Source organism: Seonamhaeicola maritimus (genome assembly GCF_008056315.1).
Classification (GTDB): Bacteria; Bacteroidota; Bacteroidia; order Flavobacteriales; family Flavobacteriaceae; genus Seonamhaeicola; species Seonamhaeicola maritimus.
In genome coordinates this window covers 57,672-114,975 of record NZ_VRKQ01000021.1, presented here as the reverse complement: position 1 = coordinate 114,975, position 57,304 = coordinate 57,672, and the positions used below count along the sequence as shown (strand labels likewise).

Sequence of the window (57,304 nt, the reverse complement as noted above, 5' to 3'; positions counted from 1 at the left end):
TAAAATCTTGGTTAATCTCACCGTCCTTTAGTGAAATTCTAGCCTTATACAAATTAGGTTTCCCCATATCCCATGTCCACCATAACTGAGGATCTTCTATTAGAATATCATGATTAATTTTATTATTACCTGGTTTTACAACTGCAGAAAATTTAACGGTCTTTACATCAGAATTAAAGTTTTTGCCCTCAATAGTAGCAATAAAATTCATGGTTTTTGTTTTCGCTTCCGTATTTTCTACAGTTAATTCCAATTTTACATTAGCTGTACCATCTTCCTTGATTGAGGTATTGGCATACACATCTTCAAAACGCACTTTTCCAGAAGATACCATCTTAACTTTTCTATGAATTCCGAAAGGCGCCAAATCTCTCCAATAATCACCAAACCATGGTGTTTTTTTACCAGCTACCAAAGCATTTACACTTGGTGGAGGGTCTAACTTAATCATAAGCATATTAGTACTAGGCAATCGTTTTTTAGCAATTCGTAAATAGTCGGTTACATCAAATGAAAAACCTGAAAAAGCTCCTTCATGTCTTCCTAAATAATGTCCATTAAGCCAAACATCACAAGCATAGTCTACACCTTCAAATACAATTTTAACCACTTTATTATCTACAGGCTCTGTAACATTAAATTGATATGAGTACCACCATTCATATTGCTGAACCCATTGAGCCTTAACACTATTTCTACCAAAATAAGGATCTTCAATTACTCCTGCTTTCCATAAATCTGTGTAAACATCTCCAGGTACTGTAGCATGGTTCCAAACATGAGTTTCAATATCTTCTGGTGGTAATTTTGGCAAGCCTTTTTTAACCCCTTCACCCGGAAGCATCATTTTCATAGTCCATTTTACACCACTTAAATCCCGAACCAACTGACTGTTTTCTTCATGGGAAATTACAGTGTTGGGTTGACCAAATGTCATGAACGCCATAAATGACAATATCAGGCTTAATCTTAGTTTAATTAACACTTTCATTTGTTCTATTTTTTTAACGTATTAAAATTAAAGTTCTTGAGTACAAATTTACATGATATTAATCATATATGAATCATATTTTTATATACAAAACCTAGACAATAACTTGACTAAAACTGAAAAAAAAGTGTTATCTTAATGGATATCAAATAATTATGGGAAAAGGTGATAAAAAATCCAAAAGAGGTAAGATTACTAACGGAACTTATGGTGTAAGACGTCCAAGAAAGAAGAAAATTAAAGCATTGGCTAAAAAAGCGAAGGCTAAAACTAAAAAGGGAAAGGCAAAAGTTGAATAAACTAGATTGTTTGTAAAATTTTCTCTACCTCTGCTATTGTGAGCCTATAAAGCCGTTTATTGGGCTTTGTCATATGTTGTGATTCTGAAGATATAGACTCTAAAATATCTTTAGCCTTCTCTCTTTTGTTTCTACTCAATAAAAACTTTGCGTACACCAAACGCTCATTATAAAACGAAAAACGCACATCTATACATTTTAAATTCTCTTCAGCTTCATCAAGTTTACCCTCTTTTTCAAGAGCCAAACCGTAAATAAATTGAGCTCTGGACTTTTTAAATTCGGAATGTGTTTTTATACTTTCCGCATATTCTAAAATACTTTTGTAATCTTCGGAATTATTAAACGCTTCAATCATATTCTTAATAACATAGAAATCGTTTTGAAAATTTCCATCTAAAGCTTCTTTATAATGTTTAATTGCATTTTGATTATCACCAATCTCCAAATAAGCATCAGCCAAATTAACAAGGTTTTGATAGGATTCTGAAAACTCAAGTTGTTTTTCTAAGTCTTTTATTTTTTTAGTGGGGTTAATTATATGTGTAATCTCACTAGTGATTTTTTCAGCATCACGTTTGTTATAAACTTGAGTAACTAAATATATTATGGAACCAATAACCGGTAAAAATAAAATCAAAAATATCCAGTAATAAGGGTTTCTGTATTTAATCATATGGTAAATACAATAACCTTGTAGTAATAGAATAGCGTAGTACCACATAGACTATCTTATAAAAACCAATTCTTTATTAGACGACATTTCTTCACTGTAACCATAACCTTCATAATTGAAACCTTTAAGATCATCAATTGTTGTGGCATTGGTATCAACAATATATCTTGCCATCATACCTCGTGCTGCTTTAGCAAAAAATGAAATCATTTTATATTCACCATTTTTAAAATCTTTAAAATTGGCTGTTATAACAGGTACTTTTAAAGCCTTGACATCAATAGCTTTAAAATACTCATTACTGGCAAGATTAAGAAATAACTCATCGTCTTCCAACTCAACATTTAAAGCCGTGGTAATGGTTTTTTTCCAAAATTCATAAAGGTTTTTATTTTTGCCAACCGGGAATTTAGTTCCCATTTCCAATCGGTAAGGTTGAATCAAATCGGTTGGTTTTAAGATACCGTAAAGCCCAGAAATGATGCGCACCGTATCTTGAAGTTTATCTAATTTATCTTGCGGAATAGAATAAGCATCTAGTCCTCTATAAACATCACCGCTAAAAGCATATACAGCCGGTCTAGAGTTATCAGCAGTAAACGGTATACTCCACTCTTGATTACGTTCATAATTTAATTGCCCCAAAGCATCAGAAATATTCATGAGTTTAGATAAACTTCTGGCAGATTTCTTTTTTAGTAGTTTATTTAAACGTTCGGATTGTTTTAAAAAACAGGCCTCAGTATTCAAAGTTGTGGGCAATTCACTTTCAAAATTAAGCGACTTGGCTGGCGATAAAACTAGTTTCATTTAATCATTATATTAATATCTCAAAGTTACAATTAGTCATTGATTTATAAAAGATATTTTTAGAGCTAAAAAAATTTAATAATACTTTTATCAACAAAATTATATCGTAATATAATCAAATAAAGAATTCTAAATGAAAATCTATAAATACGCGCTAGTTCTTACATTAATATTCTTTTATCATGTCACTTATGCCCTTGACTTTGACAAACTCAAAATAAATTTTACAGATTTCTATTTACTAGAAGAGGTAAATGATGTTGAAGTTCAACAGTTATTACAACTCATAACTAGCGATTTTTCTTTTGCTGATATAGATTACAATATGCACAGAAGAAGTAATTGGAAACCACGTACACACTTAAAACGGTTAATTACGTTAGCAAAAACTTATAAAAATGAGAATAGCAAATACTACCAATCTGATGAAATGGCTGAAATAATTATTGGTGGATTAAACTACTGGAGTTTCAATAATTTTTATAGCGATAATTGGTGGAATCAGGAAATAGGAATACCACAAAGTTTAGGACCAACACTTATTATTTGCGAGTCCATCATCCCTGATTCTACTATGACAAAATCCTTAAAGGTGATGGATAAATCCAGAATACACATGACCGGACAAAATAAAATATGGTTAAGTGGAAACGTATTTATGCGTGAATTGCTAAGGGGTAACACCAAACTATTAAAAACCGCTGCAAACACCATTAAATCTGTTATGGTTCCATCAAAACCCTATGAAGAGGGCATCCAGCCAGATTTTTCTTTTCATCAACATGGTCCGCAACCCCAGTTTGGAAACTATGGTTTACATCTAGTAGAAGACATCATAAAATGGATGTTTATTTTTAATAAAACAGAAATTGCATTTTCTAAAGAAAAAGTAGACCTCATGCGTAATTTAATGTTTGAAGGCCAGCAAAAGGTAGTTTACAAGGGCAAGTATGAGATTCTAGCAACTGGCAGACAAATATTTCCTGAGAAAGTAAACGGTGAAAAATACCGAGGTCCTATTGCCAAATATGAGTTATATAAAAATCTTGAACATATTTTTAATCAATTTGACACCCAAATTAATCCAACATCTGCTCCGAATGAATATGTTCATTTCCGAAATTCTGACTATAGTTTATATCGAACCGATACATTTTTCTCCCCAGTACGTATGTCTTCCAAACGTATTATTGGTGCAGAAGCTGGTAATGGGGAAAACCAGATGGGATATTATTTAGGAGATGGCACCAATCTTATTTATAGAAATGGTGATGAATATCATGAAATTTATCCTGTATGGAATTGGAAAAAATTACCTGGTACTACCACAGTACAAGATACGGCTAAACTACCAGTACTAACTTGGGATGGATATAGAAACAACTCCCATTTTTCTGGTGGATTAAACGGTAAAACGGTTGGAATAACAGCGTTTAAATATAGAAGAGATAACTTAAAAGCTAACAAATCTTACTTCTTTATAAATAATAAAGTTTACGCATTAGGTTCAGGGATTAAAACTAATAGAAATTTTGAAGTAGTAACAACAATTAATCAGTGTTATAAGAAAGGTGATATTCATGTTTTAAAAAACGAAGGCGAAATCACATCTGTTTGGCATGACAGTATTGCCTATATAAGTTTAAGGCATCAAAAACTAAATGTTAAGCAAGAGGCACAAACTGGCACCTGGAAAAAAATATTAACATGGCACAGTGATAGTTTAATATCTAAAAACATTTTTGATTTAGAAGTTAGCCATGGTATAAATCCTAAAAATGAAAAATATGCTTACGTAAGTGTCGTAGGCATCCCAAAAGAAAATATAAAGAAAGTTAATATAAACGAATTGGGTGAAATTTTAGCCCTCAAAAAAGAAGTTCATGCCATAAAGTTTAACCATATTAAAACCATTGTAATAAGCGCTTTTAAACCCTGTGAAATAGGTATTGACAACTCGCAAAAATTAAAAATTAAAAACTCGTGCCTACTAAGCTTAACTCAAACAATAAACGGTTGGATAGTAGAGGTTGTAGACCCAACTCAAGAACAAAAAACATTAGAATTTGAAATAACTGGGAAATACGTAGTTAAAGGTCAAAACAATTCAGAAATAAAAGAAAACACAACATTATTCTCCATTAAACCTCCAAATAAAATTGAAGAAAAAGGAATGAAGACTTCAATAAAATTAATTTCAAGTTAATGGACTCATTATATTCAACCCAATTACATATCTTGATGTTTAGAATACCCGCGCCACTTTTCAATACACTGTTCTATATCTTCAGGGATTTCAGAAGTAAATCGCATAAACTCACCTGTTTTTGGATGCTCAAACCCAAGTGTTTTGGCATGTAAAGCTTGACGAGGCAATATTTTAAAACAGTTGTCTACAAACTGTTTGTATTTAGTAAACGTAGTTCCTTTTAAAATCTTTTCACCTCCATAACGCTCATCATTAAACAAAGTATGCCCTATGTGTTTCATATGCACACGTATCTGATGTGTGCGACCGGTTTCTAATTTACAAGATATTAAAGTAACATAACCTAAACGTTCTAACACTTTGTAATGCGTTACTGCAGGCTTCCCTTTTTCAGCTTCATCATCTAGAAAAACAGTATTCTGTAATCTGTTTTTTGGGTGTCTACCAATATTTCCTTCAACGGTTCCTTCATCTTCTTCAACATTGCCCCAAACTAATGCAACATATTCTCTTTCGCTTGTTTTTGCTGCAAATTGAGCCGATAAATGATTCATGGCATCCTCAGTTTTTGCAACCACTAAAAGTCCGCTGGTATCTTTATCTATTCTATGTACTAAACCTGGTCGATCACTAGAGTTGTTTGGTAAATTATCAAACCTATGAATTAAGGCATTTATTAAAGTGCCCGAATAATTCCCATGACCTGGATGAACCACCATACCTGACGATTTATTTACAACAAGAAGCTCTTCATCCTCATAAACTACGTCAATAGGAATATCTTCACCAACCAATAAGGCTTCATAAGTAGGATGCGTAAACATCACCCTAATTTTATCATCTGGTCTTACTTTATAACTAGCTTTTACAGGTGTGTCATTTACAAAAAGTCCCCCATCTTTAGCCGCAGATTGAATCTTACTTCTATTTACATTTTCAATAAAATTCAACAAATATTTATCTATCCGTAAAGGCGCTTGCCCCTTACCAACAGTTAGTGCATGATGTTCATACAGATTATCTTCCTCTGGTAATTGTGGTGTGTAGTCGTCCATTAAAAAAAAGAAAATTATTTTCTTGGGCGATTACCGTTACCAAGCACTAAATCTATCACAGAAGTTTTTGGAAGCTTATCACCAGATTGCAGCAGTTTACCTTTATGGTACATTTTTAATACCAAATCTTTACCAATATTATCTTCATAAGTTATTTTACCAACCTTAAATTCTAGTGCTTCTAAATTTGGTTTTGCTTGTCTAAAAGTACGCTCTCTTAAATCTGGAACTTCTACTTTTCTGTAACCAGAGGGATTAAGTGTTAAGTATATTTTTCTATTCTCCTTTACTTGAGTCCCAGCTAATGGCTCCTGCTCTATCACCGCAAACTTTGGATAATTAGGATTGAAATTAGCCGAATCTTGAATTTGCATCACCAAATTATTCTCATCTAATTCTATTTCAGCTACACTAATAGATTTTCCTTTTAAGTCTGGTACGGTTTCAAAATCGCCATGATTCGTGTAACCGCTCAACCATTTTAACACAATAAAACACAATACAAAAATAGCAACAATAGCTAAAAAAATTTGTTTAAAAAATGCTTTACTAATCAGGAATTTGATAATGCTCATAGGTAAATTTTCTATTTGGCAAATATATAAAAACAGAACTGCTTTTACTTTTGCAATTTATATGATATTTTAGCTTAACTTATAATAAATACGTTTTATTGTAGACTTTTAGATTTATAAAAAATAATAATTCAGTTTTAATGAAGAAGAATATAGCCATTATCATGGGAGGCTATTCCAGCGAATATCAAATTTCACTAAAAAGCGGTAATGTAGTTTTTGAAACCTTAGATTTCTCAAAATATAACGCATATCGTGTTCATATTTTTAAAGATAAATGGGTTTATGTTGATGAAAATGATGCTGAATTTCCAATAGACAAAAACAATTTTAGCGTTAATATCAACAATGAATCCATCACTTTTGATTGTGTTTTTAATGCTATTCATGGCTCTCCAGGTGAAGATGGTTTTATGCAAGCTTATTTTGAATTACTGGGTATTCCACATAGCAGTTGCCCCATGTATCAGGCAGCCGTAACTTTTAACAAGAGAGATTGTTTAAGCATTTTAAAACCTTACGGAATTAAAACGGCCGAATCTTATTATTTGAATTTAGGAGATGCTATTAATGAGAACTCTATTATTGAAAAAGTAGGATTACCATGTTTTGTAAAGGCTAATAAAGCCGGAAGTAGTTTTGGAGTAACCAAAGTTCATAAAAAGGAAGATTTACAAAATGCTATAAATATTGCTTTTAAAGAAGATGATGAAATAATTATTGAACAATTTTTAGATGGGACCGAAGTTTCTGTTGGGGTAATAACTTATAAAGGAGAAACTAAAGTATTGCCCATTACTGAAATAGTAAGTGAAAATGACTTCTTTGATTACGAAGCTAAATACTTAGGAAAATCTCAAGAAATAACACCCGCTCGAATTAGTGAGGAACAAGAAGAGAAAGTGAACATTGTTGCTAAAAAAGTTTATGAAAATTTAAAAATGACTGGTTTTTCAAGAAGTGAATACATTTTCAAAGATGGTGACCCGCATTTGTTAGAAGTTAATACCGTTCCGGGATTAACAAAAGAAAGTATTTTACCGCAACAAGCTGCTGAAGCTGGTATTTCGTTAGCAGATCTATTTGATAATGCTATTCAGGAGGCTTTGAAATAAAAGTCTTATTTTTATAATATGAAACGAGCTATTTTCCCGGGATCCTTTGACCCTCTAACTTTAGGTCATTATGATATTATTAAACGTGGGGTTACTGTGTTTGATGAAGTTATTGTTGCCATTGGTGTTAATGCCGACAAAAAGTATATGTTCTCTCTTGATGAAAGAAAACAGTTTATTGAAGAAGCATTTAAAGATGAGCCTAGAATAAAAGTGGTAACCTATAAAGGGTTAACGGTTGACTTCTGTAAAGAAATTGGTGTTGAATTTATTCTAAGAGGATTGCGTAACCCAGCAGATTTTGAGTTTGAAAAGGCTATAGCTCATACCAATAGAGACCTAGCTCCTATTGAAACGGTATTCTTATTAACCTCTGCAGACACTTCTTATATAGCATCTTCCATTGTACGTGATGTTATTAGAAATAATGGTGATTATACTAAACTGGTACCAAAAAGTGTAAGAGTGAAATAGCATGAAATCATTCCATATATACTTCCTACTTCTTTTTTTTGTTTTAGGAAATAGCTATGGACAAGAATTACCTTCTCTAAGCAATGAAGAAAGAAAAAAGTTCGGATAGAAATAAAGGAAATGTTTGCGGAATATCATGATGATTTAATTGAAAATGGTATTAAGGACATTATTAAATATCTAGATGAATCTAGAGACTTTTTTTGGCTGCTATCTGGCAATTCAAGCTCCTCAGATTATAAAACAGTTTCTAGCCTTCTTTTATCTCATCATCCACTTGTAAAGTATCTTGAATTTGATTGGAACCCGCTACACATACATCCACTAACAAAAAACATAGCAGTTTATACAGGTGTTGTAGAAGGTGTTCAGCTTGATACCTCGAATATTAAAAGCTCATTCAAGGTAGTTGAATCTGGCACTTTAGTAAAACGTAAGGATGGATGGAAATTCTTAAGTGGTCAGAGCAAAAACGTATCTAAAAACTAACATCATAGAGCCTGTAACATTTTTAATATATTCTATACTAATAAAGTAAGAATAATAGCTCATGTTACATCATATTAAATACTTTCTTTTTAAACTTAATATTGTACAGCCATCTGAAAATGATATTGATAGATGGATACAATATCAGTATGTTTATAGAATTGAGTATGCTTTGGAATATGGAAATTATAGAACCAGAAAATTAGCCGCAGAGGCCTTGGGTATATTGGGTCATAAATCATCTATTCCTATTTTACTAAAGACTATAGATGACAAAGTTCAAAATGTATCTATCGCAGCCCTCAATGCTTTAGAAAAAATTGGATGCAATGATGAATTAGGATCAACCGTTATTAAAAGACGCTTTAATTGGCTCAAACAACTTAGAGAAAAAGAAGCAATCCGTGAAGCCAGCAAAGGTAAAAAATACAATATTTACCGTTGGGAACGTGCTAGTAAAAAATCATTTGACCGTGTTAAAGAGCAACTTAAAAAGCCTATACGCTAGTCTTGTGGCTGTTAATTGTAAAATTATAGTTTATATTCTGAAAGTCCTTTGGTGAAAGCTTCAGGATTTTCAGCTAAATGATAACGAGGGTCATCAATATCTTCCACTATTACCTCTCTAAACTTAGGACTTGATTTAAACAATAACACCTTACAATCTTCACTTAAGTGTTTAAGTTTAATTGATTTACCTTCGGCTTCATATTTACTTACCAAATTAAAAATAGCCTCGATTGCTGAATGATCACTCACCCTAGATTCTATAAAATCTACTTCAACATTTTGGGGATCATTTTTAGCATCAAATTTTTCATTGAAGGCTATAATAGACCCGAAAAATAAAGGTCCCCAAATCTCATAAACTTTAGTGCCGTCTTCTCTCATACGTTTACGTGCTCTAATACGAACCGCATTTTCCCATGAAAATACTAGGGCACTTATAATGACACCCGCTATTACAGCAATGGCTAAATCAAAAATTACAGTTAGCGATGATACGGCTACCAAAACAATAACATCTGTACGCGGAATTTTATTTAGTATGCGGAAACTACTCCAGGCAAATGTTCCTACAACTACCATAAACATTACACCAACTAAAGCTGCAATAGGAATTTGCTCAATATAACTTGATGCAAATAATATGAACACAAGCAATAAAACGGCGGCTACAATGCCAGACAATCTGCCACGACCTCCACCTTTAATGTTAATAATAGATTGACCAATCATGGCACAACCACCCATACCACCAAATAATCCGGTAACAATGTTTGCTCCTCCTTGTGCCATACATTCTCTATTGGTATTCCCTCTTGTTTCAGTTAGCTCATCAACAAGGTTTAGTGTCATTAAAGATTCTATTAATCCTATAGCGGCAAGTATTAATGCATATGGACCTATAAACCAAAGTGTTTCTAAACTAAACGGAACTTTACTAAAAAGCTCTGTTTGAAATTGAGGTAGACCTCCTTTTAAACCTTCTCCTCCTCCATCTCTAATAAAACTACCAACCGTTGCCACATCAAAATCCCCAAAAATTGCTATGGCAGAAACCACCAAAATACCAACTAAAGCTTCAGGCAGTTTTTTTGTAATCTTTGGTAACCCAAACATAATACCCATGGTTAAGGCTACAAGACCAATCATTGTCCAGAGTTCAGAACCTGTAAAATAATCGCCATTTACATCTCTAAACATTTTTAATTGCGCCATAAAAATGACAATAGCTAAACCGTTTACAAACCCCATCATTACAGGGTGAGGAATTAGTCTAACAAATTTGCCCAACTTCAATACACCCGCAAGAACTTGTATACCACCCATCAAAATTACGGTAGCTAATAAATAGTAAAGGCCCAAGTTTTCATCTGGTGTACCCATGGCATTACCTTCTGCAACTAAACTCACCATAACCACAGCCAATGCACCTGTTGCTCCACTAATCATTCCTGGACGCCCCCCAAAGATTGAGGTAATTAAGCCAATCATAAAAGCTGCATACAATCCAACCAATGGATCTACACCTGCTACAAATGCAAAAGCAACCGCTTCAGGAACCAAAGCTAATGCTACTGTAATTCCGCTTAAAATATCGTTTTTAGCGTTTTTAGCGCGCTTTCTGATAAATTCTGTCATGACTTATTCTTTAGAGGGTGCAAATTTAATGTTAATAAAGGAAGTCGCAAGTAATTTCCTAGAATTCAATAGGTAAGAATACTAAAACGTTTGAATTCCAGACAACTAGTTATTGCTTATCAATCCACTCTAAGGCCTTTTCTCTTTGCTGGAAAACATAAATATTCCAATCACTATCCTTGTTCAGATTTATAAGAGTTTCGGTTGACATCAAAGCGCCACTAGTGCCAATTACAACAGCTATGGCTTTAATTTCTTTTAGTTTACCAATGAGTCTCTGAGCTTGAAATGTATAACTATAAGAGTTTTTTCTATTTATAAGAAGTGAAAATGGAGCTACAAGATTCTGCAATAAAAAATCATGAAATTCATTAACCAAAGTTTCATTCATTTCAATGCCTTCATCGGCAATAACTTCGGCTAAATTACCACTAATGATATTGATAGTACCAAATGTTAGTTTATAACTTTTCATTTAAAACTTATTCTTTTAAGAGAGAAAAAATCACAACTAACTTCAAAAAATAATAATAGCAATGTAGGTATTATATCTACATATATAAAAGTACTCATTTTTTCCTAATCCCTTAAAGCCTTCAAAATAATTCACTTCCTAATTTATCAAAAAATTAATTTTATGGCCTCAGAATATGTAAATGAGTCTTTAATATTAAGTTAATTTAAGAAATGAATTGAAAGAAATATCTACATTTACTTGGACAAATAAATAACATGGATGTAATAAGAAAAAAAAGAATAGAAGTTGTTGATGCGCTAAGAGGTTTTGCTATCATGGGTATTTTGCTTCTACACAGTATAGAACATTTTAATTTTTATGTCTTTCCAGATAAAAGTACACAACCAGATTGGTTGAACCGTTTAGATGATAGTATCTGGGAAACTTTTTTTTTCCTTTTCGGAGGTAAGGGTTATGCTATTTTTGCTATTTTATTCGGCTTCACTTTTTGTTTGATGTCTACCAAACAATTAAATCTTGGTAAAGACTTTGGACTTCGGTTTTTTTGGCGCATGATTCTACTGGCTTGTTTTGCTTTTTTTAATGGGTTATTTTTTCCCGGAGAAGTACTACTTATGTATTCTATGGTAGGCCTTATTCTAATAGTAGTTAGAAAATGGAACGAAAAAGGATTGCTTATAGCATCAATAGTTTTGTTAGCACAACCCATTGAATGGGGACACTACCTATATTATTTATGCGACAAAACGTATACCTTTCCCACTTGGCAATCCGGTGGTCTTTGGAGACTTCTTGCTGAAGGACAACAAGGGACTTCATTCTTTACTCTTATAAAAAACAATACGCTCTTCGGTCATAAGGCTGGCTTAATGTGGGCGTTGGAAGTTGGCAGATTGGTTCAAACAGCAGGTCTCTTTATTTTAGGGTATTGGATAGGAAAGAAAAAACTTTTTATCGATTCTAACAAAAGCAAAAGGTTTTGGAAACAAACTTTAATTATAGCTTCTGTTGCCTTTGTTCCCCTATTCGTTTTAGAACTTAACTTTGAAAATATAACCGATTTAAAAATACACAGAGACACCATTTTTAAAGTTATTGACATGTATGGTAATTTAGCTTTTACGCTCATTTTGGTATCTGGCTTTATACTACTATATCAATCTGAAGTCTTTAGAAAAATATCAACGGGATTAAGATACTGCGGAAGAATGAGTTTAACCGCGTATGTGTTTCAATCTGTTTTAGGTGGATTTGTTTTTTACGGTTACGGATTAGGTTTAGGGCCTTCAGTTAGGCACACAGCTAGTTTGGGCATTGGAATTCTATTATTAATTATTCAAATACAATTCTGCAAGTTCTGGATTAAGAAATATGGCCAAGGTCCTTTAGAAAAACTATGGCATAAATTGACTTGGATTAGACAAGACAAATAAGCTATACCAAAGCCCTAATATTAGCATAAGAATTCTTAAGTGCTTTAGTAGATTGCTTTTTATTTAACCATTCAACCTTGGTTATGCCCTCCTTTATCTGCGGATAAAGTGTTCCGTTAAAAGAGGTTTTCATTTCAAACCAATAGGTGATTTTAATTCTATGACGCCCATTTCGTTTAAAAATATGATAAGTTGTTTCTAATGGTTTTGTAATTTCTAATCCCTCAACACCAGTTTCTTCTTCTACTTCTCTAATTGAGGTTTCTTCAATAGTTTCTTTTCTTTCTGCTTTTCCTTTAGGTAAATCCCATTTATCATTCCTATAAATAAATAGCACTTCACCCTTATCATTATAAACCTTTCCGCCTCCAGCTATAACATTAGGTAGTTTCCTCAAAAACTTACTTAAAAGTTTGTCTTCGTTTTTATGAATTAATCTTACCTCACTCAACTTAGAACTATTAAGTTCCTTAATTACCTTTCCAATATTTACGGTATCAAGTAAATAATTTTTAAAGTTTATTTCTTGTTCTACTTTGGTAGTTAAAATAATAGGTTTATCACCAACAAAAACTTTGAGCATAGATTGTCTTTAACATTTCACTTTGGTAAAAATATCATTTTTACAGACAAACCAATAATTGTTGAAAAAAATATTTTTATTCATACCCCTACGCTAACATAAAAATAAATTTATCCGTATTTTTGGCAACATGATTTTTAACAAACACACTGCCAGAAAAACTGCCGAAGTTCTATTGCAAGTGAACGCTATAAAACTTAGTCCAAAAGAACCATTCACCTGGGCCTCCGGATGGAAATCTCCAATTTATTGTGACAACCGTATTATCCTATCATTTCCTCCAATACGTAATTACGTTAGGGAAACCATGGCTAAACAAATTGAAAAGCAATATGGCAAACCAGATGCTATTGCAGGAGTTGCAACCGGTGCTATTGGTATAGGCATGTTGGTTGCAGAATATATGGGGCTACCCTTTATTTATGTAAGACCAGATGCCAAAGGACACGGGCGAAAGAATCAAATTGAAGGTTTTATTGAAAAAGGCCAGAACGTAGTTGTGGTTGAAGATTTAATTAGTACAGGAAAAAGTAGTTTAAATGCAGTTAATGCATTAAGAGACGCCGGTATTAATGTAAAAGGTATGATAGCTATTTTTACTTACGGATTTGATGTTGCTAAACAAAATTTTGAAAAAGACAACGTATTGCTGCAATCCTTGGGTAATTATGAAAGTTTACTTGAGCAAGCTTTACAAACCAAATATATTACCGAAGACCAGCTAAAAACTTTGTCAGATTGGAACACCAATCCTAGTGAATGGAATGGCATTTAATTATTGGACTGTATAAAAGTATTTAATCTCATTTAATATAATTATGAATTTAGAATCTCCAAAAATAAATGTTGAAAAATCTCCTGAGGAAGTTTTTGAATTTTTAGCTGATGTTAAAAATTTTGAATCTTTAATGCCCGAAAACATAAGTAAATTTGAAGTTTTAGAAGACGATAAATTTGTTTTTGCTTTAAAAGGAATGCCAGAAATTATCTTAAAAAAGAAAGAAATTGATGCTCCAAATAAAATTGTTTTAGGTGCCGCTGGTGGAAAAATAGATTTTTCATTAACAGGAAACATAGTAAAAACAGGAGATACATCAAGTGAAGTTCAATTACAGTTTGCAGGCGATTTTAACCCTATGATGGCAATGATGATTAAAGGACCTATTACTAAGTTTATAGAAACCTTAGCTACAAGTATTCCAAACGCTATTTAGTAAAGTATTTCAATTTCTTTTAGATCAAACTTTTTTACAATTTCATCTTCTAAGGTTATCATAAGTTTACCATATTTGGTTACACCTTTTACAAATCCTGAAAAGAAATTACCATTAGCATCCTTAAAAGTTGATGGTTTATCTTTTCTGAATAAACTAGCTTCGTATTCGTTTTTAACCTCATCATACTTACCATCTTGCAATAGCAAAGAATATTCTTTTGTATAAGTCATTATTCTAAACAAAACCTCGTCCAAATTATAATGTACTCCAGTAATATTTTTTAATGACGAAGCCTTTGGAAGACCTTCAAAATCTACCTGATTTACATTAACTCCAATACCAATAATTGTAGACTCTAATCTATTTTTAATGACATTTTCTATTAAAATACCGCAGATTTTTTTGTCTGCTGACAAAATGTCGTTTGGCCATTTAATACGTAAATCAGGAATATTAAAAGTTTTTAAAGCCTTTAAAATAGCCAAAGAAATAGCCATGCTTATGTAAAAAGGGAACTCTACTACATGAACACTTAAATCTTTAAACACACTAAAAGTGAGGTTTTTAGATACTTCAGAGTTCCAAACAGTCCCCATTTGCCCACGGCCATGAGTCTGATGATCTGCAACAACCACGGTAAAATCTTCAACCTTTTTATTCACTAGTAGTCTACGCAAATAATTATTTGTAGAATCGGTGGCATTAAGTTTGATTATATGCATGAAAAGGTTATTGTTAAGCTTTAAAATCTTATGATTTTTTTAAAGCATAAAGAACTAAAAAAATAATAACTTTGCACAAATTAAATAAAATTAATGGCGAAAGAAAAAATAAGCGCAGACCAATTAATATCAGTAATAATAAGTGGCATTGAAGATGTTAAAGGGCAAGAAATAAATATTTTAGATTTAAGAGAAATTGAAAATACCGTTTGCGACTACTTCATTATATGCGAAGGAACTTCAAACACGCAGGTAAACGCCATAGTTAATTCAGTTCAGAAAAAAGTAAGTAAAGAACTTAGAGACAAGCCTTGGCATGTTGAAGGCGAAGATAATGCTGAATGGGTTTTAATAGATTACGTAAATGTTGTTGTGCATGTATTTCAAAAACATGTTAGAGAATATTATGATATTGAAAGTCTTTGGGGCGATGCAAAAACAACAGTAATAGAAACAAGTTATTAAAAGAATACATGGCAAACGATAAAAAAAACTTAAAAGAGAAGAAACCAAAATTTAGTCCATATTGGATTTACGGTATTTTAATTGCTCTTTTTTTAGGCTTTCAGTTATTTGGTGAAAGCAGTGGCAGTGGAGGTTCTGAAATTACCACATCAGAATTTTTTCAATATCTTGAAGCTGGTGATATTGAAGAAGTAGTTATCATTACTAATACTGGAACAGCCCAAGCTTATTTGACCCCAGATGCAGAGGCTAAAGAAGAACACAAAAATTCTAAACAGCAACCATTTATACCTTCGGTAAGTAAATTACCTAACTATAAATTTGATATTGGAAGCCTTGAGAAATTTGAAAATGATATTGATGAAATCATTGAAGGGCTAGATACTAAACCCATTAAGAAATTTGACAAGGAGTCTGACACCTTTGGAAACTTACTAATTGGTATTCTTCCTTTCATATTATTAATTGGGGTTTGGATTTTCATTATGCGAAGAATGTCTGGTGGAGCTGGTGGAGGTGCAGGAGGCCAAATTTTTAATATTGGTAAATCTAAAGCAAAACTTTTTGACCAGAATACGGAAGTTAAAACTTCTTTTAAAGATGTTGCTGGTTTAGAAGGAGCTAAAGAAGAAGTTCAGGAAATTGTAGACTTCTTAAAATTCCCTGAAAAATATACCACCTTGGGAGGGAAAATTCCAAAAGGAGCTCTACTAGTAGGACCTCCTGGAACAGGTAAAACCTTATTAGCAAAAGCTGTTGCAGGTGAAGCTAAGGTACCTTTCTTCTCTTTATCAGGTTCAGATTTTGTTGAAATGTTTGTTGGTGTTGGAGCATCGCGTGTTCGTGATTTATTTAAACAAGCCAAAGAAAAATCACCTTCAATCATTTTTATTGATGAGATTGATGCCATAGGTAGAGCAAGAGGAAAAAATGCTATGTCTGGCAGTAATGATGAAAGAGAAAACACATTGAATCAGTTACTAACTGAAATGGATGGTTTTGGTACTAACACTAACGTAATTGTACTAGCCGCTACCAATAGAGCCGATATTTTAGATAAAGCATTAATGCGTGCGGGTAGATTTGATAGACAAATTTATGTTGACTTACCAGACGTTAGAGAACGTAAAGAAATATTTGAAGTTCATTTAAGACCTCTTAAAAAGGCAAAAGACTTAGATACTGATTTCCTTTCTAAACAAACACCAGGTTTCTCAGGTGCCGATATTGCCAATGTATGTAATGAAGCTGCGTTAATTGCAGCCAGAAATGGTAAAAAAGAAGTTGATAAACAAGATTTCCTTGATGCCGTAGATAGAATTATTGGCGGTTTAGAAAAGAAAAATAAAATAGTTACACCAAGTGAGAAAAAAGCGGTTGCTTACCATGAAGCAGGTCATGCTACTGTAAGTTGGATGTTAGAACATGCGGCACCACTTGTAAAAGTAACTATTGTACCTAGAGGTCGTTCATTAGGAGCCGCATGGTATTTACCGGAAGAGCGTTTAATTGTTCGTCCAGAACAAATGCTTGATGAAATGTGTGCAGCTTTAGGGGGTAGAGCAGCCGAACAAGTTATTTTTAATAAAATATCTACTGGGGCGTTAAGCGATTTGGAAAAAGTAACAAAACAAGCTAGAGCCATGGTAACTATCTATGGATTGAGTGATAAAATTGGAAACTTGACATATTATGACTCTTCTGGTCAAAGTGAATACGGTTTTACGAAACCCTATAGCGAACAAACAGCTGAATTGATTGATAAAGAAATCTCTGACATTATTGAAAAGCAATACGATAGAGCGGTTAAACTTCTTGAAGAAAACAAGGATAAATTAACAGAACTTGCAGAAGAGCTTTTAGATAAAGAAGTTATTTTTAAGGATAACCTTGAAAAAGTGTTTGGCAAACGTGCTTTTGAAAAAGAATTACCTATAGCAGCCGAAGACGAAAAAGAAACTGAAGACATTCCAGCAGAAGATAATTCAGACAAATAGGCTGAAACACACATATTCTGTTAAGCTTTTAGTAAAAATCTTAAATTAGCCTCAAGGTTAGTTTAAGATTTTTTATATTTGATAAACAACAAAAAGAATTGGGTTAATAGCAGTAACTAAATGAGTCTTTTTAGAAAAATTTTTGGTTCCAAATCTGACAGCTCTGGTAAGGAATTAAAATCTGATGATAGAGGCAAATACATGCCAGAAATAAAGCTACCCATAGACGAAAGGTTTACTATAAACTTTAAAGCTAATGGGGGTAAGTTTTTGTATTGTGAAGATTTAAATGAAGTTTATCAAAATCTAGAAAACATCATTGAAGAAAACAAATGGCATGATAAAAAAGTTTTACTGCTTGATGAAAATTTAAAAGACAAATTTAGAAACTCAAACATAGAAGGTACTCGTAAAATTAGCGAATCCACTTTTTTCTTAACTACATGCGAAAATTTAATAGCTAATGATGGATCATTACTAATCTCGTCTAAACAAATTTTTGAAAAAAAGTTAACCGAATTACCGTTTAACTTTATAGTTTTTGCTACTACAAGTCAAATTGTTGATAATATTGGCGAAGGCTTGCGAGGAATTAAATCTAAGAATAGACAAAAAATCCCAACAAATATCACCACCATAAAACACTTTAAATCTGGAGACGAAAAAGATTTTTTAAGTTATGGTAGCAGTGCAAAAAACCTATACCTACTGCTTTTAGAAGATTTATAGGATAAAACGAGCATTAAAAGTTTTTAAAATTATATTTGCAAAGAAGAATGTTTAAAAATTTTAATGTGAGAACTAAGGTATGCACATGTTCTCATTTTATTAATTTAAAAGAACATTGAATTATTAAAAATAAAACGTGTGAAAGAAATTCTTATTAGAGGATTCTCAGGCTTACTTTATATTTCATTATTAATTGGCTGTTTACAAAACGAGCACGCTATCATTGTTCTCTTTTTCATTTTTGGACTTATTTGTTTAGCTGAATTCAAAAAACTTATTCAATTAAAGAGTATTGCACCGTATATCGTTTTTATAATTATGTACTTTGTGTTTGTCTATTGGAAATTAGTATTAAACACGAAATTTGGATTAGAAGAAGCCACTCAAATTCTTATGGTAATCACAATTTTTGTTGAACTTTTTCTTATTAAAGATTTGTTTTCTGAAAAGACAATTCCTCTGTTTGCCTCTAAACGATTCATTATTACCACCTTTTATTTATCAAGTGCTTTTGTGTTTTTAATCTTAATTGCTAATTACCAAAACACATATAATTCAAATATATTATTAGGTTCATTCATTTTAATATGGGTTAATGATTCTTTTGCATATTTAGTTGGAAAGAACTTTGGAAGACAAAAACTATTTGCTAAAATTTCACCAAAAAAAACAGTAGAAGGTTTTCTTGGTGGTTTATTTTTCTCATGCGTAGCAAGCTATTTTATTGCTACCTTTACAGAAACACTAAACTTCACCAAATGGCTAATCTTAAGCATTATTATTAGTGTATTTGGCACTCTTGGTGACTTAATAGAATCTAAATTTAAAAGACAGGCGGGAGTAAAAGACAGCGGTGTTATAATGCCAGGTCATGGTGGTTTGTTTGACCGTTTAGATAGCATTATTTTTGCTGCCCCATTTATTTATTCATTTTTAAGACTTTTGCAATATGTTTCATAAAGAAGGCCATAAAATTATTTTCGTAACCTTTGTTATTGTTGTTGCTTCCTTTTTATTAGTTGATAGCTTTATAAGTATTTATTGGATACGAACTTTGGTTATGATTGCCTTATTGGTTCTTTTAATTCTTATCCTTCAATTTTTTAGAAATCCTAAAAGAAACACCATCTTAAATGATAAACAAGTTTTATCCCCCGTTGATGGTAAGGTAGTTGTTATTGAAGAGGTTTTTGAAAAAGAATATTTTAAAGAAAAACGCTTACAAGTAAGTGTATTCATGTCTCCTTTAAATGTGCATGTTACTCGTTATCCTATTAGCGGAAATGTTATTTTTAGCAAGTATCATCCGGGGAAATATTTAGTGGCATGGCATCCTAAAGCCAGTGAAGAAAATGAGCGTACTACTGTGGTTGTTGAAAATGATACTTACGGAAAAGTGCTTTACAGACAAATTGCTGGTGCTTTGGCAAAACGTATTGTGAATTATGCTAAGCAAAATCATAAAGCCACTCAAGGAGCAGATGCTGGCTTTATAAAATTTGGTTCTAGAGTAGATTTATTTTTACCACTAGATACTAACATAAAGGTCAAACTAAATGAAAAAGTAAATGGTGGCGAAACCATTATTGCAGAAATGTAAATGAGTGACAAAAAGTTAGACATAGAATTTCAAGAAGCCGTTGCTAGGGTAAATGCCCACCAAGAACCTTTTCCGGCAGATACGCTTTTAAAGCTATATGCTTATTACAAAAGAGCCACGAATGATTACGGAAGACCTAGAAGTAGAGAAGCATTAATCAATGCCTTTAAAACAAATGCTTTGTTTCAATCTAAAGACTTAACAGAAGATGAAGCAAAGGAAAAGTATATTGAATTGGTAACTAAGTACTTTTTATATAGAGAATAATGCAATTCCATTCAATGAAGCACTTATTTTATATTTTATTTTTTTTCCTATTCATTATAAGTTGCTCATCTTCTACCAAAAAAAATTACAATTACTATTATAACCTTGTAAAAGACCAACATGAAATTGTTGAGTTAGTTTCAAATGGTGGCAATAGTCGAATTCTTATTTCACCTTTCCATCAAGGTAGAATATTAACTAGCACTTATAATAATGTTGAAGGCATAAGTAATGGCTGGATTAACGAAGAAGGACTAACAGATTTAAATAAAAGTATCGGTGGAGAAGAAAGGTTATGGATTGGTCCGTTAGGAAGTCAATTTTCATTCTATTTTCAACAAATAGAACCAATACACGATGATAATTGGAAAGTTCCTTCTACTATGGAATCTGAACCTTATACACTAATTTATAAAGATGAAAATCATGTAGAATTATCCAAATCAATGAATCTTACTAACTTTGTTGGAACAGAATTTAATCTTGAAGTGCACCGAAAGATATCTATTCTTCGACAAGAAATAATTCAAAAAAATCTAAATATCAAATTGAAGAACTCCACAAAACATGTAGCATTCGAAACAAATCATAAACTTACCAATTTGGACACTACAGCCTGGGTTAAAGAAAAGGGATTACTAGGGCTGTGGAGTGCTGGAATGTATCCTGGTGATGATTCAGTGGTTATTATTCCGCTTAAAAACGATGGCAAAAAACCTGATATCCTAACCTATTTAGCAACCATTGATAGTACACGCTTCATTGTAAAAAAGAACACGGTATTATTTAAAGTAGATGGCAAATACCGCAGTAAAATTGGAATACCTCCAGAGTTTGCTCCAAATATTTATGGATGTTATTCAAAGTCGAAAAATAAACTTACCATTGTTGAATATAAGAAAGAAAATGATTTATGGTATTCAAACTCCTTTGTAAGTATCCAAGAAGAACCTTTCCAAGGGGAAGCTATCCCAATCTACAATAACAGTGAAAACTTTTATGAGTTAGAATCTAATGCTCCTTTAAAAATTTTAAGTCACGGTGAAACGACTTCTCATTGGCATCGGGTGTATCATTTTTCAGATTCTTCGGAGAAATTAAACAAAATATCCCAAAGTTTACTCCATATTGATCTAAATGACATTAAGCTAAATGCTAATTAATTTTACAAATAATGACACCTATTAAGCAACGATAATTTGAAAATAAAAAACTTAAAACTCCCTCCTTTCAGCAAATACACCCCTCATTCTTAATATATTTTTCCTATGTATATTATTATATAAATTCAAAGATGAAATTTTTGATACTGTCATTTCTTCAGAAGAAGAAGTTAATATTATAATGTTTGGAGATTCGCTTATTGAAGAAGGTGAATGGAATATTTTATTAAATCGTAATGATATTAAAAAAAGAGGGTTTAGAGGGTTTACTACATCCCATTACAGATGGATATTAAAGGATAGTGTTTTAAATCATTCCCCTAAAGTGTGTTTCATTTCTGGAGGAATTAATGACATTGGAGCAGGAATTCCTTTAAAAAGAATTAAAACTAATTACAAAAACCTAATTAACACCTTTATCGAAAAAAAAAATCACACTGGTGGTGCAATCTACCCTATATCAAGAAAACAATGCATTTAGCAAATCTATGGTTGATAGTCTGAACACCTTTTTGATAGACTATTGCAAGAATAATAAAATTGAGTTTTTGGACATAAACTCAAGGTTATCATCTAACCATGGATTAAAAAAAGAATTTTCTAGGGATGGCACTCATTTAAATGAAAGTGCTTATATAATATGGGCCGAAGAAATAAAGAGTGTACTTAAAACTATAGAAAAAAGTCAAGGAAACCCTAAATAATTTCTGTCTCAAAAAGAGATATAAAATGTTTTAGCAATTTTTCTTTTACCTCAGATTCATCTACAGATTTTTTACCCAATTCTACATTTAAACTAGTAACAGCCTTACCTCGAATACCGCAAGGGATAATATTATCAAAATAACCTAAATCGGCATTAATATTTAGAGCAAAACCATGCATAGTAACCCAGCGACTAGCCCTAACACCCATGGCACATATTTTACGGGCAAATGGCGTACCAACATCTAACCAAACACCAGTTTCTCCTTTGCTACGTTCTGCTTTTAAGCCATATTCAGCTAATGTTAGAATAATCATTTCTTCAAGCAAACGAAGGTATTTATGAATATCTGTAAAGAAATTTTCTAAATCTAAAATGGGGTAACCTACAATTTGACCAGGACCGTGATAGGTAATATCACCTCCTCGGTTAATTTTATAAAAAGTAGCTCCCTTTTGTGTGAGTTGCTCTTCATTTAAAAGTAAGTTAGATAAATCACCACTTTTTCCTAAAGTATAAACATGCGGATGCTCTACAAATAAAAAGTAATTGTTAGTGTCTAAATTAGCTTCTTCTCGCCTATTCTTAATCTTCGTATCTACAATACCACGAAACAAATCCTCTTGGTAATCCCAGGTATCTTTGTAGTCTTTAAAACCTAAGTCTTGTAACTCAATTTTCTTATTCATAGATTGCAAAATTACGATAATTTTACAATCTATCTATCTGGGTTATTAAGTATAACCAATGCTGCAATTACTCCAGGAACCCAGCCACATAACCATAAAAGAAACACTATAAAAATAGAACCACACCCCTTATCTAGAACTGCTAAAGGTGGACATATAATAGACAGTAAAACTCTCCAAAAACTCATACTTTGATTTATTAACGATTGATGATATAACCGTTTGACGTAAATTTAGAAGTTTTGTTACAATGGCCTATTTTAATTAACACAAAGGGCTTCTAAAGTATCTTCAATATCGCCAGGTGTACTCATTATTTTCATAAAGGTTCCCATGGTTAATTCTGGCCAATGTAATGCAAGCCTATATTTACCATGAAGCATAGTTACAATATTATCTTGTAATATTATTTCATATGGTAATGCTGCAACATGATCTTCGCCAATTTTTGGTAAAAAATGAGATTCCCCATCCTCTTTATTTAACAGCCCAACTCCGAAAACTGCAACCTTAGCATTATTATAAATAAGCTTATAAACCATTTTTGTATTTCCTTTTTCTGAGGCCAGAGCATGCTCAATAGTTTTTAGACCTTCTTCAAATGATGAGAATTCATTTAATTCAACAGGATCGGAGAAGTAAGGCATCATAATTTTATAATGATATTTTTTTAATTTATCCTCTTTTATTCCACCCCCAAACGGCACAAAATCACTTCCTATAGTAGAAAATGTCCTCTTTAAATCTGTACTGATTTTTTTAAATGAATCACTATAAGTATTATAGTTATCACCCAAATAAGCTCTTAAAATATAATCAGGGTTAGTATAAGATATAGTCACTTTATTATCTTTCTTTACCAATCCTACTTTTAAAATCGCAGCTAAAGCACCTCTATCTAAAACTTTTACAGCGTTATTACTTAAATCATTCCTTGTAAAAGCAATTACCTTTAAAGAACTTTTATTTGATGGATTGTAATCTCCCAATACCGTAAATGAATTATCTTTTAAGGCAGAAATAATCTTATCTGACAATTCCTGCATACTTTCTGTAGACTCTGTTATTTTTATATAAGGATTTAATTCTTGCGCTAATACATTTAAACTTAAAAAAAACAGAATAATTGTGCTTAAAATTAGGGTTTTCATATCTAAAAAAATTAAATCTAAATAAAACCTATATTTCATATCAACCTATGATTATTGTCATATATGAGCTTATTAAAAGATTGATTTTCATGAAAATGAGCTTCATCGGGCTCAAAATTGAAAGAATAATTAAAAAGAAGCTTTTCGTTTTTTTTAAATAGTTTAATTTTGCGATTCTAAAAATCACAAAAATGCAGCTTTCTGAGCAAGAATTAGTAAGAAGAGAAAAATTAGGAAAATTACGTGAGTTAGGAATAAATCCGTACCCTGCAGATTTATACCCTGTAAACCATACTTCAAAACAAATTAAGGAAGGATTTGAGGAAGGCAAACGGGTTGTAATAGCAGGCAGACTGATGATGATCAAGGTTCAAGGAAAAGCTAGTTTTGCTCAGTTGCAGGATGCTGATGGAAAAATACAAGTGTATTTTAATAGGGATGAAATATGCCAAGGAGAAGACAAAACACTCTATAATGACATATTTAAAAAACTAATTGATTTTGGTGACTTTGTTGGTATTGAAGGTGAGCTTTTCGTAACTAAAGTAGGTGAGAAAAGTGTACGTGTTAAAAACTTTACTTTATTGAGTAAAGCATTAAAACCATTACCATTACCAAAAGAAAAAGACGGTATTGTTTATGATGCATTTACTGACCCTGAACAACGTTACAGACAGCGTTATGCAGATTTAGTTGTAAATCCGCAGGTTAAAGATGTATTTGTAAAACGCACAAAATTGTTTAATGCCATGCGTCAGTTTTTTAATGACGCTGGGTATTTTGAAGTTGAAACCCCTGTTCTACAACCTATTCCAGGAGGTGCTGCGGCTAGACCATTTATAACACATCATAATGCTTTAGATGTACCTTTATATATGCGAATTGCTAACGAGCTTTATTTAAAAAGACTAATTGTTGGTGGTTTTGATGGTGTATATGAGTTTTCTAAAAACTTTAGAAACGAAGGGATGGACAGAACCCACAACCCGGAGTTCACTGCAATGGAAATTTATGTTTCTTATAAAGATTACAATTGGATGATGGACTTCTGTGAGCAGTTATTAGAACATTGTGCTATGGCTGTAAACGGAACCACGCAGGCTACTTTTGGAGACCATGAAGTTGATTTTAAAGCGCCTTATGCCAGAGTAACCATGGCAGATTCTATCAAACATTTTACTGGTTTTGATATTACTGGTAAAACCGAAGATGAAATAAGACAAGCTGCTATAGATTTGGGTATTGAGGTTGACAACACTATGGGTAAAGGTAAATTGATTGATGAGATTTTTGGTGAAAAATGTGAAGGCAATTATATTCAACCAACCTTTATTACTGATTACCCAAAAGAAATGAGTCCGTTATGCAAAGAACATAGAGATAACCCTGAGCTAACAGAACGTTTTGAATTAATGGTTTGTGGTAAAGAAATTGCCAACGCCTACTCTGAATTAAACGACCCAATAGATCAACGTGAGCGTTTTGAACATCAATTAAAACTTGCTGCAAAAGGTGATGATGAAGCTACAGAGTTTATAGATTATGACTTTTTAAGAGCTTTGGAATACGGTATGCCTCCAACGTCTGGTATGGGAATTGGTATGGATAGATTAATTATGTTTTTAACGAACAACCAATCTATTCAAGAAGTGTTATTCTTTCCTCAAATGCGTCCAGAGAAAAAACAAGTTGCTTTAACAGATGAAGCTAAAGCAGTTTTAGACACTCTAAAAAAAGCGGAAAAACTAACCTTGGCTGATTTGAAACTACAGTCTGGTTTATCAAACAAAAAATGGGACAAGTCTATTAAAGAACTGACTAAAAATAATCTTGCTAAAGTTGAAAAGACTGAAGAAGGTTTGTATGTTGAAGTTGTTTAAAACAAAATATAAATTGACAAAAAAGGGAATCATTTATGATTCCCTTTTCTTATTTAAATGTTTTTCTATACTGAATAAAAACCTCTGTAAACAACAAAGGAACGGCCCAAGCTGCCCAACTCAAAAGAGTTGCCGGATGTTCCATAATTTCATAATGCTTCAGTACATCTGAAAACAATCTAAAAACAACAAATGCAAAAGTTACTACGTAACTTCTCGTCATCCATTCTTTATGTTGCATTATTTTTCTTTTTAAAATACAAAAGAAAGCCATTCCACTTGTAAGCAACCATGCAACTGCTAAAAAAGCAAGCCCCATCATATAGGTAATGTTAACTTTAGAAGTAAATGCCAACCCTAAACTGGCAATACTACCAATAAGAATTGCGATCAAGTATGTATAGCCAATTCTTCTATGCAGCTTTACATTCTTAGCTCTTAACTTTTTTGAGAATTGAAACGGACCAATTAATAGAGCTATCGTTCCACATAAAACATGAGGGAACACCCAATTTACTCTAGGCCAAAAGTATTTACCATAAGATTCTTCAGTAAATACGAAATATTCAATTGCCCTAGTAAGAACAAAGTAAAGTGCAATTAAAAAAATAAGGATTAAGGCAACTCTAGAGAGTAAACTCTTTTTTGATGAAACTGACATATAAATTGGGTTGATTACTTAGCATAATGAATATTACAAATTGAAAGAGAGGCATTTACTCAAATTTACAAAATTTAAAATACCTCAATCAAATATCGCAAAAATTTGCCTAATCAATTAAACCATATCTTGCATTTTTAGTCCAATTTGTGGTATTATTTTTGAGGACTAACCACCTTATTTATTATTATCTTTATTAACTAAAAATCAACCTTACTACCTAACAAAAATGATTAAAAAAATCACTCTTGGTTTAACTGTAATTTTTCTTTTATCCTTCACCCTCACTAATAACTTTAGAGAGTTAGTTCAAGAAAAACTTTCTGGCTATATTGATAATTACCCTGAAAAAGTTTATGTACAGACAGATAAACCTTATTACACTATTGGGGAAGATATTTGGTTTAATACATACTTAGTTAACGGGGTAAACCATAAACGCACTAACAAAAGCAAAATAGTATATGTTGAATTAATTAATGAAAAAGACAGCATTGTTTCAAAAAAACAGCTTTACATTTTTAATACGAGTGCCGCAGGAGATTTCGAAATTAAAAAGAATTGGAATCCAGGAAATTACATGCTTCGGGCATATACCAACTACATGAGAAACAATGAGGCAGACTATTTTTTCCAAAAACAAATTCCGATTTGGGATGTCACTAAAACAGATAGCATTAACGATATTATAGAAACCATTGAACTTACAAGCCCCGAAACCCAAATAGAGCTTCAAGAAAAACCAGATATTCAGTTCTTCCCAGAAGGCGGTTATCTTATTGATGGGTTAGCTTCAAAAGTTGGCATAAAAATAAAAGATAAACTTAATAGAAACATTACCATTAATGGTGTTATAAAAGACTCAGATAACAAAACAATTTCTTCCTTTAAAACGTTCCAATTTGGATTGGGTATTGTGACACTTATACCAGAAACTAACAAAACATATTACGCTGCAGTAACAATTAATGGCGAAGAAATAACATATCCGCTACCAAAACCTTTGCCTAACGGATATAATTTAAACATTGTAAACAACGGAGACCATCTGGTTGTTAAAGTTGCTACTAACAATTCTTTAGGCCTACAAAATTCATATTTATTGGCGCATCAAAGAGGAGCTTTGGTTTTTGAAAAATTAGAAACAGATGCTAACAATTCGTACATTATTAAATTAAATACAAATACGCTTTCTGATGGTGTAACTCATTTCACTTTGTTTAATAGCACTGGAAAACCTGTTTGTGAGCGTTTGGTTTATATTGATAACCCTGAAGACGACGCTATACTTAGCTTAACATCCGACAATGAAACTCCAACTAGAAGAGACCATGTAAACCTTAATATAGATTTAAAGGACAAAGAAGGGAATGCGTTAACTGGAAATTTATCAATGGCTATTACCGATATTGATGCTGTTGGTCACAGTTCTAAAACCGAAAATATAAAAACCTATTTATTACTGAATTCAGATTTAAGAGGGCAAATTGAAAACCCAGGTTACTTCTTTGAAAAAGAAAACGATCCTAAAAGGCGTTATCTTTTAGATTTAACAATGCTAACCCATGGATGGCGCCGATTTATTTGGAATGAGCTATTATACCAAAATAATGAAGACAGTATTACATTTAAACCAGAAATAGGACTTTATATCTCTGGGCGTACCACCTCTAAGCGAAAAAAAGGAAATATTTCTGCATCAACTAGAATAACATTTATGGGTGGTTTCCCTTATCAAGAAAAAAAGAGGTCTGATGCAAATGGCACTTTTAGTTATGGGCCTTTTGTTTTTATGGACACCATGCCTACTATTCTTGAAGCACGCATAAAAAAGTTTCAAAAAGAAGAAACAAAAAATAACAGGTTAGTTGATATTCATTTAGATAAAAATTACGGACCAAGTCCAAAGGTTAACCGTAAATCTATTTTAAAACCAAATATGGATGATCAAACTAAAATCACAAATTTCATTCAACAGTCAAAAGATATTTTCAAAATAAATGAAGGGTTTTTAGAAGAAGCAAGATTACTTGATGAAGTAGTTGTTACTGCTACCCTAAAGTCTCAAAAAGAAAAAAGGAACGAAGAGCTTAATGAAAAAGCTGTCTATGGTTACCCAAGTAACCGAATAGATATGCAGGAATATGAAAATATGGAAACCTTCTTTATTTTAGACTTAATTGGCATGCTTCCTGGAGTAAATGTGGTTAACGATACTATATCTATAAGAGGAGCTGGAACACCAAGTATTTATTTAAACAATATACCTGTTGAACTTACAGATATTAGCACAATGACAGGTGCAGATGTAGAATTTATAGATGTTTTAAAAGGTGTTGATGCCTCTTATTTTCCAAATAGTGCTAATGGTGTTATTGTAATTCATCAAAGGGAAGGCGCCGATTTTTTCGCAAAAAACATCAAACGCAAACCGGGTATAATAGATTTTACATCCACAGGTTTTTATACAGCTAGAGAGTTTTATGCCCCTGACCATATGTATGGTTTTGAAGAAGCCTCTAGAGAAGATATTAGAACCACACTCCATTGGGAACCAAAAATAAACCTTACAAGTGTAGATACCTCAGCTAGGGTATCATTCTTTACTAGTGACATTAGAAGTAATTACGCCATAAAAATTGAAGGTATAACAGACAGCGGAATTCCTGTTTATCATCTTTCAACATTTGAAGTAGAATAGGGCAATCTTTATGTATAAAAACAAAACCCAGTAATTTTCCTTACTGGGTTTTAAACTAACTAACAACTTAACTAAATAATACTAAACTAACTTCCGATCCTTCTCACCGGATCTATATTGTTTTAGATATAATTCTTTATGAAAAACTAAATTCTATTACAAATAGACAACAAAAAACACATACCATCACCTCAATTTAGAAATGTTTAACAGCCATTTATAACTTCTTTAAGAAAAGACGTTTAGACTGTTAATTTTTTTAAGAAAATTACTATCCAAATCAATTTCTGCTTTTAAAATACTATCTAAATATTTGTCCTATTTTTTGCTGATATATATCGTATCTCCTTAAGTTATTATGACGCCCTCCATCAATAGTAATAAATTCTGCGTTTTTCTTGGAAGCGACTTTATAAAGCTCTTTTCCAGAAGTATAAGGAACAACATCATCATTCGTACCATGAAATATGGTAATAGGACAACTAACATTCTGAATATACTTGTAAGACTGAAATTTATATTTTAAAAGCCATTTTACAGGGTATATAGGAAACCTAGACTTTCCCACATCTGCAATGCTATAATAAGGAGTTTCAAGTACCAGTTGCTTAGGGCTATTAGTTGATGATATATAAGTTGCTATTCCAGTTCCAAGAGAACGTCCATAAACGCTTATACTTTTCTCTTCGTACCTGTCCAATAAATAGTTATAACAGTACTGGGCATCACTAAAAAAAGCGGCCTCACTTAACTCCCCCTTACTCTTTCCAAAAGTTCTATAATCCATAACTAAAACATCATACTGCTTATCTACCAGGAATTGAGCCCTTCTACCCCAACTGGCTAAATTTCTAGAATTGCCATTAAAATATAATACTACACCTTTTGGATTCTCAATTTTGAAATGAATCATATTAATACGGCCTCCATCGGTTTCCATAAAAACCTCTTCAAACGGGTGTGAAAATTCATAGCTAAAATCATCTGGTAATGGTCTAGGTAGAAACAAAATTTTTTCTTGATAAAAGTACAAAGACGCACCAATTATAAGGTAAATGATGCCCAAGATAGCACCTACTCTTTTAAGCCTTGTTACTGCTCTTTTTCGACGAGTGTTTAACATGAATACTAGTAGTTGATAAATCTATTTTTTCTGGGTTATTGTTCAATATGTCATGAATCATTTCATGGTACGACTCAAAATTATTTAAGTTTTTATGCCCTCCTCCAATTACAGTATATAACTTAGTTAGTTTCGGGTTAACTTTTGATAATTTTATACTTGTTTTATAAGGTATTAATTTATCATTTGTACCATGTATAATATGAATAGGACATTCAACATATTTTAACCATTTATATGTAGGTAACGGATATTTTATTAAAATTGACAGTGGCATAAATGGCGCATATCTTGCTGTAACTTTTGTCAGACTATAATAGGGCGCGTCTAAAATGAGCATTTTAGGATGATTCATTGAAGCCAATTTTGCAGCAAAACCAGACCCTAAAGATCGACCGTAAAGCACAATTCTGTCCTCAGTTGTTTTCTCTTTTAGTTTATTATAAATAACCTGTAAATCTCTTTTGATAGCCTTTTGAGAACGACGGCCTGTACTCTTACCAAAACCACGATAATCTACCATTAAAACATTATACCCGTGTCTGGTAAAATCCACTGCAAACTTACCCCAACCCTTAATGCTTTTTGAATTTCCCTTTAGATATAAAACAACACCATTGGATTCTGTTTTAGGCTTAAACAGCAAACCATTAATAATAGCACCATCTCTGGTTTCTAAATTATATTCTTTTATATCTTGGTTTTCATAGTAGAACTCAAAGTCTTTTGGAAGCTTCTCTGGTTTAAACAACATATAATCTTGTAAATAATACAAGGCAATACTTATTACTACATAGGCAACAAAAATTACAATACAAATGTGCAACCAATAGGGCATTTAAAACCTGTTTGATACTAATATACAATAAATAGACTAATTACTTTCTAGCTCCCTTTTAACATAATCTTTAATAGACATATCATTAATAATAACATCTTTTAAAACCGATACTCCATTCTTTATATGCACTAAAGCGTAAACATTAGTCAATACAGAATCGCGTAGGTTTTCCCTAACGGCAACCTCAGCGTCATAAGCTTTAGTTTCTTCCATATAATATCTATTAAAAGGATATTCTATATTTAGCTTATTAGAATAGTTATCATACCGATCTACCTTAACTTCTAAAAAGTCTTTATCGTCGTCAATTAACAATTCTCTACTTACTTTATCAATTTTTGCAAAACCTAAACTATCAATATCTAGATAAGCATACACTTTTTGATTTCTCTCCCAGATTGAGTCCATCGTATTATATGAGGTTGCCTCAAAACCTAAAGAAATATATTTTCCTCTGAAAGGATCTTCTGGGTCTATTGGTCTTGTTTTAAATTTAAATACCATTCCCGTTTTAAGCACATCTTCTCTATTGAGAATCATTTGTGCAGGAACAAATAATTGAGCTGCCGCTACAATTAAAAAGATTATGAATATATATAATGACTTCATTTTATTAATTTTTTACATTTAGTTTTCTCTCCTTCTGTTTTTTCAGCATTAAATAATTAGCTAAAAAGAATCCTAACCCAAATCCAACAAACAACAAACCTCTTAGGACAAAAGACATATCTGTATCAAAGAATCTGCAAACAATTAAAATAGCTATGATTAATAATCCGTAGTTTAAAATTCCAAAGTGAAATTTATCCGCACCAATTTTAATAGTTATAAGGGCAATAATTAAAATTAAAAGATTGATTATAGTTAAAGGGATGAATTTATTGCCAAAACCTATAAAGAAAATGACACTAAAAATCACAAATATATAGTGCGAAAGATTATAGCGTTTTATCCAACTTTTTGAGTACGAATATACCAACACACCAAAAGCCATTAGAAATAAAACTAACGAAACATAGAATTCTTGAGAATTAATGTCTAAGGTGTTTTTAATTCTATCTTTCCATAACCAATCAAAACTTGTTATTATAAGCATATAAATGGTACCTAAAGAACCTAAAATTAAATAGCCATTTCGCCTTAACTTTCTATTATCAAACAACGGCATTTTACCTATGTTATAAAATAGCCCGAATAGACACACGTACATCAACACTCCGAACTCACCAATTTTAACAATGAAAGTCCCCAATACAATGATTAAACTCAAAGGTAAAAGCCAGTTAAAAATAGATGTGATATTTGCATCTATATTATTTTTTAACAACTGCAAACAATAAGGCACCGCTAATGCTAACAATAATATATAAAACCAAGGTGTATTACTACTTGACAAAAACGAGTACCCATAATCGGTTGCATAATAGGTCATAAATAGTATGTGCAAAATTGCCAGCATATGAGATTTTAAAAGATAAATTAACGGCGCACATAGTAGTATCCAGGTTAAAAGAAAGCTACTAACACTACCTGGAATATTATAGATTTGACTTATTAAAGACATACTAGAACCTACCGCAAAAAACAGAAATGTTCCTGAAGCTTCTTTCCAAACTTTAGTCTTGTTTTTCAGAATAGAAAAACCAACAAATCCATGCCCAATAACCAATGGGAAGAAAGCGAAAAATGTCTTCATTGATCTTGAAAAATCATCCCAATTATGAGCTAAAATCAGGATAATCCCCAACCCAACCAATAGAGCACCTAAAACACCAAACACAGTAAATAATCTGTTAGGTGCATTATCTTTTTTAGATTGATAATATGCTTCAATCTTTGATGCAATTCCCTCTGAAATAACCTGTTGTTCAACAAGTTCTTTTATCTCACTTTGAATTTTTGAATTCATATAAAATACATTATACTTTATTTTTAAACTAGTTTTTCATTAAATTCACCCCGCCAACTCTCATATCAAAATCAAAAGTATAATTACTTTTTAAATGGAAATTCGCAGTCGACATTTGCACCTTCTCTCTACCATCTTCTGGTAGAACTAATAATATTATCAAATGATCTTTAGTTATTTTTGATGTCGCTTTAATTTTACTGCTTAATTCTCCTCTTATCTCAAACCCATAACCAACTTCAGCAATAGATGTATTTACAAGCTCTGAATCGCCAATAGTTCCGCTGATTTCATAATTATCTTTAATTTCCATTTGAATGGGGATTACCCCTATTTCTTTATTAAAATCAATATTTAAAAATTTGCCTTCTCCAGACCAAGTTCCAATTAAATAAGGGTTTGAAGAAACTACACTTTTATTATCTGCTTTGGGTTCCGCACAGGACAAGGATAATACTATTACTAAAAAACAGGTTAGAACTCTCATAATTATATTTTTAAAATTTATTTTGTATTCAAAGTTATTTCGTGACGTTTTATATATGTATAAACCAATATCGTTAATCCAATTGCTGATATAATATGTTTTAGCGTATGCCCGCTTATAAGTGAAAAAAGACTAAATATTTCTTTATCAAAAATCTCACAGAACTTTGCAATTATATAAGCTATTAATAATAACCAATAACCGAGAGTCATGTTATATTTAGATTTAAAACAAACTAAAACAACAGGTATTGCAAACATTGGGTAGAATTGAACCAGGGAATAAAACCTTAAATCATCGTAAACCCACCAATGAAGAATTGATAGAAACCCAACAATAATTAACGGAAAAAGCAATTTGATTCCCAGTTTTGATTTAAAAAATTCACTAATTATAATAGACACTAGAGACATAAAAATTACCGTCATTGGTAATCGATCCCAAATCAAAGTTGAGTTAGTAGGATTTAGATGGTAATAACCAGACCCTATTGAAACAAGAACAATTCCTATAAAAAGAACAAGATATTGCGTTGTGTTTTCCCTAATTTTGTTCAAATTAATTAAACCCACAATACCAACAATTGCAAAGGGGATATTTGAAATAACATTCCAAAAGTTAGAAATATTTAAAATTTCATAAGAATCACTAAAATTATGATACAATTGATCCTGCTCTATAGGAGGAACTAAGCATACTCCTCCAATAGCCAGAAATGCCAATGCAGTTAAAATCCCCCATCCAACACGCTCCTTATTCAACTTGATTTTCATCGTCATCTGGTTTTAAAACCTCGCAACCGCAAACAGCTGCGAGGTTCTGGTTAGCTAACCAATCATCAAAACAATATTTATATTATTCTGTTTTGATTCATAAGTTTAAAACTCACTATTTATCTGTTTTATTATTTCGTTCAATATATTGAACATCCCTTGTATTCTTCTGAACAGCAATAGCAGCAAACAAACTTAATAGGAAAGACATGCCGTAAAATCCTTTTTCACTTAAAAGTAAATCGGCATTCCAAAGACCTACAACTAAAAGCACAATTGAAATCACAGTTGTAAACCAACTTATACTATGATAAATTTCAGTAACAGGAATATTCTCTAATTTATCTCTTACTGCTTTCTGAACAGAAATAACTGAAAACAACCCAAAAAGCAAGACTGTAAAATAGTATCCCTTTTCGTTTAGCATCATATCAGAATTCCACAGGCCAATGCAATAAGAAACCATTCCTATAAACAATGCAGACCACGATGCTCCAATAAAAGCTGGTGTTGGTTTTTGATCAAAAACTTTATTCGTTTTTTTCGATTTTGGCTCTTTAGATTTTTCATCTATTGAAACAGTTGTTTGATAATTCATAATAATTGTTTTAATGATTACAAGACAAAACTGCAAAACAACTACCAATAATTAAAAACAATATGCCATATAAACTGACGATATTTTTTTAACTTTTAAAATTATAATTACTATTTTTATTAAAGTTTAAAAATAATTACTGACGACTTAATGAATAATTTAAATACCATAATTTCAAGCTTTTCTACTGAAGACAAGCAACGTTTTTTAAACCATCTTGAAAAAAACAACAAGCGGAAAGACGTTAAAAACATTGCTCTGTTTAAACATTTATCTGATAATAAATTAGATTCGAAAGAAGTTTGTATACGACTCTATGGAGCAGACAAAAAAAACGCCTACCATGCTTTAAGAAAGCGCTTGTACCAATCTATTATTCATTATACTGCAAATAATAGCTTAGAAGAAGAAAGCTCTATTGAAAACAACATTATAAAATACATTTTAGCTTCTCGGTTCTTTTTACAGCAAAAACAATACAAACCTGCTTATAAGGTTTTGAATAAAGCCGAAATCATAGCTAAAGAACACCATTTATTCGCCTTACTTAACGAGATTTATAGTACACAAATTCAATATTCAGACTTCTTGCCCACTATTGATTTAAATGAACTTATCACCAAGTTCAACAAAAACAAGAAAAAACATCAACTGGAAGACACCCTTAACATTATTTATGCAAAAGTTAAACACACTCTGAATGCCATTACCTACAAAGGAGAAATAATTGACTTTCAAACTATTCTAAATGATTTGTTTCAAGAATACAACATCAACATAGATGAAAGTATGTCTTTTAAATCATTATATCAACTAATGAGTATTGTTAGCTTTTCGGCATTTGCGACAAACGATTATTTAAAAGTAGAACCTTTTTTAATTAGCACTTACAAATCCATCATATCTTACAAAAGAGAGGAGAAACAACCATTTTATCATATTCAAATTTTATACATGATTGCCAATACATTTTTTAGGAATAAGAAATTTGATAAATCGTTACATTACTTAAATCTGATGTATGACGAAATGCTACTTCATAAAAAAAATTACTACAACACATTTAAACTAAAGCATCATCTAGTTTTATCTTTAAACTTAAACTTTACTAACAAACAGGAAGAAGCCATAAAAACACTTGAGCCTTTAATCAAAATAAAGCATTCCGATTTAGAATCTCTTTTAGACATTCATTTAAGCTTAATAATGTTCTACTTCCAAAAACGTGAATTTAAAAAAGCACTTCATATATTTTCAAAATTCTATCATACTGATAAATGGTATATTGAAAAAGCTGGAATAGATTGGGTTTTAAAAAAGAACCTAACCGAAATTTTGCTTCATATAGAACTCGGAAATATTGATTTAGTTGAATCTAGATTACTAAGTTTTCAAAGACATTATAACAAGCACCTAAAGGCCTCCAATCAAAATAGAGCCATCACTTTTATTGAACTTGTAAAACAGTTTTACAAAACCCCTGAAGAAGTTACTTCTGACTCTTTTAAAGCTACTGTAAAAAACTCCTTTGAATGGGTAAGTGCAGAACGTGAAGATATTTTTGTAATGAGTTTTTATGCATGGTTAAAAAGTAAAATGACCAAACAACCCATTTATAAAACCACCTTAGAAATTATTCAAGAAAACTAACTTAAAAATCATGTACTTTTACCCAATGTTAAAAAAAGTTACCCTACTTATTTGTCTTATTTACGCAACTTTTTTATTTGCACAAGCCCAAGATAGTTTATCTATAAAAAATGGAATTGACAATCCGTCGCTTTTAACAACACATCACTTTGGTATTTTCAACTCTAGACTTAATACCAATTTTAAATTAAGGCCTGATAACAAAAAAAACTTATCCTTAAATTATACAAGTGGTAATAACTTCCATCCTTTTGTTGAAGGATATTTTCCCAAAAACCCTGAAATACAAGAACAGTTTAAAAATACTATTTGGTATCACCGCAATTTTAACTTTATAGACCAAGAAACCACACCTGCAGAATACATGAATATTGTAATTGATGCAGTTATTAAAGAATTTAGACTAACCACAAACTTCCCTATAGCTAAACAACAAGAACTAGTAATTAACCTTAGATCTTATCTAATTACCAAAGGAAAGCATCCGTTTTCAATTTTTACAAGTGATGAATCTATTGAATGGTTTCATAGTAATATTGCTGGTGGCGAAGACCCTTTTGGGCGACGCTACTATGGTTTAAATCAAGTCAATTTTGAATATTTAGACAGAAATGGAAATACTCTTAAATTAGACAACAATGATTTCTTCATTGGTGGTATTGAGTTTTCACATTATTACTACCCTAAACTTTCAATAAATGAAACCAGAAATATCTACGTAAATTTTGGAAGTCATTTAGGAATTAACACTTCAAAGTTTAATTCTTCATTAGATTTTGGCATTTCTGCCAATGCAGTAAAACAGATCCAACTAAAAAATAAATATCAGCTTAACGTTGCTTTAGGAGCAAACGTGCTGCATAAAAACCTAATCAAGTTTAAAGATAATGCCATTGATTTTGGAAACAACCCCTATTTAGGAACTTTTGAAAGCAACCTTGAAATCACCAAGTTCACAAAGGCAGGAAATTATCATTCATTTGGCATTAACTACCAAATGCAAACCCCATATAACAAAAAAGAAGAGAAAGACTATTACCATCTAAGAGGTAAATGGCAAGAAATAAAAGGTGGATGGCATCACGGAGTAAGAACTCTTTACAATATGCTATCTACATCATCTCTTGTTTATACTTATGGTCGTAAAAGCTACAAACTATCTCTTTTTATAAAACAAGATTTTGAAGTTAATAACGCTCCAGATTTCCAAACAGGCATTAACTTAAAAGTGCCATTCTTACAATAGTATAGGTGTAATCCACACTTAAATCCCAAACTCAATCATCTGTTAATTTCAAGTTAAAATCTTAAAGCCTTTTAAACTTTTTCATTTTACTCTAGTCATAGAAGCACTTATACTTTAAAACTTAAATTAAAAATAGAATGAGAAAATTAGTATTAATTGCACTAGCTTTTATTTCAATTCAAGCTTTTGCTCAAGGCGAAAAAAAAGAAAGACCTAACCGCGGAGAAAGAGGGAAACAAATGATGAACCTTTCACCAGAAGAAGCTGCTACTTTACAATCTAAAAAAATGACTTTACATTTAGATTTAAACGAAAAGCAACAAGCCGAAGTTAAAGCAATTTTATTAGCGAATGCTGAAGCACGAAAAGCGAAGATGGAAGAGAGAAAAGCTAAAAAAGAAAAAGGTGAATTGCAAAAACCAACACAAGAACAGCGTGTGAAAATGGCCAATGCTAGACTCGATCACCAAATTGCTATGAAAGCAAAAATGAAGAAGATTTTAAATGAAGAGCAATACGCTAAATGGGGAAAAGCGCAAGCGCGAATGGCTCACCGAGCTAAAGAAAAGAAAGGTGAAATGAAGAAAAAAATGCATCAAAAGAAAATGCAGAATAATAAAACAGAATAAAAATTTAGTTTGTTGATTGATTATAGTTTGTTAATTAAAAAGGCAATTCAATATTTTGAATTGCCTTTTTTGATTTTATAAAGTTTTTGAAACCTTATCTATAGCTTCAATAGTAAAGTCTAAATCTTTATACGATAAAGCATCTGTAATAAACCATGTTTCAAAAGCACTTGGAGCAATATAAACCCCTTCATTTAATAATCCGTGGAAAAACTTTTTAAAGGTATCGTTATTCCCATATGCTGAAGAATCAAAATCTGTAACAGCTCCTTCATCAAAATGAACCGAAATCATAGAACCAACTCTATTAATTGTATGAGTCACATCATTTACTACTAAAACTTTGCTAATACCTTCATGTAAATATTTAGTCTTTTCCTCCAATCTTGTAAAAATATCTCCATCATTATTTAATTCCTTTAACATAGCTAAACCTGCTGCCATAGCTAACGGATTCCCACTTAAAGTTCCTGCCTGATATACAGGGCCTAATGGAGCCAAATGATTCATAATTTCATTTCTAGCAGCAAAGGCTCCCACGGGCAAACCTCCTCCAATCACTTTCCCAAAACATACAATATCTGCTTTCACATTAAAAAGCTCTTGCGCGCCTCCTTTGGACAATCTAAATCCGGTCATTACTTCATCAAATACCAATAGAATATTATTAGCGTTACAGACTTCTCTTAAAGCTTGTAAAAATCCATCTTTAGGTGGAATACACCCCATATTACCTGCTACCGGTTCTATGATAATACAAGCAATTTCTCCTTTATTAGACTCAATAAGAGCATTAACATTATCAATATCATTGTATTTAGCCAATAATGTATCTTTAGCTGTACCTTGAGTTACTCCAGGACTATTGGGCGTTCCAAAGGTGCTTGCACCACTACCGGCTTGAATCAAAAACGAATCACTATGACCATGATAGCAACCAGCAAATTTTATAACCTTGTCTTTTCCTGTATAACCACGTGCTAACCTAACAGCACTCATACAAGCCTCAGTCCCTGAGTTTACAAATCTAATTTTATCAATATTTGGCACCATTGAAACTGCTAATTCAGCAATTTTAGTTTCAATCTCCGTTGGCATCCCAAATGAAGTTCCTTTTTGAGCCTTTTCAACCACCGCATCAACAACTGGTTTATAAGCATGCCCTAAAATCATAGGTCCCCAAGAATTAATGTAATCAACTAATCGATTACCATCTTCATCATACAAATAAGCACCTTTGGCTTCTTTAACAAAAATGGGTGTACCACCAACTCCTTTAAATGCACGTACAGGTGAATTTACACCACCTGGAATTACTTTTTCTGCTTCAGCAAACAAAGCACTACTTCTTTTATAAATCATTAAAAATTAGTTTTCTACTGTTGGTTCTATTTGCAATTGCTGCCCAATACTAAGAGCAGTATCACTTAAACCATTCAAATTTTGAAGTTCTTTTACTGTAATTTTATATTTTCTTGAAATGGAATACAAAGTGTCTCCTTTAACCACCGTATAAGTAGCAGGCTTTCCCTCTATATACTCAACTTTTTTATAGTCATCTCCTAAAACCTCCTTGTCATATTCATGCAACTTGTAGCGTTCTATCAAAGAGATTAGCTTTTGCGGATACTTTCTATCTGTGGCATAACCGGCAGCTTTCAGGCCTTTTGCCCAAGCTTTATAATCACTCTTTTTGTGCTTAAATAAACCGGCGTATCTTTTTCTATCTGTCAAAAACAAGGAGTGGTCCCTAAACGAATATTTTGCATCTTTATATTTCCTGAAACACTCCCCTTTCTTATCATCATCATGATAGATTTTTGCCCCAGTCCAACTATGACATTTAATTCCGAAATGATTATTTGCCTTCACCGATAATCTACCGTTTCCTGAACCAGACTCCAAAATACCTTGAGCCAATGTTATACTTGCCGGTATGTTATAAAGTTTCATTTCGCTTTGCGCGATAGCCTTGTAGGTATCAATGTATTTTTCGGTATCATTTGCATAAACCTTTTTGGGTTTAACAACCTCTATGGGCTTATCCTCTTTTACAGCCACCTCTTCTGTTTTAGGTTTATCAGGCTTAGTAACCACGGTTTTTCTTGTTTTACAACTAAACAAAAAACAACCTAAACAAATAATAAGTAATACTTTCTTCATTCTATTTTTCAATTATTGGCATATTCTTTTTGGTTAAAATAGAATTCATTCCATCAATCCCTTGTAAACCACCCGTATGAATTGCCAAAATTTTTGTACCCTTTTTAAAAAATCCTTTTTTAATTAAATCGAAAATCCCAAACATCATTTTACCAGTATATACTGGATCTAGAGGGATTTCATTATCAGACTTAAACTTATTAATAAACGCTACTAAATCATTGTTTATTTTGGCATAACCTCCAAAATGATAATCGGTGACTAAATCCCAATTGGATTTAGTAACAAATTTACTAATATCCTCTTTTAAAAAGTCGCCTTTTAAGGCAGGAAAACCTAAAACTTGTTGACCAGGTTTTGAACAATTAATCAATCCTGAAAGCGTACCTCCTGTTCCAACCGCAGAACACACATAATCAAAATCTTTATCAGTTTCACTTAGAATTTCTTCGCAACCTTTAACAGCTAACTCATTAGTACCACCTTCTGGAACTAAATAAAAATCTCCAAAAAACTCTTTTAAGTTTCTCTGAAAATCAGCTTCATTTTTATTTCGATATACTTCCCTAGAAACAAACTCAAACTGCATTCCGTTTGATTTTGCAAAGCGCAAAGTTTCATTTTCTTCAATCTTTCCCTTTAACTCCTCTCCTCTAATTACTCCTATGGTTTTAAAACCATATATTTTCCCAGCATAGGCCGCAGCCGCAATATGATTTGAGAAAGCCCCTCCAAAAGTCAAAAGGGTTTCAAATCCAGAAGATTTCGCTTTTAAAAGATTGTATTTTAACTTTCTATATTTATTCCCGGAGACAAATGGATGAATTTCATCCTCTCTTTTAATAAACAAATCAACACCTAAACTTTTAGGTAATAAAATGGGTTGATTGATACTATTTTCAAGCTTAAAATTCACTTTTGCAAAGATAATTCAAAAAAGCCCAAAATGGACGATTATTTAGATAATCTAACTCACCTTCATTCCTATATGCTTCTCTTTCAAAAGAAATATTTCTATAGGCTAAATTCCAACTTCTAAACTGAACTAATCTTACTAAAAATTCGATACTATAAAAAAGATAAAACAGAATTATTAAAGTTCTAACTGTTGTCTTAAATGAATTTTCTCATGGTTAACTAAGGTTAAATTAGAAATTAATTTCTTCGAACTTAAAATTATCAAAGGAAATAAAGTGATACCGGAATACCCTTTAGGAATTAAATATTTTGAAACAAAAACCATCATTATGTCTCATTCAAAAATCAATCCAAATTAGGTTATATTTGTCCCAGATGAAAAAAATAATTCCTATTGAAGAAGGTGATTACTACTTAACACCGGAAGGTTATAGATGTTTTACTGAACAGTATCATTTAAAACGCGGATATTGTTGTGAAAGCGGTTGCAGACATTGCCCATACGGTTATGATAAGACCACCAACTCTATTAGAAAAGGGAATTAACCAGGTCTTACTCTTGGTATGATTCTTGATACAATTATATAAACCGAATAATCATTATTTGCTCGTAAAGCTTATTTGTTAAAAAAGCTGAATACCTAACACAGTTGATAATAGTTTATTAAATTTACTATAACCATTAAAAATTTTGCATTATGAAAACATTATTTAGAGCATTACCACTATTAGCTGTGTTGTTTGTGGTTACATCTTGTTCCTCTGTTAAGGTAGCGGCAGACTATGATAAAAAAGCAAGTTTTGGAGAGTACAAAACCTTTGCGTTTTTCAAAACAGGAATTGATAAAGCCGAAATAAGCGATTTAGATAAACGGAGAATTCTTAGAGCCATTGAAGCAGAATTATTAACTAAAGGATATACAAAATCTGAAAAGCCAGATTTATTAGTTAGTATATTTACAAAATCAAATCAGCGTGTAGATGTTTACAACAACACTTGGGGCACTGGTGCCTGGGGTTGGGGCGGATGGGGTCCCGGTTGGGGTCCCGGATGGGGTTGGGGTTGGAATCAGCCTTCAGTAAGCACAAGCACACAAGGCACTTTATTTGTAGACCTAGTTGATGCTAAAAAGAAAGAATTGGTTTGGCAAGGCATGGGAACCGGTTATTTAAGCCGAAATATGGAGAAAAAAGAAGAGCGCATAAAAGAGTTTGTTACCAAAATCATGGAAAAATATCCTCCTGGAGCTCAACAATAAAAAGATTAAAAAAGCGACCAATTGGTCGCTTTTTTTTGTTTAAGTTTTAAAACCATTTTAATCATATAAAGCTTCTTTAATTTCCCTCCACGTCACCAAAACAATCTTCTCTTCCTCTAATAATTTCTTACAAGTATCACTCATAAAAAAATCAAAGTCTTTTTGTCTCCATTCACTTCCCCAATCTGGATGGTCCACCGTCATTCCCTTCATTTCTTCATTGTTATATGCCGGATGAATTAATATAGTAGATAATCCCGGTTTTAAAGATTTCAGAGCATTTACATAATAAGCGCTAGGGCCATTGTTATATTCGTCTTCAGACATCCCCAGTATTTCATCTACAATAACTTTTACATCATATTTAATAATTAAAGCCTTTGGAATACGCGAACCAACGAGAACAGGTAAATTATATTGTTGCCCCATACTTAGGTAAACTTCTAAAACTTCAGTGCTAATAAAAAACACGCATCCCATGTGACTATCTAAATGTGTTGGATTTAATCCCATGGCATATGCCCTATCAATTTGAGCTCTTAGTTCTTGCTCTACATCTTCTGGTTTAACAGACGGCGAACATGCATTATGAAAATAGCCGTGTTTATTTATTAAACTTGGAACTTCATTAATTGAAGATACTGGACCCCATCTATAATTTTTCCATTCTGAAGTTAGCACCAGATGCAATCCAAAATCATGAGTACTAGGGTTCTTTTTCACATATTCAACCGCCTCTAAAACCCAAGGCGTTGGCATCATCACACTGGCTGAATTGACAAATCCATTTTCAATAGCCTCAAATGAAGCCATATTCTCAGAATGGGAAACACCTAAATCATCGGCATGAATAATTAACATTTTTGAATTTCTTGGATACCCTAATTTTTCAGCCAAATTTTGCTGAGAGAAACTATCCCAAGCCCCTATTATTAAAAGAAATTGTAAAATTATTATGATGCCTATTCTTCTATATCCCATTAGATCTAAATTGGTTTTTTAATAAAATGACTTTGTACACTAATTACAGTTTATTGATTGACGAAGTTACATTACAATATCATTTTCCCAAATGTATGGTTCTGGTATGTCTGTGTCATCAATAAGTTGTCTGATATCTATTTCAATACCTCTACTCATATCAGTAATAGGAACATCATTTGGCCCTCCTTCAAAAGGATTCTCTGAATTTTCACCAATGGCTTCCATAGTATGAAACACCCAAGATATTAGTGCACTAAATGGCACTGAAAACCAAACAAAATGTTTTGCAATCGCCACTTGTGTTTGATGAATGAACGATGCTTGGTCTGTATGCGTACTTAGGTGTTCTAAAATTTTAGCTCCAAAAGCATCAAACTCTTCCATGATACCATAGGGAATGAGCAAAATAAATATCCAAACAAACATATAATTCAAAGTAGCAAATTGCCTTGGATACGGGAAGTTTTTAATACGTTCGCTCTTACCCTGTAATGTGTAAAACTCTACTAGCATATTCATCATCTCCATATGACGGAAATCTTCAATATGCCCTTGATCCATTAACTCCTTCAAACGCCTAGACTGAATACCCAACAATTGAGAGGCTTGATTACCTTTAGCAAATATTTCATTAAACTCTTCTTCCGAAATATATGGCTTAACAGCTCCTTCAATGGGCTCAACGTCCTCACAAATACGATAATTTTTTGCTCTAAACTCTTTATTTGAGCGTTGAGATTTTAAATGCATTTCCCAAGGTTTGTCCTGTCTTAGCTGATACCTCAAGGCATTTAACCAAGCCACATGTCTATGCACCAATTCGCGTTTAATCACTTGTAATTCTTCAGAACTTTTAGACTTTGTTGAATGATCATTGGTTATAAAATCTTTTACCATGATGGTCCACGAACGTGAGGCATTTACAATACCACCCCAAATTTTTCTTGCTTCCCATAATCGGTCATAAGATGCATTATTTTTAAAACTAACAATGAATGCTACAGCTGTACCCAGAACTCCTAAGGGCAACCAAGGCAAGTGCAACCATTTTAGTTCTAAAACATCAAAAAGAATAACAGGAATGAAACCTAAAACAATAAATAAAATTATGTGGCGACGAGTCCAAATTAAAACGCCTTTTATTGGAAATATTCGTTTGGTATACATATTTTCTTATAAGGAATTATAAATATACCAAAAACCATTCGTTTGAATAAAAATCATTAATTTGTTTGTTTTAGTTAAAATATTTTAAAATATACTTGATTTTATAAGAATTTCGTATTTTTAACTCATTCAACCTTCCATTATATATCATGAAAGATTTAATAGAAACAAACCCTATTCTAAATAAACTCCCTAAGCACTTAAAGCAGTTTATGAAACCTCAAAATTATGAGGATTATTCAGCTATTGATCAGGCCGTTTGGAGGTATGTTATGCGTAAAAATGTAAACTTCTTGAGCACTGTGGCCCATGAATCTTATTTGAAAGGATTGAAACAAACTGGAATTTCGGTTGATAGGATTCCTAATATGTACGGCATGAACCGTATTTTGAAAGATATAGGTTGGGCAGCAGTAGCGGTTGATGGTTTTATTCCTCCTAATGCCTTTATGGAGTTTCAGGCATACAATGTTTTGGTTATTGCCAGCGATATTCGTCAATTGGAACACATTGAATATACCCCTGCACCGGATATCATTCATGAAGGTGCTGGACACGCTCCTATTATTGCAAACCCAGAATATGCAGAATATTTAAGACGATTTGGAGAAATAGGATGTAAAGCTATTTCTTCTGCAAAAGATTATGAGTTGTATGAAGCAGTAAGACATCTATCCATTATAAAAGAAGCACCCAATACCCCAAAAGAAGATATTGTATTAGCAGAAAAAAAGATTGAAGCGCTGCAACAAAATATGGGTGAACCTAGTGAAATGGCACTTATTAGAAATTTGCACTGGTGGACTGTTGAATACGGGCTTATAGGAACTGTTGATAATCCCAAAATTTACGGTGCCGGCTTGCTATCATCTATTGGAGAAAGTGCTTTGTGCATGACAGATGCGGTTGAAAAATTACCTTACACTATTGAAGCTGCATATAAAGATTTTGATATTACCAAACCACAACCTCAGCTTTATGTAACACCAGATTTTGCGCATTTAAGTTTGATTTTAGAAGAATTTGCAAATACTATTTCCGTTAGAAAAGGAGGCCTTTCGGGAGTTAATAAACTCATTCAATCTGAGGCTTTAGGAACTATTGAGTTAAGTACTGGAATTCAAATTTCAGGTGTTTTTACCGATGTTGTAGAAGACGTAAACAAGCCTATTTATATTCAGGCTACCGGTGCCTCCGCACTAGCATATAGAGAAAAAGAATTGGTAGGTCATGGCATTGAAACGCACTCAAGAGGTTTCGGGTCTCCTCTTGGCAAATTAAAAGGCATCAATTTAGCCATTGAAGATATGAGTCCGCGTGATTTAGCAGCATATAACATTTATGAAGAGCAAACTGTAACTCTTGAATTTGAAGGTGGCATTAAAGTTTCGGGAGAAATTATCACAGGAAAACGCAACCTACAAGGGAAAATCATTTTAATTAGTTTTAAAAATTGTACGGTTACTTATCAGAAATCGGCATTATTTAAACCTGAATGGGGCATTTATGATATGGCTGTTGGAAAAGAAATTGTTTCTGCATTTTCGGGTCCAGCAGATTTAAATAGTTTTGATTTAATCACACATGTTCCTTCTGAAAAAACCATCCATATAAAAAAATCTAATGAACTGTTAAGGCTAGAAGAACTCTATCAACAAGTACGTGATTACAGAGAAGGCAAAAACAGAACTATTTCTAGAACCAAGGTTCTGGAAGAACTTATAGAAAACCATCCTAATGATTGGTTACTACCAATTGAGCTTTATGAGTTGGCTTTTAAAGGAAGTGAAATCAAATTAAGCAAGCAGCTTATAAATCATTTAGAAGTCATTAAACAAAATAGACCTGAAGTTGGCAATTTGATAGATGATGGCTTAAATATATTTCTTCAAAAGGAAAATTTCACAGATTCCGTTAAACAATAATGTGACATTTAAATAACATGTGGGTCTTAAAGAAGAGACTAACTTAAATTTAAATTATGAAAACAATTTATTCCTTAGTATTAGTACTATTTTTATTTTCCTCTTGTACAGACAAAAAGAAAGAAGAAGAGAAAAAAATGGAACAAACCATTCAAAAAATTGATTCTTTAGAACAAAACATTTCTAAAGATATTGAAGAATTAAAAGATATCACCAAACAGGTTGAAGACAACCTAAAAGAAATTGACAGTATTTAAAAAACATAGACTATGAAAACTATTAAATTATTATTTTCAGTAATCTTCCTACTAACCCTACTAGGTTCTCCCCAAATATATGCTCAAGGAAAAGGCAAGGAGAAAAAATTAGAGAAATCTCAACAAAAAAAATCAGAAGAAGTAAAGCAAAAAGGTAAAGAAGCGAAGGAAAAGGCAGAAAAAGAGTCTAATAAAATTAAAAAAGAACACAAACAAAAAGGAGAAAAAGTTGAGAAAGAGATAAAAGCAAAAAAGGAGTTTAAAGGAGATGGCAATGCTTACGGAAGAAATAAAGGTGACTTAAGCGGTAAAGAATTTGGGAAATTACGTTCTCAAGAAGCTCTAGAAAAAATTGAAGAAAAGCAAGAAAACATTAACATTAGCGAAAAAACACTTAATGAAGGAAGAGAACGTGTTAAAAAAGCCAAGGAACGTTTAGAAAAACAAAAGAAAGCCAAAGAAATCACTGATGAAGAAGCTAGGGAAAAAGAAGATAAAGTTGGTAAAGCGGAGAAAAAACTTGACGAGCTAGAAGAAAAAATTAAAAAACAAAAAGAGAAAACTAAAAAGGAAAAAAAAGTATTAAAAGATATTACCGTTAAAGACGAAGATTAATGAAAATCACTTTACAATTAACTCAATAATATAGCTCAAGTATAGTGATTACAAATACTTGAGCATTATTATTTTATAAAACTTTGGTTACCTATACTTTTTTAAAACGTCTTTAGTAAAATTACTTAAAACCAATTTGCCGCTAATGCGCGCTCTATCATGTAACAAGGCATCCCAATGGTCAGTTTCTTGCCAAAAGACTTTCTTCATTTCTTTTAGAGCTTCTGGATTATATGAGGTTAATTTTCCAGCCAAAGCATTTAGAGCTTGGTCTAACTCCTCAGTCGACTCAAAAACTTCAGAATACAAACCTTTTTCTTTTGCCCAATCTGCCGAATAAAAGGTTTCAGCATCAATAGTCATTTGGGACATTGCTATTTTTCCTATTTTCCTTGAAACTACCGGCTCAATTACAAACGGACCTATACCAATACTCAACTCACTTAATTTCACTGATGCATATTGCGTAGCAAAACAATAATCTGCTGCTGCTGCTAAACCTACGCCACCGCCAACTGCTTTTCCTTGAATTCTTCCAATAATTAGTTTAGGGCATTTACGCATTGCGTTTATAACATTTGCAAAACCTGAGAAGAAATGTTTACCTGTCTCAGCATTTTCAATAGCAATTAACTCATTAAAACTGGCACCTGCGCAAAAGGTTCTATCTCCACCGCTTTTAAGAACAATAACTTTAATGTCATCATTATTCCCTGCAGTAGTAATTATCTGCTCAAGCTCTAACAAAACATCACTTGGCATGGAGTTTCTGTTAGGGTGAAAAAATTCTATAAACCCAATTTTATTTTCTATTGTTAGCTTAACATATGCTTCTTCCATGATTGCAAATTACAATATATTTAGTAAGATTTTTAATTAAAAAGGTAAATTAGAAACATCAATGTTTCCACCGGAAAGTATCAATCCAATTTTTTTACCTTTTATATTGTTTTTGTGTTTTATAAGTGCCGCAAAAGCCACTGCACTTGATGGCTCAACAATAATCTTCATACGCTCCCAAATTAACTTCATTGCTTCAATTATCTCATCTTCTTCAACAAGCACAATTCGTTCTACATATTCCTTTATAATCGGAAAGTTTCTATCACCTAAATTGGTTCTAAGTCCATCGGCAATAGTATTTGTTGTTTCGTTAAGTTCAATCTTGCCAGAGATTAAAGATCTATAGGCATCATCTGCATTAGCAGGTTCGCCGGCAATTACCTTACATTTTTCAGAAAAATTAATGGCAGCTAAAATAGTTCCTGCCAACAATCCGCCACCTCCCACAGGTGTAAAAATATAATCTAAATCCTGATAGTCTTCTAATAACTCAATGGCCGCAGTTCCTTGTCCATAAATAACATCATCGTCATTTGAAGGATGAACAAAAGTAGCTCCCGTTTTCTGTTGAATCTCTTTGGCAGCTTTCTCTCTAGCTACGGCATTAGATTCACACTCTGTAATAATTCCATCGTAACCTAAAACAGCCTCTTTTTTAACCTGAGGCGCATTTTTTGGCATTGCTATATATGCCTTTGCACCAAAACTCTTTGCTGCCAAGGACAAGGCTTGTGCAAAATTACCTGACGAATGCGTTACAACTCCTTTTTTTTGTTGCTCCTTAGTTAAGTTTAAAATTGCACTAGTTGCACCACGCATTTTAAAGGCACCCATTTTTTGGAAATTCTCACACTTGAAAAATAACTCTGCCTCACAAATTTCATTTAACAATTGTGATGTTAGCACAGGCGTTCTATGTATAAATGGTTTGATGCTATTATGAACCTTCTCCAAACCAGCCTTATTTATTAGATGCATTTTAATTCTCAAAATTTTAGTTGAATATAATAAAATTAGATAGTAACTCTTGTTACATTACTTTATTAAATTAATGAGGATATTTGCCAAAAAGTAAAGAATGAAACTACTAAGTTATTTATTTGGTAATAAAAAAGAGATGATTGAGGATTTTAAAAATAGAGGAGCCATTATTGTAGATGTAAGAACACCTCAAGAATATACTCAGGGAGCCATTAAAGGCTCAAAAAACATTCCGTTGCAGTCTTTAAATTCTAAAATTGACGAATTAAGAAGGCTTAAAAAACCGGTTATAACTTGTTGTGCCAGCGGCATGCGTTCTGGCAGCGCTTGTAGTATTTTAAAACCTCATGGTATTGAAGTTTTAAATGGAGGCGGCTGGCAAAGTTTATCCAGAAGATTATAGTTTTATACTTTGAAGTGATTCTAATGATTTCATTAGTGTATCATTATATTGTAATGTCCAACCAAATGAGTTAGTTAAGATATAGAACTTTGAAAGTTCACTTAAAAGTCTGTTTTTAGCATTCTTTTTTAAATCTGAAGCTTCTATTTTTTTAGCTAATGACTTCTTAACAGATATCTTTATTTCATTATAATCTTTGGCTTCAAACGGATTAAAGAAATCTGATTGTACATCGTAATACTCCAAATCGGGATTAATACTTATTTCTTCTTTAGGAACACTTGTAATATGAAGCGTTTTATTAACTTCATCAACCTTAAATTCAATCTTACTTAAATCATAAGAAATAGAAACGCTGGCATTTACAACAACCAGCGCCTTTTTTTCTGAAGTAATGTAATCACCAAAAATTTCTTTTGAATTTTTATAATTGAACACTTCACTAAAATGCCCTTCTGTTACTATTAGTTTTCCAACATTTTTAATTTGCTCTTGAATAAGTACTGAGCTTTCTTGAAGCACTATTCTGTCTTCATTTTTGTCATTACAATATTTAAACGTAAATAAAATGACCAAAGTTATAACAACTCCAAATAAAATTTTTCGCATGCTCTAATTTAGAAATATTTTTTCTAGTTGAATTAAATAAGAGAATTTAGAGCAAAAAAAAACATCAGTTTCCTTCGACATATAAAGTCTAACTAATGCATTTTATTAAATATAAACTAACACCACAAATATACGTCTGATATTTGAAAGCTAGTTTATCAAAAGGTTAAACAATGTTTAAATCAAATTGTTTTTTTTAGCTTTTTGTACAGCCTCCAATTTATTATGCACTTGAAGTTTTCTGTATATATTCTCAATATGTTTCCTAATTGTTCCTGTAGATAATATTAAATTATCTGCAATAGCATTATAACTTAAACCTTTACTGAGTTGCTCTAACACTTCCGCTTCTCTGTTTGTTAAAGCTATCTCTTCCTTTTCATTATTGCTTACAAATTCAACCGGATTTCTCAACAATTTAAGGGTTTTCATTGCAATGGAAGGATTCATTGCTGCACCACCGGCTAAAGTATCCTCAATGCCTTCATATAAAACTTTTGGGTTTACTTCTTTTAATAAATATCCATCTGCACCAGCCTTAATTGCATTAAAGATGTTTTCGTCATCATCAAAAACAGTAAGCATGATTATTTTAATGTGCGGATATTTTTGTTTTACCATTTCGGTAGTTTCAATACCATTTTTAATAGGCATTTCAATATCCATCAAAATCAAGTCCACGTTATGATTCCCTACTAATTTATTCAATAAATCAGAACCGTTTACAGCTGTAAAACTTACTTTTATATTATCAAAAAAAGATAGTTTTTCGTTTACAGCTTTTATTAAAAAACTATTATCATCGGCTATAGCTACTTTTATAGTCATATACTTAATATAATGGAGGTTCCTTTTCCCTTTTCACTGTTAAAAACTATGTCAGCATCAATATCCGAGGCTCGTTTTTTCATATTGTTAAGCCCATTACCCTCTTCAATGTCGTTTATATCAAACCCCTTACCATCATCTTTAATTGAAAAAACTATTTTATTATTTTTATTTTCAATCAGAACATAAATACAAGAAGCCTCTCCATATTTAATGGCATTATTAACAGCCTCTTGAATAATTCTGTAAATATTCATGCCTTGAACAGATGTATATACCAACTCAGTTAAAAGCCCTTCATCAATTTTAATATTGAAGTTTAAATCACTTGAAGATAAATTAGCTTTGTCAATAAAATTTGAAATGCGTCCTTGTAAATCTTCAAGGGTAATTTCATTTTTATTCATTGCCCATATAGTATCTCGCAATTCGTAAATGGTATCTTTTGTAAATGCACCAATACCAGTTAATTTATCTTTAAGTTTATCATTGGTAATTTTAAACCCGTATTGCAAATTTTCTATGGAAGAAATAATAAAAGTTAATTGGGCACCAATATTATCATGTAAATCTCTTGAAATTCTTAAACGCTGGTCTTGAAGTTTATTGTGAGTTTCAATTTCTGCTAGGGCATGCTTAAGTTCATTTTCTTTTTCAAGCTGCCTGTTCTTTAATTTTTGCTGATTATAGAGCAAATAGCCTAAAACAAATAACAATACCGCAAGAACAACTAAACCAATAATTTGTGTATTTTTTCGGTTTAATTTAAGTTCTTTCTCAGCAATTTCTGCACGCTGAGTTTGAATTTCTTTTTCTCTTTCGACAGTGTCATATTTCTCCTGAATTTCAGCTATTTCTTTAGTTATTCTACTATTATAAATAGTATCGTTTAAAGATTTATAAAGTTCTTTATAGTACATAACACTATCAGGAATTCTTTTAAAAGCATAAAAGGACGCCATCTTATCATAAGCATCCATTTTTAATTCATTAATATTGAATTTTTCGGATAGATTTAGGCCATCGTATAGATAGTTTTTTGCCTTAGCATAATCCTTTAAATCTATATACAATCCTGCAAGGTGTAATGATGTACTGGTTATACCGTAATTATCGTTTAATTCATTCCTTAATTTTAAGGCTTTGGCATTATATTCAATGGCCTTAGTGTATTTTTGCATGTCATGTAAAATACCACCATAATTATTATAAAGACCAGCCAATTCCTTTTTGTAATTATGCTTTACAGCTAAATCAATACTCTTTAAATAATACGCTTCACTTTGTATCGTATCTTTTAAAAATAAATAGGCATTTGCAATATTGTTATAAGTTCTTGTAAGACCTAAATTATCCTTAATGCTTTTGTTAACCTCAGCAATTTCAAGATGTGTGTCAAGTGCTTTTTGATATTGTTTTAATCCTCTATAAATATTAGCTATGTTGGTTTTTATATATGCAACATAACGCGTGTGATTCTTGCCTTCATAAATCTTTAAAGCCTTTGTGGCATAAAAAATAGCAGAATCTAACTTAAATGTATTCTGATGAATGAGCCCAATTTTATTATAAAGCGCTGCAATACCCATGGTATCATTCAGTACATTCCTTAGTTTTAATGAGGTTCTGTATTGTTTTAAGGCTTCATCATAATCTGCTAAATCATAATGAAGAATGCCAATATCATTATAAGCTTGTGCTTCACCAGATTTATTATCGGTTTCTTTTGAAAGTTTTAAGGTTAAATTTCCATATCTAAAAGCTGAATCTATAGAAATCGTCCTGTAATACCAGCACAAATCACTATAAGCTTTTATTTTAATGGAATCTGACGGTTTACTTTGAATTACCCTTTTAAGACTATCAATTATTTTTGAATTATCTTGAGATAAGCAAAACGAAGTCAGCAATAAAAAAGTAAGCGAGAGTAACTTTCTTTTCATAAAATATTATTGGCTTTCCTCAAATATAAACTTTTGAAGTGAAAGAATTTGTTTAATAATATCAAAAAAGCGAGTGAATAACACCGGGCTAAGGTTTTCTGCTAAAACATATTTTTGAGTTAGTAACTGGTTTTCTTGTTTAGCTTTTTGTAACTTGCTATATAAATAATTTCTATTTGAATTAGCTTTTGTTCTTAAAATAGTAGTGTTTTTTTGAGTAATTACTATACCGATTAGTAAGATTAAAACACCTACGCAAATGAGTACGTCAAAAACCAAATCAAAATCCATGTTCATTTTTATTTAATGATTAAGCGAAGTATTTTATTACGCATAAAAAAACACCAATTGCAAAAACTTAAAGTTAATTTGCCAACTGGTGTTTTCTATATGAACTGATTAATAGCATTAGTAATTTACAACTAAATTATATTTGTATTATAATTTTTCGATAAAGTGTCATTAAAAAAAGATTAAGCGCAATAAAATAATTTACCACGCCCAATCGAACAAATCTCAACAACAAGATTTACTTATTTAAATCGTAAGCGCTTATATTGTTGCCTTTGTCTTTAAAATAAAGGAAGCCTGCAATGTCATCAACCTCATACATAGGATTTTTATCTTCTATTACAACTTCACTCATGGTTGAACCAGAATCTTTATCAACTTTTACTAATGCTACACCTCCATCCACTTTGGTTAAAATAAATGAAGAATTTGCCGTTGCTTTAGTTGCTTTGAAACGTTTCATCATTTCTTGAAAAGAAGCATCTGCAATAGCAGCATAGGCGTCAGCCGCATCTTCCTCTCTTTGAACAGCCGAATGATAAGCCGGCACACCAGCACCTTTCATATAACCAGCTCTTGCCGAATGTGCAGCACCCATTGTCATTGAAGCTGCTGTTAAGGCTCCCATTAAAATAGCTCCAAACGCACTTTTCCCTGGCGCTCTATGGTAAACATCCCAATTGGCTCCTCCACCAAAATCTAACATTTCTAAGTTCTGATCCGAAGTTAACAGAATACCACCTTTTCTAACTTCTATTCCTGTTGGATCTTCTTTCCCTTCAAAACTAATGTCATTGGCAATTAAATTATATTCACCATTATTACCATCTACTTCATACAAACCATCTTTACAAGTGATTAGGAAACGATCTCTAGTAGAATCGTAGGTTGAGGCAACCGCAGCAGAACGCTTATATTTTATAGCTTTACCAAATACAGATTCACCTGTTGACATATCAATTATATCTGTATCTGTTTCAGAAATGTATAACAAGCCTTTTGGTACTGTTGCCATAATTTGAATACCAGGTCCTGTTTTAAGTGGTTTTTTCCAACGTGGTTTTCCATCAAAAGCTATTTTATTTATACCTCCATCTGATAATCCGAAAATAATACCATCATCTTCTACATAGAAATGATTAATAATACCTTTTGTCTTAGGTGACTTATCCCATAAGTCAGCTCCTGAATTCAAGTCTAACAAATACACTTTTGATGTTCCAGAGCCTTTTAATTTACTCGCCAATTTGCTTCCACCACTTAATATATTGGTTACAATAGCTAAACCATGCTCTGTGAATTCAATTCTAGAAATCACTCCTTTAATTTTATTCCCTTCTGGCCATAGAACAGAACCACTATCAGAATTCACCTTGTAAACCACAGTATTATCATCTTTTGAACGGAAGGCATACACTTCCTTTGAAGCTTCATTAGTAACAATATTGGTAGCGTTTTTTATTTCAGCAGTCCACTTTATTGCTCCAGAATTTATATCATAACACTCTACATTTTTCAATCCGGGAATAATAATATTACCACCTAAAATATCAGGCTCTCCGGTCATTGGGTTAGTTGGTTTACGCTCATATATTTTAACCATTTTACCAGTTTTTAAGTCGTACATTCCAACACCTGACGTATACTTACCTGTACCTTCTTTATGGGCACCGTTAACTACAAACATCATTTCAGGATATAAAAAGTATCTGCTGGTAACACCATTTTGCCAATCTTCGGCTTTAGAATCAAATACTATTTTCCCTTTAACAACATCAATCACAACAGTATGCATAAACATACCACGAGGTTTGATGATTACGTAGGGGGTATTTGGAACAAATTCTAAATGTTCTTCTTTTACACGTTTTAAACGCTCCATTTTAAAAGAGACCTCAGTACTATTTGGACGAATTCCCGCTAAGGCTTCTCCTGTAGAAGCTAGTAAAGTTCCAGACTCATGAAGAATCATCCATTTTACCTGACCATCAAAAGCATATTGATAATCTGCAGTGGTTTTCTGAGTCCATCCTGCGTGCGCCAATAACATAACCATTACTAGCATCACCATTTGTTTTAAATTTCTCATTGTTGAATTTTGTTTACAATTAATAGCTTCTCAAAATTGCAACAATAAGAGACTGAAATCAATACGATGAATTGCGTATTTTGAGGTAAAATGTCTTAAATACGCTAATTATTTGATAAGATAAATCTATTCCGAAAAGAGAATCAGCTGTTTTTTCAATTCCTCCTTAGACGTTTTTCCATCATACATTTTATCTACAATTCTGTTTAAGAGCGCTTCATTATCTCTAATTCCAACTAAAAAGAAATCTACTATAGCTCTTATAAGAATGAGTAAAATTGCCGCCATAACATCAGCATTTGAAAACATAATGAAAAACATGGCAAGAATCACTGCAAATTGTTGGATTAGGATTCTTACATAGGGCTTAAACATAATTTCCTCAGGAGTAAAGCGAAGATATTTTTGAGGTTGTATGTAATCAAAAACATATTTAGCTAATTGGGTTACTAGCAATAAACCAATAATATATTCCATTCCCTTAAGTTTAAAAACAAGCCCATAGTTTGTTATTAAATCAAAAGGTTCCTTAACCGAAATCACATCTCCAAACTCCATAATTACAAACACAAAAATAGATTGCACCGCAATAAAGAACCCATAATGAAAAATAAAAAACGGAATTAAGAAAGCAACTGATTTTTCAGATTTGTGATGTTTTGATGATATATACATTTTTATCACATTAAAAACACCAATTATAATAGTCTCTAAAAAATACCCAAAAATAACGGTATAAGGCTCTACTTTACCAAAATACAGTAAGAGTAATAGTGCTACAATGTTAGTCCATGCAAAGGAATTATAACGATTGGGTTTAAATATAATTGAATACATATAGAGTTTAAATCAGCAAACTAAAAATTTACTTAGAATATAAACATACGTAAAATGTCGTATTTTAAAAATTAAAGTGCGGAAATTGAGATTGAAGTAACCTTTGTTTTTTTTCCAAATTTAAAAGAAATTTCCTGTGTGATTCAGAGCTTGGATTAAAAGCTTTATGCATAAGCCCTTTTTGAATTGAATCGACTTCTAACATGGTTTTTTGAGCTTCGGAATCAATCCAAATCTGTTTGAACTTTTCCCAAATATAATTAACCGCTGTTGAATTAGGGTGAATCATGTCTTCATTATAAAAACGATAATCTCGAAGCTCATCCATCATGATTTCATAAGATGGAAAATAATGAAGGCATTCCACACCTGATTGGGCTGCCAGTAGCTGATGAATAGCCGAAATTAAATGCGCCTTACTTTGAGTATTTTCAATAAACCCATCTTTCAAATGTCTAACCGGTGACACCGTAAAAATTACCGAAACCTCAGGATTTACTCTTCTAATAACATCAACAGTATTTTGTAATGAACTTACAATATCTTCAGTATGCAATAATTCTTTTAAAAATTCTTTCTGGGTAACTTTGTGACAATTAGCAACAGTTTCACCAGTTCCCTTGGTACGATACAACCAAGCGGTCCCTAAAGTAATA

At 32.1% G+C, this 57,304-nt stretch carries 63 protein-coding genes and 1 pseudogene (2 of these 64 only partly in view); 29 read left to right on the top strand and 35 right to left on the bottom strand.

Annotation, left to right across the window (positions count from 1 at the left end):
* A protein-coding gene (locus FUA22_RS17845) for a beta-mannosidase (protein ID WP_147769965.1) crosses the window boundary here: on the bottom strand, positions 1-991 show its 5' end (the start). 1,535 nt of this gene lie to the left of the window's left edge; the window shows 991 of its 2,526 coding nt (coding positions 1-991); it begins with the start codon at positions 989-991; the stop codon falls past the left edge of the window.
* 155 nt (positions 992-1,146) lie between these two features.
* On the opposite strand from FUA22_RS17845, the gene FUA22_RS17840 reads away from it, so the two are divergent.
* Entirely contained in the window at positions 1,147-1,290 is a 144-nt protein-coding gene (locus FUA22_RS17840; protein WP_147769964.1) for a 30S ribosomal protein THX, read from the top strand.
* 1 nt (position 1,291) lies between these two features.
* Here the strand turns inward: FUA22_RS17840 and FUA22_RS17835 are convergent, their stop codons facing one another.
* Together FUA22_RS17835 and yaaA are read right to left on the bottom strand one after the other, a co-directional pair.
* On the bottom strand, positions 1,292-1,966 hold the full coding sequence (locus FUA22_RS17835; protein ID WP_147769963.1) for a hypothetical protein: 675 nt from the start codon (positions 1,964-1,966) through the stop codon (positions 1,292-1,294).
* Positions 1,967-2,017: 51 nt separating this feature from the next.
* Positions 2,018-2,776: a peroxide stress protein YaaA gene (gene yaaA / locus FUA22_RS17830; protein ID WP_147769962.1), complete on the bottom strand. Its 759-nt coding sequence runs from the start codon at positions 2,774-2,776 to the stop codon at positions 2,018-2,020.
* Between the two features lie 133 nt (positions 2,777-2,909).
* Here yaaA and FUA22_RS17825 point away from each other — a divergent pair, with 133 nt between their 5' ends.
* The gene (locus tag FUA22_RS17825; protein ID WP_147769961.1) at positions 2,910-4,982 is read left to right on the top strand and encodes a polysaccharide lyase family 8 super-sandwich domain-containing protein; all 2,073 of its coding nucleotides are present in this window, start codon (positions 2,910-2,912) and stop codon (positions 4,980-4,982) included.
* Positions 4,983-5,005: 23 nt separating this feature from the next.
* On the opposite strand, the gene FUA22_RS17820 is transcribed toward FUA22_RS17825, so the two are convergent.
* Positions 5,006-6,040, bottom strand: coding sequence for an RluA family pseudouridine synthase (locus FUA22_RS17820; RefSeq protein ID WP_147769960.1), 1,035 nt, complete (start codon positions 6,038-6,040; stop codon positions 5,006-5,008).
* Positions 6,041-6,054: 14 nt separating this feature from the next.
* Positions 6,055-6,615 (bottom strand): PASTA domain-containing protein, encoded by a 561-nt coding sequence (locus FUA22_RS17815; RefSeq protein WP_147769959.1) that lies wholly within the window; start codon positions 6,613-6,615, stop codon positions 6,055-6,057.
* 140 nt (positions 6,616-6,755) lie between these two features.
* Between FUA22_RS17815 and FUA22_RS17810 the strand changes: the two genes are divergently transcribed.
* The 4 genes from FUA22_RS17810 (at position 6,756) to FUA22_RS17795 (ending at position 9,201) form a co-directional block, all read left to right on the top strand.
* The gene (locus FUA22_RS17810) at positions 6,756-7,730 is read left to right on the top strand and encodes a D-alanine--D-alanine ligase (protein ID WP_147769958.1); all 975 of its coding nucleotides are present in this window, start codon (positions 6,756-6,758) and stop codon (positions 7,728-7,730) included.
* A gap of 18 nt (positions 7,731-7,748) precedes the next feature.
* Positions 7,749-8,204, top strand: coding sequence for a pantetheine-phosphate adenylyltransferase (coaD, locus tag FUA22_RS17805; RefSeq protein ID WP_147769957.1), 456 nt, complete (start codon positions 7,749-7,751; stop codon positions 8,202-8,204).
* A 120-nt stretch (positions 8,205-8,324) separates the two neighbouring features.
* Positions 8,325-8,693, top strand: coding sequence for a hypothetical protein (locus FUA22_RS17800; protein WP_147769956.1), 369 nt, complete (start codon positions 8,325-8,327; stop codon positions 8,691-8,693).
* Between the two features lie 61 nt (positions 8,694-8,754).
* On the top strand, positions 8,755-9,201 hold the full coding sequence (locus FUA22_RS17795; RefSeq protein WP_147769955.1) for a HEAT repeat domain-containing protein: 447 nt from the start codon (positions 8,755-8,757) through the stop codon (positions 9,199-9,201).
* 23 nt (positions 9,202-9,224) lie between these two features.
* On the opposite strand, the gene FUA22_RS17790 is transcribed toward FUA22_RS17795, so the two are convergent.
* Together FUA22_RS17790 and FUA22_RS17785 are read right to left on the bottom strand one after the other, a co-directional pair.
* Entirely contained in the window at positions 9,225-10,838 is a 1,614-nt protein-coding gene (locus FUA22_RS17790; RefSeq protein ID WP_147769954.1) for a SulP family inorganic anion transporter, read from the bottom strand.
* Between the two features lie 109 nt (positions 10,839-10,947).
* Positions 10,948-11,313 (bottom strand): hypothetical protein, encoded by a 366-nt coding sequence (locus FUA22_RS17785; protein WP_147769953.1) that lies wholly within the window; start codon positions 11,311-11,313, stop codon positions 10,948-10,950.
* A gap of 257 nt (positions 11,314-11,570) precedes the next feature.
* Here FUA22_RS17785 and FUA22_RS17780 point away from each other — a divergent pair, with 257 nt between their 5' ends.
* A complete protein-coding gene (locus FUA22_RS17780; RefSeq protein WP_147769952.1) occupies positions 11,571-12,749 on the top strand; it encodes a DUF418 domain-containing protein in 1,179 nt (392 codons plus the stop codon).
* Between the two features lies 1 nt (position 12,750).
* On the opposite strand, the gene FUA22_RS17775 is transcribed toward FUA22_RS17780, so the two are convergent.
* Positions 12,751-13,332 (bottom strand): NUDIX hydrolase, encoded by a 582-nt coding sequence (locus FUA22_RS17775; protein ID WP_147769951.1) that lies wholly within the window; start codon positions 13,330-13,332, stop codon positions 12,751-12,753.
* A 130-nt stretch (positions 13,333-13,462) separates the two neighbouring features.
* Between FUA22_RS17775 and pyrE the strand changes: the two genes are divergently transcribed.
* Complete coding sequence (pyrE, locus tag FUA22_RS17770; protein WP_147769950.1) at positions 13,463-14,107, top strand: orotate phosphoribosyltransferase; 645 nt, start codon at positions 13,463-13,465, stop codon at positions 14,105-14,107.
* A 43-nt stretch (positions 14,108-14,150) separates the two neighbouring features.
* Entirely contained in the window at positions 14,151-14,546 is a 396-nt protein-coding gene (locus FUA22_RS17765; protein ID WP_147769949.1) for an SRPBCC family protein, read from the top strand.
* On the opposite strand, the gene FUA22_RS17760 is transcribed toward FUA22_RS17765, so the two are convergent.
* Positions 14,543-15,271, bottom strand: a complete 729-nt coding sequence (locus FUA22_RS17760) for a biotin--[acetyl-CoA-carboxylase] ligase (protein ID WP_147769948.1) — start codon at positions 15,269-15,271, stop codon at positions 14,543-14,545. The two genes, FUA22_RS17765 and FUA22_RS17760, sit on opposite strands and share 4 nt — an antisense overlap.
* A gap of 93 nt (positions 15,272-15,364) precedes the next feature.
* Here FUA22_RS17760 and rsfS point away from each other — a divergent pair, with 93 nt between their 5' ends.
* The 9 genes from rsfS (at position 15,365) to FUA22_RS18515 (ending at position 22,196) form a co-directional block, all read left to right on the top strand.
* Positions 15,365-15,736, top strand: coding sequence for a ribosome silencing factor (rsfS, locus tag FUA22_RS17755; protein ID WP_147769947.1), 372 nt, complete (start codon positions 15,365-15,367; stop codon positions 15,734-15,736).
* Between the two features lie 8 nt (positions 15,737-15,744).
* The gene (gene ftsH / locus FUA22_RS17750; protein ID WP_147769946.1) at positions 15,745-17,733 is read left to right on the top strand and encodes an ATP-dependent zinc metalloprotease FtsH; all 1,989 of its coding nucleotides are present in this window, start codon (positions 15,745-15,747) and stop codon (positions 17,731-17,733) included.
* 120 nt (positions 17,734-17,853) lie between these two features.
* Entirely contained in the window at positions 17,854-18,462 is a 609-nt protein-coding gene (locus FUA22_RS17745) for an LUD domain-containing protein (RefSeq protein WP_147769945.1), read from the top strand.
* A 138-nt stretch (positions 18,463-18,600) separates the two neighbouring features.
* Entirely contained in the window at positions 18,601-19,422 is an 822-nt protein-coding gene (locus FUA22_RS17740) for a phosphatidate cytidylyltransferase (protein WP_147769944.1), read from the top strand.
* Entirely contained in the window at positions 19,412-20,062 is a 651-nt protein-coding gene (locus FUA22_RS17735; protein ID WP_147769943.1) for a phosphatidylserine decarboxylase family protein, read from the top strand. The genes FUA22_RS17740 and FUA22_RS17735 overlap by 11 nt, the downstream gene beginning before the upstream one ends.
* Positions 20,063-20,329: an acyl-CoA-binding protein gene (locus FUA22_RS17730; RefSeq protein ID WP_147769942.1), complete on the top strand. Its 267-nt coding sequence runs from the start codon at positions 20,063-20,065 to the stop codon at positions 20,327-20,329.
* 14 nt (positions 20,330-20,343) lie between these two features.
* Positions 20,344-21,492 (top strand): DUF6786 family protein, encoded by a 1,149-nt coding sequence (locus FUA22_RS17725; protein ID WP_147769941.1) that lies wholly within the window; start codon positions 20,344-20,346, stop codon positions 21,490-21,492.
* Between the two features lie 181 nt (positions 21,493-21,673).
* The gene (locus FUA22_RS17720) at positions 21,674-21,973 is read left to right on the top strand and encodes a GDSL-type esterase/lipase family protein (protein ID WP_147769940.1); all 300 of its coding nucleotides are present in this window, start codon (positions 21,674-21,676) and stop codon (positions 21,971-21,973) included.
* A 67-nt stretch (positions 21,974-22,040) separates the two neighbouring features.
* Entirely contained in the window at positions 22,041-22,196 is a 156-nt protein-coding gene (locus tag FUA22_RS18515) for a hypothetical protein (RefSeq protein WP_170309964.1), read from the top strand.
* Here the strand turns inward: FUA22_RS18515 and lipB are convergent.
* The 3 genes from lipB to FUA22_RS17700 form a co-directional block, all read right to left on the bottom strand.
* Positions 22,189-22,887 carry a lipoyl(octanoyl) transferase LipB gene (lipB, locus tag FUA22_RS17710; RefSeq protein ID WP_147769938.1) on the bottom strand — a complete coding sequence of 233 codons (699 nt, stop codon included), beginning with the start codon at positions 22,885-22,887 and terminating at the stop codon, positions 22,189-22,191. The genes FUA22_RS18515 and lipB overlap by 8 nt on opposite strands.
* A gap of 29 nt (positions 22,888-22,916) precedes the next feature.
* Positions 22,917-23,075 (bottom strand): YqaE/Pmp3 family membrane protein, encoded by a 159-nt coding sequence (locus FUA22_RS17705; RefSeq protein ID WP_147769937.1) that lies wholly within the window; start codon positions 23,073-23,075, stop codon positions 22,917-22,919.
* 72 nt (positions 23,076-23,147) lie between these two features.
* The gene (locus FUA22_RS17700; RefSeq protein WP_147769936.1) at positions 23,148-24,038 is read right to left on the bottom strand and encodes a hypothetical protein; all 891 of its coding nucleotides are present in this window, start codon (positions 24,036-24,038) and stop codon (positions 23,148-23,150) included.
* 191 nt (positions 24,039-24,229) lie between these two features.
* Between FUA22_RS17700 and lysS the strand changes: the two genes are divergently transcribed.
* On the top strand, positions 24,230-25,918 hold the full coding sequence (gene lysS, locus FUA22_RS17695) for a lysine--tRNA ligase (protein ID WP_147769935.1): 1,689 nt from the start codon (positions 24,230-24,232) through the stop codon (positions 25,916-25,918).
* Positions 25,919-25,967: 49 nt separating this feature from the next.
* Here the strand turns inward: lysS and FUA22_RS17690 are convergent, their stop codons facing one another.
* Entirely contained in the window at positions 25,968-26,579 is a 612-nt protein-coding gene (locus FUA22_RS17690) for a DUF2306 domain-containing protein (protein ID WP_147769934.1), read from the bottom strand.
* A 229-nt stretch (positions 26,580-26,808) separates the two neighbouring features.
* Between FUA22_RS17690 and FUA22_RS17685 the strand changes: the two genes are divergently transcribed.
* Positions 26,809-29,280, top strand: coding sequence for a TonB-dependent receptor (locus FUA22_RS17685; RefSeq protein ID WP_147769933.1), 2,472 nt, complete (start codon positions 26,809-26,811; stop codon positions 29,278-29,280).
* Positions 29,281-29,581: 301 nt separating this feature from the next.
* On the opposite strand, the gene FUA22_RS17680 is transcribed toward FUA22_RS17685, so the two are convergent.
* The 7 genes from FUA22_RS17680 to yiaA all read right to left on the bottom strand — a co-directional run bounded on the left by FUA22_RS17680 (position 29,582) and on the right by yiaA (position 35,011).
* The gene (locus FUA22_RS17680) at positions 29,582-30,403 is read right to left on the bottom strand and encodes an alpha/beta hydrolase (protein WP_147769932.1); all 822 of its coding nucleotides are present in this window, start codon (positions 30,401-30,403) and stop codon (positions 29,582-29,584) included.
* Positions 30,363-31,241, bottom strand: a complete 879-nt coding sequence (locus FUA22_RS17675; protein WP_147769931.1) for an alpha/beta hydrolase — start codon at positions 31,239-31,241, stop codon at positions 30,363-30,365. Before FUA22_RS17675 ends, FUA22_RS17680 begins: the two co-directional genes overlap by 41 nt.
* Before the next feature lie 36 nt (positions 31,242-31,277).
* Positions 31,278-31,853, bottom strand: a complete 576-nt coding sequence (locus tag FUA22_RS17670) for a GDYXXLXY domain-containing protein (protein ID WP_147769930.1) — start codon at positions 31,851-31,853, stop codon at positions 31,278-31,280.
* A gap of 4 nt (positions 31,854-31,857) precedes the next feature.
* A complete protein-coding gene (locus tag FUA22_RS17665; RefSeq protein ID WP_147769929.1) occupies positions 31,858-33,153 on the bottom strand; it encodes a DUF2157 domain-containing protein in 1,296 nt (431 codons plus the stop codon).
* A 28-nt stretch (positions 33,154-33,181) separates the two neighbouring features.
* The gene (locus tag FUA22_RS17660) at positions 33,182-33,640 is read right to left on the bottom strand and encodes a hypothetical protein (protein WP_147769928.1); all 459 of its coding nucleotides are present in this window, start codon (positions 33,638-33,640) and stop codon (positions 33,182-33,184) included.
* Between the two features lie 17 nt (positions 33,641-33,657).
* On the bottom strand, positions 33,658-34,413 hold the full coding sequence (locus FUA22_RS17655) for a ceramidase domain-containing protein (protein ID WP_170309963.1): 756 nt from the start codon (positions 34,411-34,413) through the stop codon (positions 33,658-33,660).
* A 115-nt stretch (positions 34,414-34,528) separates the two neighbouring features.
* Complete coding sequence (gene yiaA / locus FUA22_RS17650) at positions 34,529-35,011, bottom strand: inner membrane protein YiaA (protein WP_147769926.1); 483 nt, start codon at positions 35,009-35,011, stop codon at positions 34,529-34,531.
* Between the two features lie 150 nt (positions 35,012-35,161).
* Between yiaA and FUA22_RS17645 the strand changes: the two genes are divergently transcribed.
* From FUA22_RS17645 to FUA22_RS17635, 3 genes are all read left to right on the top strand, one after another.
* Positions 35,162-36,661: a hypothetical protein gene (locus FUA22_RS17645; RefSeq protein WP_147769925.1), complete on the top strand. Its 1,500-nt coding sequence runs from the start codon at positions 35,162-35,164 to the stop codon at positions 36,659-36,661.
* Positions 36,662-36,671: 10 nt separating this feature from the next.
* Positions 36,672-37,907, top strand: a complete 1,236-nt coding sequence (locus tag FUA22_RS17640) for a hypothetical protein (protein ID WP_147769924.1) — start codon at positions 36,672-36,674, stop codon at positions 37,905-37,907.
* Positions 37,908-38,044: 137 nt separating this feature from the next.
* Positions 38,045-38,536: a hypothetical protein gene (locus FUA22_RS17635; protein WP_147769923.1), complete on the top strand. Its 492-nt coding sequence runs from the start codon at positions 38,045-38,047 to the stop codon at positions 38,534-38,536.
* A 75-nt stretch (positions 38,537-38,611) separates the two neighbouring features.
* On the opposite strand, the gene hemL is transcribed toward FUA22_RS17635, so the two are convergent.
* The 4 genes and pseudogenes from hemL to FUA22_RS18635 form a co-directional block, all read right to left on the bottom strand.
* Complete coding sequence (gene hemL / locus FUA22_RS17630; RefSeq protein WP_147769922.1) at positions 38,612-39,898, bottom strand: glutamate-1-semialdehyde 2,1-aminomutase; 1,287 nt, start codon at positions 39,896-39,898, stop codon at positions 38,612-38,614.
* A 6-nt stretch (positions 39,899-39,904) separates the two neighbouring features.
* Positions 39,905-40,699, bottom strand: a complete 795-nt coding sequence (locus FUA22_RS17625; protein ID WP_147769921.1) for a glucosaminidase domain-containing protein — start codon at positions 40,697-40,699, stop codon at positions 39,905-39,907.
* A 1-nt stretch (position 40,700) separates the two neighbouring features.
* Positions 40,701-41,615 carry a 1-aminocyclopropane-1-carboxylate deaminase/D-cysteine desulfhydrase gene (locus tag FUA22_RS17620; RefSeq protein WP_147769920.1) on the bottom strand — a complete coding sequence of 305 codons (915 nt, stop codon included), beginning with the start codon at positions 41,613-41,615 and terminating at the stop codon, positions 40,701-40,703.
* Positions 41,605-41,942: pseudogene (locus tag FUA22_RS18635) on the bottom strand (hypothetical protein). The gene FUA22_RS17620 and the pseudogene FUA22_RS18635 overlap by 11 nt, the downstream one beginning before the upstream one ends.
* 50 nt (positions 41,943-41,992) lie before the next feature.
* Between FUA22_RS18635 and FUA22_RS18510 the strand changes: the two are divergent.
* A complete protein-coding gene (locus FUA22_RS18510; RefSeq protein ID WP_170309962.1) occupies positions 41,993-42,163 on the top strand; it encodes a DUF5522 domain-containing protein in 171 nt (56 codons plus the stop codon).
* Between the two features lie 152 nt (positions 42,164-42,315).
* On the top strand, positions 42,316-42,876 hold the full coding sequence (locus FUA22_RS17610; protein WP_147769919.1) for a DUF4136 domain-containing protein: 561 nt from the start codon (positions 42,316-42,318) through the stop codon (positions 42,874-42,876).
* A 57-nt stretch (positions 42,877-42,933) separates the two neighbouring features.
* Here FUA22_RS17610 and FUA22_RS17605 read toward each other — a convergent pair whose 3' ends face one another.
* On the bottom strand, positions 42,934-43,857 hold the full coding sequence (locus tag FUA22_RS17605) for a polysaccharide deacetylase family protein (protein WP_147769918.1): 924 nt from the start codon (positions 43,855-43,857) through the stop codon (positions 42,934-42,936).
* 66 nt (positions 43,858-43,923) lie between these two features.
* On the bottom strand, positions 43,924-45,027 hold the full coding sequence (locus FUA22_RS17600; RefSeq protein ID WP_147769917.1) for a bestrophin family protein: 1,104 nt from the start codon (positions 45,025-45,027) through the stop codon (positions 43,924-43,926).
* A 149-nt stretch (positions 45,028-45,176) separates the two neighbouring features.
* Here FUA22_RS17600 and FUA22_RS17595 point away from each other — a divergent pair, with 149 nt between their 5' ends.
* From FUA22_RS17595 to FUA22_RS17585, 3 genes are read left to right on the top strand one after another with little or no spacing between them, the layout of a single operon-like run.
* Positions 45,177-46,952, top strand: a complete 1,776-nt coding sequence (locus FUA22_RS17595; RefSeq protein ID WP_147769916.1) for an aromatic amino acid hydroxylase — start codon at positions 45,177-45,179, stop codon at positions 46,950-46,952.
* A 56-nt stretch (positions 46,953-47,008) separates the two neighbouring features.
* Complete coding sequence (locus tag FUA22_RS17590; protein ID WP_147769915.1) at positions 47,009-47,209, top strand: hypothetical protein; 201 nt, start codon at positions 47,009-47,011, stop codon at positions 47,207-47,209.
* A 12-nt stretch (positions 47,210-47,221) separates the two neighbouring features.
* Complete coding sequence (locus FUA22_RS17585) at positions 47,222-47,824, top strand: hypothetical protein (protein WP_147769914.1); 603 nt, start codon at positions 47,222-47,224, stop codon at positions 47,822-47,824.
* Between the two features lie 87 nt (positions 47,825-47,911).
* Here FUA22_RS17585 and FUA22_RS17580 read toward each other — a convergent pair whose 3' ends face one another.
* Together FUA22_RS17580 and FUA22_RS17575 are read right to left on the bottom strand one after the other, a co-directional pair.
* Positions 47,912-48,664, bottom strand: a complete 753-nt coding sequence (locus FUA22_RS17580; protein ID WP_147769913.1) for an enoyl-CoA hydratase/isomerase family protein — start codon at positions 48,662-48,664, stop codon at positions 47,912-47,914.
* 36 nt (positions 48,665-48,700) lie between these two features.
* A complete protein-coding gene (locus FUA22_RS17575; RefSeq protein ID WP_147769912.1) occupies positions 48,701-49,645 on the bottom strand; it encodes a pyridoxal-phosphate dependent enzyme in 945 nt (314 codons plus the stop codon).
* A 100-nt stretch (positions 49,646-49,745) separates the two neighbouring features.
* On the opposite strand from FUA22_RS17575, the gene FUA22_RS17570 reads away from it, so the two are divergent.
* Positions 49,746-50,051, top strand: a complete 306-nt coding sequence (locus tag FUA22_RS17570) for a rhodanese-like domain-containing protein (RefSeq protein ID WP_147769911.1) — start codon at positions 49,746-49,748, stop codon at positions 50,049-50,051.
* Here FUA22_RS17570 and FUA22_RS17565 read toward each other — a convergent pair.
* From FUA22_RS17565 to FUA22_RS17535, 7 genes are all read right to left on the bottom strand, one after another.
* On the bottom strand, positions 50,046-50,660 hold the full coding sequence (locus FUA22_RS17565) for a DUF4230 domain-containing protein (RefSeq protein WP_147769910.1): 615 nt from the start codon (positions 50,658-50,660) through the stop codon (positions 50,046-50,048). The genes FUA22_RS17570 and FUA22_RS17565 overlap by 6 nt on opposite strands.
* Before the next feature lie 177 nt (positions 50,661-50,837).
* Complete coding sequence (locus tag FUA22_RS17560) at positions 50,838-51,488, bottom strand: response regulator (protein WP_147769909.1); 651 nt, start codon at positions 51,486-51,488, stop codon at positions 50,838-50,840.
* Positions 51,485-53,431: a tetratricopeptide repeat-containing sensor histidine kinase gene (locus tag FUA22_RS17555; RefSeq protein ID WP_147769908.1), complete on the bottom strand. Its 1,947-nt coding sequence runs from the start codon at positions 53,429-53,431 to the stop codon at positions 51,485-51,487. The genes FUA22_RS17560 and FUA22_RS17555 overlap by 4 nt, the downstream gene beginning before the upstream one ends.
* A gap of 6 nt (positions 53,432-53,437) precedes the next feature.
* A complete protein-coding gene (locus FUA22_RS17550; RefSeq protein ID WP_147769907.1) occupies positions 53,438-53,722 on the bottom strand; it encodes a hypothetical protein in 285 nt (94 codons plus the stop codon).
* A 238-nt stretch (positions 53,723-53,960) separates the two neighbouring features.
* On the bottom strand, positions 53,961-55,811 hold the full coding sequence (locus FUA22_RS17545; protein WP_147769906.1) for a PQQ-binding-like beta-propeller repeat protein: 1,851 nt from the start codon (positions 55,809-55,811) through the stop codon (positions 53,961-53,963).
* Between the two features lie 126 nt (positions 55,812-55,937).
* Entirely contained in the window at positions 55,938-56,648 is a 711-nt protein-coding gene (locus FUA22_RS17540; protein ID WP_147769905.1) for a DUF6498-containing protein, read from the bottom strand.
* Positions 56,649-56,712: 64 nt separating this feature from the next.
* Positions 56,713-57,304, bottom strand: partial view of a GSCFA domain-containing protein gene (locus tag FUA22_RS17535; RefSeq protein WP_147769904.1) — the 3' portion only. The gene runs 368 nt beyond the window's last position; the window shows 592 of its 960 coding nt (coding positions 369-960); the start codon falls outside the window, past its right edge; the stop codon is at positions 56,713-56,715.

What these genes read in the sequence shown, in the direction of transcription:
- FUA22_RS17840 (WP_147769964.1), top strand. Translation starts at nt 1,147, where the DNA reads ATGGGAAAAGGTGATAAAAAATCCAAAAGAGGTAAGATTACTAACGGA.
- FUA22_RS17835 (WP_147769963.1), bottom strand. Translation starts at nt 1,966, where the DNA reads ATGATTAAATACAGAAACCCTTATTACTGGATATTTTTGATTTTATTT.
- yaaA (WP_147769962.1), bottom strand. Translation starts at nt 2,776, where the DNA reads ATGAAACTAGTTTTATCGCCAGCCAAGTCGCTTAATTTTGAAAGTGAA.
- FUA22_RS17825 (WP_147769961.1), top strand. Translation starts at nt 2,910, where the DNA reads ATGAAAATCTATAAATACGCGCTAGTTCTTACATTAATATTCTTTTAT.
- FUA22_RS17820 (WP_147769960.1), bottom strand. Translation starts at nt 6,040, where the DNA reads ATGGACGACTACACACCACAATTACCAGAGGAAGATAATCTGTATGAA.
- FUA22_RS17815 (WP_147769959.1), bottom strand. Translation starts at nt 6,615, where the DNA reads ATGAGCATTATCAAATTCCTGATTAGTAAAGCATTTTTTAAACAAATT.
- FUA22_RS17810 (WP_147769958.1), top strand. Translation starts at nt 6,756, where the DNA reads ATGAAGAAGAATATAGCCATTATCATGGGAGGCTATTCCAGCGAATAT.
- coaD (WP_147769957.1), top strand. Translation starts at nt 7,749, where the DNA reads ATGAAACGAGCTATTTTCCCGGGATCCTTTGACCCTCTAACTTTAGGT.
- FUA22_RS17800 (WP_147769956.1), top strand. Translation starts at nt 8,325, where the DNA reads ATGTTTGCGGAATATCATGATGATTTAATTGAAAATGGTATTAAGGAC.
- FUA22_RS17795 (WP_147769955.1), top strand. Translation starts at nt 8,755, where the DNA reads ATGTTACATCATATTAAATACTTTCTTTTTAAACTTAATATTGTACAG.
- FUA22_RS17790 (WP_147769954.1), bottom strand. Translation starts at nt 10,838, where the DNA reads ATGACAGAATTTATCAGAAAGCGCGCTAAAAACGCTAAAAACGATATT.
- FUA22_RS17785 (WP_147769953.1), bottom strand. Translation starts at nt 11,313, where the DNA reads ATGAAAAGTTATAAACTAACATTTGGTACTATCAATATCATTAGTGGT.
- FUA22_RS17780 (WP_147769952.1), top strand. Translation starts at nt 11,571, where the DNA reads ATGGATGTAATAAGAAAAAAAAGAATAGAAGTTGTTGATGCGCTAAGA.
- FUA22_RS17775 (WP_147769951.1), bottom strand. Translation starts at nt 13,332, where the DNA reads ATGCTCAAAGTTTTTGTTGGTGATAAACCTATTATTTTAACTACCAAA.
- pyrE (WP_147769950.1), top strand. Translation starts at nt 13,463, where the DNA reads ATGATTTTTAACAAACACACTGCCAGAAAAACTGCCGAAGTTCTATTG.
- FUA22_RS17765 (WP_147769949.1), top strand. Translation starts at nt 14,151, where the DNA reads ATGAATTTAGAATCTCCAAAAATAAATGTTGAAAAATCTCCTGAGGAA.
- FUA22_RS17760 (WP_147769948.1), bottom strand. Translation starts at nt 15,271, where the DNA reads ATGCATATAATCAAACTTAATGCCACCGATTCTACAAATAATTATTTG.
- rsfS (WP_147769947.1), top strand. Translation starts at nt 15,365, where the DNA reads ATGGCGAAAGAAAAAATAAGCGCAGACCAATTAATATCAGTAATAATA.
- ftsH (WP_147769946.1), top strand. Translation starts at nt 15,745, where the DNA reads ATGGCAAACGATAAAAAAAACTTAAAAGAGAAGAAACCAAAATTTAGT.
- FUA22_RS17745 (WP_147769945.1), top strand. Translation starts at nt 17,854, where the DNA reads ATGAGTCTTTTTAGAAAAATTTTTGGTTCCAAATCTGACAGCTCTGGT.
- FUA22_RS17735 (WP_147769943.1), top strand. Translation starts at nt 19,412, where the DNA reads ATGTTTCATAAAGAAGGCCATAAAATTATTTTCGTAACCTTTGTTATT.
- FUA22_RS17730 (WP_147769942.1), top strand. Translation starts at nt 20,063, where the DNA reads ATGAGTGACAAAAAGTTAGACATAGAATTTCAAGAAGCCGTTGCTAGG.
- FUA22_RS17725 (WP_147769941.1), top strand. Translation starts at nt 20,344, where the DNA reads ATGAAGCACTTATTTTATATTTTATTTTTTTTCCTATTCATTATAAGT.
- FUA22_RS17720 (WP_147769940.1), top strand. Translation starts at nt 21,674, where the DNA reads ATGTTTGGAGATTCGCTTATTGAAGAAGGTGAATGGAATATTTTATTA.
- lipB (WP_147769938.1), bottom strand. Translation starts at nt 22,887, where the DNA reads ATGAATAAGAAAATTGAGTTACAAGACTTAGGTTTTAAAGACTACAAA.
- FUA22_RS17705 (WP_147769937.1), bottom strand. Translation starts at nt 23,075, where the DNA reads ATGAGTTTTTGGAGAGTTTTACTGTCTATTATATGTCCACCTTTAGCA.
- FUA22_RS17700 (WP_147769936.1), bottom strand. Translation starts at nt 24,038, where the DNA reads ATGAAAACCCTAATTTTAAGCACAATTATTCTGTTTTTTTTAAGTTTA.
- lysS (WP_147769935.1), top strand. Translation starts at nt 24,230, where the DNA reads ATGCAGCTTTCTGAGCAAGAATTAGTAAGAAGAGAAAAATTAGGAAAA.
- FUA22_RS17690 (WP_147769934.1), bottom strand. Translation starts at nt 26,579, where the DNA reads ATGTCAGTTTCATCAAAAAAGAGTTTACTCTCTAGAGTTGCCTTAATC.
- FUA22_RS17685 (WP_147769933.1), top strand. Translation starts at nt 26,809, where the DNA reads ATGATTAAAAAAATCACTCTTGGTTTAACTGTAATTTTTCTTTTATCC.
- FUA22_RS17680 (WP_147769932.1), bottom strand. Translation starts at nt 30,403, where the DNA reads ATGTTAAACACTCGTCGAAAAAGAGCAGTAACAAGGCTTAAAAGAGTA.
- FUA22_RS17675 (WP_147769931.1), bottom strand. Translation starts at nt 31,241, where the DNA reads ATGCCCTATTGGTTGCACATTTGTATTGTAATTTTTGTTGCCTATGTA.
- FUA22_RS17670 (WP_147769930.1), bottom strand. Translation starts at nt 31,853, where the DNA reads ATGAAGTCATTATATATATTCATAATCTTTTTAATTGTAGCGGCAGCT.
- FUA22_RS17665 (WP_147769929.1), bottom strand. Translation starts at nt 33,153, where the DNA reads ATGAATTCAAAAATTCAAAGTGAGATAAAAGAACTTGTTGAACAACAG.
- FUA22_RS17660 (WP_147769928.1), bottom strand. Translation starts at nt 33,640, where the DNA reads ATGAGAGTTCTAACCTGTTTTTTAGTAATAGTATTATCCTTGTCCTGT.
- FUA22_RS17655 (WP_170309963.1), bottom strand. Translation starts at nt 34,413, where the DNA reads ATGAAAATCAAGTTGAATAAGGAGCGTGTTGGATGGGGGATTTTAACT.
- yiaA (WP_147769926.1), bottom strand. Translation starts at nt 35,011, where the DNA reads ATGAATTATCAAACAACTGTTTCAATAGATGAAAAATCTAAAGAGCCA.
- FUA22_RS17645 (WP_147769925.1), top strand. Translation starts at nt 35,162, where the DNA reads ATGAATAATTTAAATACCATAATTTCAAGCTTTTCTACTGAAGACAAG.
- FUA22_RS17640 (WP_147769924.1), top strand. Translation starts at nt 36,672, where the DNA reads ATGTACTTTTACCCAATGTTAAAAAAAGTTACCCTACTTATTTGTCTT.
- FUA22_RS17635 (WP_147769923.1), top strand. Translation starts at nt 38,045, where the DNA reads ATGAGAAAATTAGTATTAATTGCACTAGCTTTTATTTCAATTCAAGCT.
- hemL (WP_147769922.1), bottom strand. Translation starts at nt 39,898, where the DNA reads ATGATTTATAAAAGAAGTAGTGCTTTGTTTGCTGAAGCAGAAAAAGTA.
- FUA22_RS17625 (WP_147769921.1), bottom strand. Translation starts at nt 40,699, where the DNA reads ATGAAGAAAGTATTACTTATTATTTGTTTAGGTTGTTTTTTGTTTAGT.
- FUA22_RS18510 (WP_170309962.1), top strand. Translation starts at nt 41,993, where the DNA reads ATGAAAAAAATAATTCCTATTGAAGAAGGTGATTACTACTTAACACCG.
- FUA22_RS17610 (WP_147769919.1), top strand. Translation starts at nt 42,316, where the DNA reads ATGAAAACATTATTTAGAGCATTACCACTATTAGCTGTGTTGTTTGTG.
- FUA22_RS17605 (WP_147769918.1), bottom strand. Translation starts at nt 43,857, where the DNA reads ATGGGATATAGAAGAATAGGCATCATAATAATTTTACAATTTCTTTTA.
- FUA22_RS17600 (WP_147769917.1), bottom strand. Translation starts at nt 45,027, where the DNA reads ATGTATACCAAACGAATATTTCCAATAAAAGGCGTTTTAATTTGGACT.
- FUA22_RS17595 (WP_147769916.1), top strand. Translation starts at nt 45,177, where the DNA reads ATGAAAGATTTAATAGAAACAAACCCTATTCTAAATAAACTCCCTAAG.
- FUA22_RS17590 (WP_147769915.1), top strand. Translation starts at nt 47,009, where the DNA reads ATGAAAACAATTTATTCCTTAGTATTAGTACTATTTTTATTTTCCTCT.
- FUA22_RS17585 (WP_147769914.1), top strand. Translation starts at nt 47,222, where the DNA reads ATGAAAACTATTAAATTATTATTTTCAGTAATCTTCCTACTAACCCTA.
- FUA22_RS17580 (WP_147769913.1), bottom strand. Translation starts at nt 48,664, where the DNA reads ATGGAAGAAGCATATGTTAAGCTAACAATAGAAAATAAAATTGGGTTT.
- FUA22_RS17575 (WP_147769912.1), bottom strand. Translation starts at nt 49,645, where the DNA reads ATGCATCTAATAAATAAGGCTGGTTTGGAGAAGGTTCATAATAGCATC.
- FUA22_RS17570 (WP_147769911.1), top strand. Translation starts at nt 49,746, where the DNA reads ATGAAACTACTAAGTTATTTATTTGGTAATAAAAAAGAGATGATTGAG.
- FUA22_RS17565 (WP_147769910.1), bottom strand. Translation starts at nt 50,660, where the DNA reads ATGCGAAAAATTTTATTTGGAGTTGTTATAACTTTGGTCATTTTATTT.
- FUA22_RS17560 (WP_147769909.1), bottom strand. Translation starts at nt 51,488, where the DNA reads ATGACTATAAAAGTAGCTATAGCCGATGATAATAGTTTTTTAATAAAA.
- FUA22_RS17555 (WP_147769908.1), bottom strand. Translation starts at nt 53,431, where the DNA reads ATGAAAAGAAAGTTACTCTCGCTTACTTTTTTATTGCTGACTTCGTTT.
- FUA22_RS17550 (WP_147769907.1), bottom strand. Translation starts at nt 53,722, where the DNA reads ATGGATTTTGATTTGGTTTTTGACGTACTCATTTGCGTAGGTGTTTTA.
- FUA22_RS17545 (WP_147769906.1), bottom strand. Translation starts at nt 55,811, where the DNA reads ATGAGAAATTTAAAACAAATGGTGATGCTAGTAATGGTTATGTTATTG.
- FUA22_RS17540 (WP_147769905.1), bottom strand. Translation starts at nt 56,648, where the DNA reads ATGTATTCAATTATATTTAAACCCAATCGTTATAATTCCTTTGCATGG.